56 protein-coding genes and 3 pseudogenes (1 of these 59 running past the window's edge) are annotated in these 56,168 nt (G+C 59.5%); 35 read left to right on the forward strand and 24 right to left on the reverse strand.

The features are described from left to right. The 5 genes and pseudogenes from ACVI9W_RS00005 to ACVI9W_RS00025 all read left to right on the forward strand — a co-directional run. Positions 1–463: pseudogene (locus ACVI9W_RS00005) on the forward strand (Putrescine importer PuuP); the annotation flags it as partial. A gap of 208 nt (positions 464–671) precedes the next feature. Then, complete coding sequence (locus ACVI9W_RS00010) at positions 672–2,150, forward strand: benzaldehyde dehydrogenase (RefSeq protein WP_461528735.1); 1,479 nt, start codon at positions 672–674, stop codon at positions 2,148–2,150. Positions 2,151–2,169: 19 nt separating this feature from the next. Then, positions 2,170–3,294, forward strand: coding sequence for an NAD(P)-dependent alcohol dehydrogenase (locus ACVI9W_RS00015; protein WP_461528736.1), 1,125 nt, complete (start codon positions 2,170–2,172; stop codon positions 3,292–3,294). Positions 3,295–3,356: 62 nt separating this feature from the next. Next, positions 3,357–4,241, forward strand: coding sequence for a transporter (locus ACVI9W_RS00020; protein ID WP_461528737.1), 885 nt, complete (start codon positions 3,357–3,359; stop codon positions 4,239–4,241). A gap of 106 nt (positions 4,242–4,347) precedes the next feature. Further along, complete coding sequence (locus ACVI9W_RS00025) at positions 4,348–6,150, forward strand: sigma-54-dependent Fis family transcriptional regulator (RefSeq protein ID WP_461528738.1); 1,803 nt, start codon at positions 4,348–4,350, stop codon at positions 6,148–6,150. On the opposite strand, the gene ACVI9W_RS00030 is transcribed toward ACVI9W_RS00025, so the two are convergent. The 4 genes from ACVI9W_RS00030 to ACVI9W_RS00045 form a co-directional block, all read right to left on the reverse strand. Then, the gene (locus ACVI9W_RS00030; RefSeq protein ID WP_461528739.1) at positions 6,151–6,570 is read right to left on the reverse strand and encodes a DUF6691 family protein; all 420 of its coding nucleotides are present in this window, start codon (positions 6,568–6,570) and stop codon (positions 6,151–6,153) included. It lies immediately after the preceding gene. A 2-nt stretch (positions 6,571–6,572) separates the two neighbouring features. After that, positions 6,573–7,007, reverse strand: a complete 435-nt coding sequence (locus tag ACVI9W_RS00035) for a YeeE/YedE family protein (protein WP_461528740.1) — start codon at positions 7,005–7,007, stop codon at positions 6,573–6,575. Between the two features lie 75 nt (positions 7,008–7,082). Next, positions 7,083–8,228 (reverse strand): glycerate kinase, encoded by a 1,146-nt coding sequence (locus ACVI9W_RS00040; protein WP_461528741.1) that lies wholly within the window; start codon positions 8,226–8,228, stop codon positions 7,083–7,085. A gap of 104 nt (positions 8,229–8,332) precedes the next feature. After that, positions 8,333–9,433, reverse strand: coding sequence for a sugar diacid recognition domain-containing protein (locus tag ACVI9W_RS00045; protein WP_461528742.1), 1,101 nt, complete (start codon positions 9,431–9,433; stop codon positions 8,333–8,335). Between the two features lie 161 nt (positions 9,434–9,594). Here ACVI9W_RS00045 and ACVI9W_RS00050 point away from each other — a divergent pair, with 161 nt between their 5' ends. From ACVI9W_RS00050 to ACVI9W_RS00070, 5 genes are all read left to right on the forward strand, one after another. Next, the gene (locus ACVI9W_RS00050) at positions 9,595–10,929 is read left to right on the forward strand and encodes an MFS transporter (protein ID WP_461528743.1); all 1,335 of its coding nucleotides are present in this window, start codon (positions 9,595–9,597) and stop codon (positions 10,927–10,929) included. A gap of 103 nt (positions 10,930–11,032) precedes the next feature. After that, a complete protein-coding gene (locus tag ACVI9W_RS00055) occupies positions 11,033–12,040 on the forward strand; it encodes an aldo/keto reductase (RefSeq protein WP_461528744.1) in 1,008 nt (335 codons plus the stop codon). Positions 12,041–12,182: 142 nt separating this feature from the next. Continuing rightward, entirely contained in the window at positions 12,183–13,253 is a 1,071-nt protein-coding gene (locus tag ACVI9W_RS00060) for an enoyl-CoA hydratase/isomerase family protein (protein WP_461528745.1), read from the forward strand. A 16-nt stretch (positions 13,254–13,269) separates the two neighbouring features. After that, positions 13,270–14,421 (forward strand): acyl-CoA dehydrogenase family protein, encoded by a 1,152-nt coding sequence (locus ACVI9W_RS00065; protein WP_038611171.1) that lies wholly within the window; start codon positions 13,270–13,272, stop codon positions 14,419–14,421. A 622-nt stretch (positions 14,422–15,043) separates the two neighbouring features. Further along, complete coding sequence (locus tag ACVI9W_RS00070; RefSeq protein ID WP_461528746.1) at positions 15,044–16,114, forward strand: 3-deoxy-7-phosphoheptulonate synthase; 1,071 nt, start codon at positions 15,044–15,046, stop codon at positions 16,112–16,114. A gap of 57 nt (positions 16,115–16,171) precedes the next feature. Here the strand turns inward: ACVI9W_RS00070 and ACVI9W_RS00075 are convergent, their stop codons facing one another. Beyond that, positions 16,172–17,425: a hypothetical protein gene (locus tag ACVI9W_RS00075; protein WP_461528747.1), complete on the reverse strand. Its 1,254-nt coding sequence runs from the start codon at positions 17,423–17,425 to the stop codon at positions 16,172–16,174. Positions 17,426–17,679: 254 nt separating this feature from the next. Here ACVI9W_RS00075 and ACVI9W_RS00080 point away from each other — a divergent pair, with 254 nt between their 5' ends. The 10 genes from ACVI9W_RS00080 (at position 17,680) to ACVI9W_RS00125 (ending at position 28,564) form a co-directional block, all read left to right on the forward strand. Beyond that, the gene (locus ACVI9W_RS00080) at positions 17,680–17,961 is read left to right on the forward strand and encodes a peptidylprolyl isomerase (RefSeq protein WP_038611180.1); all 282 of its coding nucleotides are present in this window, start codon (positions 17,680–17,682) and stop codon (positions 17,959–17,961) included. 27 nt (positions 17,962–17,988) lie between these two features. Continuing rightward, the gene (locus tag ACVI9W_RS00085; RefSeq protein ID WP_461531767.1) at positions 17,989–19,836 is read left to right on the forward strand and encodes an extracellular solute-binding protein; all 1,848 of its coding nucleotides are present in this window, start codon (positions 17,989–17,991) and stop codon (positions 19,834–19,836) included. Then, a complete protein-coding gene (locus tag ACVI9W_RS00090) occupies positions 19,833–20,891 on the forward strand; it encodes a microcin C ABC transporter permease YejB (protein ID WP_038611183.1) in 1,059 nt (352 codons plus the stop codon). The genes ACVI9W_RS00085 and ACVI9W_RS00090 overlap by 4 nt, the downstream gene beginning before the upstream one ends. Continuing rightward, positions 20,891–21,913 (forward strand): ABC transporter permease, encoded by a 1,023-nt coding sequence (locus tag ACVI9W_RS00095; protein WP_461528748.1) that lies wholly within the window; start codon positions 20,891–20,893, stop codon positions 21,911–21,913. The genes ACVI9W_RS00090 and ACVI9W_RS00095 overlap by 1 nt, the downstream gene beginning before the upstream one ends. Before the next feature lie 30 nt (positions 21,914–21,943). Further along, positions 21,944–23,335, forward strand: coding sequence for a sigma-54 interaction domain-containing protein (locus ACVI9W_RS00100; protein ID WP_461528749.1), 1,392 nt, complete (start codon positions 21,944–21,946; stop codon positions 23,333–23,335). 222 nt (positions 23,336–23,557) lie between these two features. Beyond that, entirely contained in the window at positions 23,558–24,949 is a 1,392-nt protein-coding gene (locus ACVI9W_RS00105) for a GntP family permease (protein ID WP_461528750.1), read from the forward strand. Between the two features lie 10 nt (positions 24,950–24,959). Then, positions 24,960–25,730: a 3-hydroxybutyrate dehydrogenase gene (hbdH, locus tag ACVI9W_RS00110; protein ID WP_461528751.1), complete on the forward strand. Its 771-nt coding sequence runs from the start codon at positions 24,960–24,962 to the stop codon at positions 25,728–25,730. Between the two features lie 55 nt (positions 25,731–25,785). Further along, the gene (eco, locus tag ACVI9W_RS00115; protein ID WP_461528752.1) at positions 25,786–26,265 is read left to right on the forward strand and encodes a serine protease inhibitor ecotin; all 480 of its coding nucleotides are present in this window, start codon (positions 25,786–25,788) and stop codon (positions 26,263–26,265) included. Between the two features lie 26 nt (positions 26,266–26,291). Continuing rightward, positions 26,292–28,253, forward strand: a complete 1,962-nt coding sequence (locus ACVI9W_RS00120) for an acetoacetate--CoA ligase (protein ID WP_461528753.1) — start codon at positions 26,292–26,294, stop codon at positions 28,251–28,253. A gap of 35 nt (positions 28,254–28,288) precedes the next feature. Further along, positions 28,289–28,564 (forward strand): peptidylprolyl isomerase, encoded by a 276-nt coding sequence (locus ACVI9W_RS00125; protein ID WP_038611202.1) that lies wholly within the window; start codon positions 28,289–28,291, stop codon positions 28,562–28,564. Here the strand turns inward: ACVI9W_RS00125 and ACVI9W_RS00130 are convergent. The 3 genes from ACVI9W_RS00130 to ACVI9W_RS00140 all read right to left on the reverse strand — a co-directional run bounded on the left by ACVI9W_RS00130 (position 28,561) and on the right by ACVI9W_RS00140 (position 31,248). Next, entirely contained in the window at positions 28,561–28,821 is a 261-nt protein-coding gene (locus ACVI9W_RS00130; RefSeq protein WP_157192702.1) for a DUF1652 domain-containing protein, read from the reverse strand. The genes ACVI9W_RS00125 and ACVI9W_RS00130 overlap by 4 nt on opposite strands. A 117-nt stretch (positions 28,822–28,938) precedes the next feature. Next, positions 28,939–29,568, reverse strand: coding sequence for a LysE family translocator (locus ACVI9W_RS00135; RefSeq protein ID WP_038611206.1), 630 nt, complete (start codon positions 29,566–29,568; stop codon positions 28,939–28,941). Positions 29,569–30,552: 984 nt separating this feature from the next. Beyond that, positions 30,553–31,248: a metallophosphoesterase gene (locus ACVI9W_RS00140; protein WP_461528754.1), complete on the reverse strand. Its 696-nt coding sequence runs from the start codon at positions 31,246–31,248 to the stop codon at positions 30,553–30,555. Between the two features lie 77 nt (positions 31,249–31,325). Between ACVI9W_RS00140 and ACVI9W_RS00145 the strand changes: the two genes are divergently transcribed. The 3 genes from ACVI9W_RS00145 to ACVI9W_RS00155 all read left to right on the forward strand — a co-directional run bounded on the left by ACVI9W_RS00145 (position 31,326) and on the right by ACVI9W_RS00155 (position 32,606). Next, positions 31,326–31,844 carry a DUF3016 domain-containing protein gene (locus ACVI9W_RS00145; RefSeq protein ID WP_461528755.1) on the forward strand — a complete coding sequence of 173 codons (519 nt, stop codon included), beginning with the start codon at positions 31,326–31,328 and terminating at the stop codon, positions 31,842–31,844. Between the two features lie 57 nt (positions 31,845–31,901). Further along, the gene (locus tag ACVI9W_RS00150; RefSeq protein ID WP_461528756.1) at positions 31,902–32,186 is read left to right on the forward strand and encodes a hypothetical protein; all 285 of its coding nucleotides are present in this window, start codon (positions 31,902–31,904) and stop codon (positions 32,184–32,186) included. 165 nt (positions 32,187–32,351) lie between these two features. After that, a complete protein-coding gene (locus ACVI9W_RS00155) occupies positions 32,352–32,606 on the forward strand; it encodes a hypothetical protein (protein WP_461528757.1) in 255 nt (84 codons plus the stop codon). A gap of 78 nt (positions 32,607–32,684) precedes the next feature. Here the strand turns inward: ACVI9W_RS00155 and ACVI9W_RS00160 are convergent, their stop codons facing one another. From ACVI9W_RS00160 to ACVI9W_RS00170, 3 genes are all read right to left on the reverse strand, one after another. Continuing rightward, the gene (locus tag ACVI9W_RS00160) at positions 32,685–34,310 is read right to left on the reverse strand and encodes a methyl-accepting chemotaxis protein (protein ID WP_461528758.1); all 1,626 of its coding nucleotides are present in this window, start codon (positions 34,308–34,310) and stop codon (positions 32,685–32,687) included. Between the two features lie 124 nt (positions 34,311–34,434). Next, entirely contained in the window at positions 34,435–37,266 is a 2,832-nt protein-coding gene (locus tag ACVI9W_RS00165) for an amino acid adenylation domain-containing protein (protein ID WP_461528759.1), read from the reverse strand. Between the two features lie 268 nt (positions 37,267–37,534). Next, on the reverse strand, positions 37,535–37,768 hold the full coding sequence (locus ACVI9W_RS00170) for a hypothetical protein (protein WP_461528760.1): 234 nt from the start codon (positions 37,766–37,768) through the stop codon (positions 37,535–37,537). Between the two features lie 229 nt (positions 37,769–37,997). On the opposite strand from ACVI9W_RS00170, the gene ACVI9W_RS00175 reads away from it, so the two are divergent. Next, positions 37,998–38,210 (forward strand): hypothetical protein, encoded by a 213-nt coding sequence (locus tag ACVI9W_RS00175; RefSeq protein WP_422419085.1) that lies wholly within the window; start codon positions 37,998–38,000, stop codon positions 38,208–38,210. Between the two features lie 206 nt (positions 38,211–38,416). Here ACVI9W_RS00175 and ACVI9W_RS00180 read toward each other — a convergent pair whose 3' ends face one another. Continuing rightward, complete coding sequence (locus ACVI9W_RS00180) at positions 38,417–38,665, reverse strand: hypothetical protein (protein ID WP_461528761.1); 249 nt, start codon at positions 38,663–38,665, stop codon at positions 38,417–38,419. Positions 38,666–38,952: 287 nt separating this feature from the next. On the opposite strand from ACVI9W_RS00180, the gene ACVI9W_RS00185 reads away from it, so the two are divergent. From ACVI9W_RS00185 to ACVI9W_RS00200, 4 genes are all read left to right on the forward strand, one after another. Then, on the forward strand, positions 38,953–39,216 hold the full coding sequence (locus ACVI9W_RS00185) for a hypothetical protein (RefSeq protein ID WP_461528762.1): 264 nt from the start codon (positions 38,953–38,955) through the stop codon (positions 39,214–39,216). Between the two features lie 287 nt (positions 39,217–39,503). Continuing rightward, positions 39,504–39,878, forward strand: a complete 375-nt coding sequence (locus tag ACVI9W_RS00190; protein WP_461531768.1) for a site-specific integrase — start codon at positions 39,504–39,506, stop codon at positions 39,876–39,878. Between the two features lie 341 nt (positions 39,879–40,219). Then, positions 40,220–40,609: a hypothetical protein gene (locus ACVI9W_RS00195; protein ID WP_461528763.1), complete on the forward strand. Its 390-nt coding sequence runs from the start codon at positions 40,220–40,222 to the stop codon at positions 40,607–40,609. Between the two features lie 188 nt (positions 40,610–40,797). After that, a complete protein-coding gene (locus tag ACVI9W_RS00200) occupies positions 40,798–41,616 on the forward strand; it encodes an alpha/beta hydrolase family protein (RefSeq protein WP_461528764.1) in 819 nt (272 codons plus the stop codon). Positions 41,617–41,758: 142 nt separating this feature from the next. On the opposite strand, the gene ACVI9W_RS00205 is transcribed toward ACVI9W_RS00200, so the two are convergent. Then, positions 41,759–41,965 (reverse strand): hypothetical protein, encoded by a 207-nt coding sequence (locus ACVI9W_RS00205; protein WP_461528765.1) that lies wholly within the window; start codon positions 41,963–41,965, stop codon positions 41,759–41,761. Positions 41,966–42,230: 265 nt separating this feature from the next. On the opposite strand from ACVI9W_RS00205, the gene ACVI9W_RS00210 reads away from it, so the two are divergent. Together ACVI9W_RS00210 and ACVI9W_RS00215 are read left to right on the forward strand one after the other, a co-directional pair. Then, positions 42,231–43,385 carry a fimbrial protein gene (locus tag ACVI9W_RS00210; protein WP_461528766.1) on the forward strand — a complete coding sequence of 385 codons (1,155 nt, stop codon included), beginning with the start codon at positions 42,231–42,233 and terminating at the stop codon, positions 43,383–43,385. A gap of 131 nt (positions 43,386–43,516) precedes the next feature. Continuing rightward, positions 43,517–43,816, forward strand: coding sequence for a hypothetical protein (locus ACVI9W_RS00215; RefSeq protein WP_461528767.1), 300 nt, complete (start codon positions 43,517–43,519; stop codon positions 43,814–43,816). A 245-nt stretch (positions 43,817–44,061) separates the two neighbouring features. On the opposite strand, the gene ACVI9W_RS00220 is transcribed toward ACVI9W_RS00215, so the two are convergent. Next, entirely contained in the window at positions 44,062–44,268 is a 207-nt protein-coding gene (locus ACVI9W_RS00220; RefSeq protein ID WP_461528768.1) for a hypothetical protein, read from the reverse strand. A gap of 151 nt (positions 44,269–44,419) precedes the next feature. Here ACVI9W_RS00220 and ACVI9W_RS00225 point away from each other — a divergent pair, with 151 nt between their 5' ends. Continuing rightward, positions 44,420–45,010 (forward strand): hypothetical protein, encoded by a 591-nt coding sequence (locus tag ACVI9W_RS00225; RefSeq protein ID WP_461528769.1) that lies wholly within the window; start codon positions 44,420–44,422, stop codon positions 45,008–45,010. On the opposite strand, the pseudogene ACVI9W_RS00230 reads toward ACVI9W_RS00225, so the two are convergent. The 3 genes and pseudogenes from ACVI9W_RS00230 to ACVI9W_RS00240 form a co-directional block, all read right to left on the reverse strand. Then, positions 44,989–45,129, reverse strand: a pseudogene (locus ACVI9W_RS00230) (DUF2514 family protein); the annotation flags it as partial. The gene ACVI9W_RS00225 and the pseudogene ACVI9W_RS00230 sit on opposite strands and share 22 nt — an antisense overlap. Before the next feature lie 56 nt (positions 45,130–45,185). Next, positions 45,186–45,335, reverse strand: coding sequence for a hypothetical protein (locus ACVI9W_RS00235; RefSeq protein ID WP_461528770.1), 150 nt, complete (start codon positions 45,333–45,335; stop codon positions 45,186–45,188). Positions 45,336–45,438: 103 nt separating this feature from the next. Beyond that, the gene (locus ACVI9W_RS00240) at positions 45,439–45,645 is read right to left on the reverse strand and encodes a hypothetical protein (RefSeq protein ID WP_461528771.1); all 207 of its coding nucleotides are present in this window, start codon (positions 45,643–45,645) and stop codon (positions 45,439–45,441) included. Between the two features lie 173 nt (positions 45,646–45,818). On the opposite strand from ACVI9W_RS00240, the gene ACVI9W_RS00245 reads away from it, so the two are divergent. After that, on the forward strand, positions 45,819–46,358 hold the full coding sequence (locus tag ACVI9W_RS00245) for a hypothetical protein (RefSeq protein ID WP_342622622.1): 540 nt from the start codon (positions 45,819–45,821) through the stop codon (positions 46,356–46,358). Between the two features lie 123 nt (positions 46,359–46,481). Here ACVI9W_RS00245 and ACVI9W_RS00250 read toward each other — a convergent pair whose 3' ends face one another. Both ACVI9W_RS00250 and ACVI9W_RS00255 read right to left on the reverse strand, forming a co-directional pair. After that, positions 46,482–46,973 carry a GNAT family N-acetyltransferase gene (locus ACVI9W_RS00250; RefSeq protein WP_461528772.1) on the reverse strand — a complete coding sequence of 164 codons (492 nt, stop codon included), beginning with the start codon at positions 46,971–46,973 and terminating at the stop codon, positions 46,482–46,484. A gap of 416 nt (positions 46,974–47,389) precedes the next feature. Continuing rightward, positions 47,390–47,842 carry a hypothetical protein gene (locus ACVI9W_RS00255; protein WP_191832965.1) on the reverse strand — a complete coding sequence of 151 codons (453 nt, stop codon included), beginning with the start codon at positions 47,840–47,842 and terminating at the stop codon, positions 47,390–47,392. Positions 47,843–48,405: 563 nt separating this feature from the next. On the opposite strand from ACVI9W_RS00255, the gene ACVI9W_RS00260 reads away from it, so the two are divergent. Then, positions 48,406–48,873, forward strand: coding sequence for a VOC family protein (locus ACVI9W_RS00260; protein ID WP_461528773.1), 468 nt, complete (start codon positions 48,406–48,408; stop codon positions 48,871–48,873). A 301-nt stretch (positions 48,874–49,174) separates the two neighbouring features. Here the strand turns inward: ACVI9W_RS00260 and ACVI9W_RS00265 are convergent, their stop codons facing one another. The 4 genes from ACVI9W_RS00265 to ACVI9W_RS00280 form a co-directional block, all read right to left on the reverse strand. Beyond that, a complete protein-coding gene (locus ACVI9W_RS00265) occupies positions 49,175–50,731 on the reverse strand; it encodes a diguanylate cyclase (RefSeq protein ID WP_461528774.1) in 1,557 nt (518 codons plus the stop codon). Positions 50,732–51,018: 287 nt separating this feature from the next. Beyond that, complete coding sequence (locus tag ACVI9W_RS00270) at positions 51,019–51,549, reverse strand: GrpB family protein (RefSeq protein ID WP_461528775.1); 531 nt, start codon at positions 51,547–51,549, stop codon at positions 51,019–51,021. A 439-nt stretch (positions 51,550–51,988) separates the two neighbouring features. Next, positions 51,989–53,476, reverse strand: a complete 1,488-nt coding sequence (locus tag ACVI9W_RS00275; RefSeq protein ID WP_461528776.1) for a DUF1254 domain-containing protein — start codon at positions 53,474–53,476, stop codon at positions 51,989–51,991. A gap of 59 nt (positions 53,477–53,535) precedes the next feature. Continuing rightward, positions 53,536–55,002 carry a DUF1254 domain-containing protein gene (locus ACVI9W_RS00280; RefSeq protein WP_461528777.1) on the reverse strand — a complete coding sequence of 489 codons (1,467 nt, stop codon included), beginning with the start codon at positions 55,000–55,002 and terminating at the stop codon, positions 53,536–53,538. Between the two features lie 247 nt (positions 55,003–55,249). Here ACVI9W_RS00280 and ACVI9W_RS00285 point away from each other — a divergent pair, with 247 nt between their 5' ends. Continuing rightward, the gene (locus ACVI9W_RS00285) at positions 55,250–55,657 is read left to right on the forward strand and encodes a hypothetical protein (RefSeq protein WP_461528778.1); all 408 of its coding nucleotides are present in this window, start codon (positions 55,250–55,252) and stop codon (positions 55,655–55,657) included. Between the two features lie 110 nt (positions 55,658–55,767). On the opposite strand, the pseudogene ACVI9W_RS00290 reads toward ACVI9W_RS00285, so the two are convergent. Continuing rightward, positions 55,768–55,950 (reverse strand): annotated as a pseudogene (locus ACVI9W_RS00290) (lysis protein); the annotation flags it as partial. On the opposite strand from ACVI9W_RS00290, the gene ACVI9W_RS00295 reads away from it, so the two are divergent. Further along, positions 55,928–56,168 carry the 5' portion of a response regulator transcription factor gene (locus ACVI9W_RS00295; protein WP_461531769.1) on the forward strand. It continues 161 nt past the right edge of the window, so the window shows 241 of its 402 coding nt (coding positions 1–241); it begins with the start codon at positions 55,928–55,930; its stop codon lies off the right edge, out of view. The pseudogene ACVI9W_RS00290 and the gene ACVI9W_RS00295 overlap by 23 nt on opposite strands.

Raw genomic sequence — 56,168 nt, forward strand, 5'->3', positions numbered from 1 at the left:
CTTCGCCTCGGCCATGGTGTCCCAGGCCAGCGTATCGCGAGTGCTGTTCGCCATGGGCCGCGATGGCGCACTGCCGCGGGTGTTCGGCCGGCTGGTGTCGAAGAAACGCGTACCGGCTACTGCGATCATGCTGGTCAGCGTGCTCTCGCTGATCGCCTTGTTCATCACCCTGGACACCGTCGCCAACATGATCAGCTTTGGTGCGCTGTTCGCCTTTTCGATGGTCAACCTGGCCGTGGTCAAGCATTACCTGGTCGACCAGAAACTGCGTGGCACAGCCAACTACCTGAAGTATGGCGCCATACCGGCGCTCGGCTTCCTCAGTACCATCTGGCTGTGGACCAGCCTGTCGAGCATGTCGTTCATGATTGGCCTGAGCTGGATGGCGCTGGGCTTCATTTGCCTGATCGGGATTACCCGGGCGTTCCGTCTGAATCTGCCGGAACTGCAACTGGCGGAGTGACCGGGTATGCGCGGCGGGCTCGCCGTTCGTGAGCCCGCCGCGCACACCGTCCAGTCTCTGCACAGCCCATCCACCAGGTCTGTCCAGAAACTGAACACCCAACACCTGTAGTTCTCGTCAACAGTCCCTGTTTTCGGGGGTGTGACCGATTGGCACAGCTTCTGCTCTGTACATCGTCACGCTCCTACAAAAAACAGGAACACTTGCGATGACTACCTCTGCCTTACTGCAATCTCTGCTACCCGCCGAACTCTGGAACGAGCACCTGTTCACCGGCCAATGGCAAGCCGGACAAGCGCCAACGACACCGGTACTGGAACCGGCCACCGGCACTACCCTCGGCATCCTGGCCAACGCCGACGCCGATCAGGTCGCGCGTAGCACCAAAGCTGCTCACCAGGCCCAGACCAAATGGTTTCAGCTGTCCTATGACGAGCGCGCTGCCGTATTCCGCAAAGCTGCCCTGGTCGCCGAAAACCATGCCGATGAAATCGCCGACTGGCTGATGCGTGAAAGCGGCTCCACGCGAGAGAAAGCCGAATTTGAAACCCGCCTGAGCATCAAGGTGTTGCACGAAAGCGCCAGCCTGCCTTCGCGCAGCCAGGGTGAGGTGCTGCCCTCGGTGCCCGGCCGCTTGAGCCTGGCCCGCCGCCGCCCGCTCGGTGTGATCGGGGTGATTGCGCCATTCAACTTCCCGCTGTACCTGGCCATTCGTGCGGTCGCACCGGCGCTGGCCACCGGCAACGCTGTGGTGCTCAAGCCTGACCCGCGCACGGCGGTGTGCGGCGGCTTCGTTATCGCCCGAGTGTTTGAACTGGCCGGGCTGCCCGCCGGACTGCTGCACGTGCTGCCCGGCGGGGCCGATGCCGGTGCGGCGCTGACCAGCGATGCGCATGTGGCGATGATCCAGTTCACCGGCTCCACCGGTGCCGGGCGCAAGGTTGGCGAAGCGGCCGGCCGCCACTTGAAGAAAGTCTCGCTGGAACTGGGCGGCAAAAACTCGCTGATCGTTCTTGATGATGCCGATCTTGACCTCGCACTGGCCAACGCCACCTGGGGCGTTTATCTGCACCAGGGGCAGATCTGCATGTCCACCGGCCGCCTGCTGGTGCAGCGCGGTATCTACGAGCGCTTCCTTGAACGCTTGGTGGCCAAAGCCCGCAGCCTTACCGTCGGCGATCCGGCCAAGGACCAGGTGCACCTGGGGCCGCTGATCAATGCCCAGCAATGCGAGAACGCCCAGCGCATCGTGCAGGCCGCGCAACAGGCAGGCGCGAAACTGGAAGTCGGTGGCGAACCTCAGGGGCTGTTTTTCCCGGCCACCGTGCTCAGCGGCGTGACCCGCGACAACCCGGCGTTCAACGAGGAGATCTTCGGCCCGGTGGCGGTGGTGGTGCCGTTCGACACCGATGCCGATGCCGTGGCCCTGGCCAACGACACCGAATACGGCCTCTCCGCCGCCGTGCTGTCGCAAGACGTCGGCCGCGCGTTGAAGTTGGGTGAACAACTGCGTGTCGGACTGCTGCATATCAACGATCAGACCGTCAACGACGAGGTCGTCAACCCGTTTGGCGGTGTCGGCGCCTCGGGCAATGGCGCCAGCATCGGCGGCCCGGCGAACTGGGAAGAGTTCACCCAGTGGCAATGGCTGACGGTCAAGGGCGAAGCCCCTGCCTACCCTCTTTAACCGGCAAAGGACAATAACAATGAATACAACTGCCTACTATCCAGTCACCGCAGCCGTCACCCGTGGCAAAGGTGCCCCCTTCACCCTGGAAGCCGCGCGTATCCGAGCACCGCGCGCGGACGAAGTACTGGTACGCATCGTCGCTACAGGCATGTGCCACACCGACATGATCGTGCGCGATCAGTACTATCCGGTGCCGCTGCCTGCAGTGCTGGGCCATGAAGGCGCCGGTGTGGTCGAGGCCATCGGCCCACAGGTCAAAGGGCTGCAGGTCGGTGACCATGTGGTGCTCAGCTATGGCCACTGCGGCCATTGCCTGTCCTGTGGCGGCGGTCATACGGCGTACTGTCAGGAGTTCTTCGGGCGCAACTTCAGCGGTGCCGATCCCCAGGGCGAAAGTGCTCTGAGCGATGAAAGCGGACAGCGGCTGAACGACCACTTCTTCGCCCAGTCGTCCTTTGCCAGCCTGGCACTGGCGCGGGAGAACAATGCGGTCAAAGTCAGCCCGAAAGCACCGCTGGAACTATTGGGGCCTTTGGGCTGCGGCATCCAGACCGGCGCGGGCGCGGTGATCAACTCGCTGAAAGTCACTCCGGGCAGCAGCTTTGCCGCATTTGGTGGCGGTGCAGTCGGGCTCAGCGCCGTACTCGCCGCGCGTGTGGCGGGGGCGACGACCATCATTGCCGTCGATGTCGTGCCGTCACGCCTGGCCCTGGCCATGGAGCTGGGCGCCACCCATGTGGTCAACAGCAAGGACGTCGATCCGGTGGCGGCAATCCGCGAAATCACCGCTGGCGGGGTGAACTTCGCCCTGGAATCGACCGGACGGCCAGCCGTGTTGCGCCAGGCCGTCGATGCGCTCGCAAGCCGTGGCGCCCTGGGGGTGGTCGGCGCACCAGCGCTGGGCGTCACTGCCGAGTTCGACGTCAACGACCTGTTGCTCGGCGGCAAGAGCATTCGCGGCATCGTCGAAGGTGACAGCGTGCCGCAAAAGTTCATCCCTGAACTGGTCGAGCTCTACCTGCAAGGCCGTTTCCCGTTCGATCGCCTGGTGAAGTTCTACAGCTTCAAGGACATCAACCAGGCCGCTGAAGACAGCGAAAAAGGCCTCACCCTCAAACCGGTCATCCGCATCCACAACTAACTGACAGACCCGGGGCGCCGAGCGCCCCGCCTGCTAATAACAACAAAAAAAGGTACCGCTCTGTGTTCACACTTTCCCGACCCCGCCTGGGCCTGTTGGCGCTGGCGCTCGCCTCGACAAAATCATTGGCCGTTGACGTCAACTCCGGTGACTACATCGCCTTTCCCAGCGGCACCAACCTCGCCGCCTGGTACCAGCAATATGGCCGCGCCGAGCGTTACAACGCAGACGGCGGTCCCGATGCCAAGCAGGACACCGGGATCAGGTCCAACATCAGCATTTTGCGTCTGATCCACTACGTCGATATCGGCGGCACCACCTTCGCGCCGCAGATCCTCCTGCCGTTTGGCCACGTCTACGATGCGCGAATCGGCGGCCAGTCGCTGGGCAGTAACAGCGGCATGGCCGACCCGATCATTGGCGCAACCTTCTGGCTGATCAATCAACCGCACGCCGGTGTCAGCGGCCGCTACCTCGGTATCATCCCGCTGGTGTACCTGCCCTGGGGCCAATATGACCGCAATGAGGCGATCAACCTTGGCGAAAATCGCTACAAGCTCGACCTGCAACTGGGCTGGATCGAACCCTTGTGGGGCAAGCTGGCGATGGAGTGGTATGCCGATGCGGTCATCTATGGCGACAACCAGCAGGCTGGCCAGCAAACCCTCGAACAGGACAAGACCTACCAGCTGCAGGCCAATCTGCGTTACGACTTCAATCCCAGTCAGCGTCTGGCGCTGGGTTACAGTGCAAGTACCGGCGGCAAGCAGTATCTGGACGGCAACTACAACGGCACCAAGACCGAGGTTCAGCAAGTACGCCTGGAGTTCCAGCAAATGCTGACGCCGCGGGTGCAGTTCAGCACTCAGTTGACCCATGACGTTAAAACCGAGGGCGGCTTTCAGGAAGAGATAGGCGTCAACCTTCGCGCCGTGCTGCTGTTCTAGGGTTGACGCAAAAACAGACCGGCGTATAACCAAAGGCATCCGTCAGCCCTCCAGGGTCAGACGGCATGCCTCCACTCTTAACACAGGTGTCTCGATGGATGCCCGAATGCCCGCCTATCAGCAACGCCTGGCCATTGCCCGGCAACGCTTTGCTGAAGGCGAAAACCTGCCGGCAAACCTGTTGCCCGATGCCGTCGTAGACTCCTGGGTGCGCTCGCGGGCTGCCGGCGTGCAGCCTTCGGATGGCTGGCAGGCGCGACCCGATGATGACTTGCAGCCACTGGCCGAGCAGGACCTGCAACTGGCCAGTTGCGTGCAACCGGAAATCGACCGACTGTGGGAACACATCGGCGGCGCTTCCTGGGCCCTGTTTTGCGTCAACCCCGACGGCGTGCTGGTGCATGCCCGCCAGGCCTATGACCTGCTCAGTCCGCTGTCGCCATTGCAGGTCGGTCGACGGCTTCAGGAGCAGGACCTGGGCACCACGGCGCCCGCTTGCACCCTGGCCGAAGACAAACCCATCATCCTGACCGGCAATCAGCACTACCTCAATGATTTCGAGCGGTTCTTCTGTGTCAGCGTGCCGTTACGCGGACTGCGCGGTGAGGTGCTTGGCGCACTGGACATCACCGGCATCGGCGATCGCCAGGCTGGCGCTGTGCTTGAGCAACTCAACCATGCCGCCATGGCGGTTGAGAATCGCCTGTTCGCGGGCTTGAGCGACTGCCGGATACTCTCGCTGCAACACGACCCGCACCTGCTCGGCACCGCGCTACAGGGCTTGCTGGCAGTGGCCGCCGACGGCAGCATCCGCTGCGCCAACCGTGCTGCCCAGCGGCTGCTGGGGCTCAACGGCTACAACTACGACCACCTCAAGCTTGAACATCTGTTCGATGCCAACAACCTGCTGGACGCTCGACCGGTGGCGCAACAGCTGATCCTCACCGACGGTTCCAAACTGTACGGCCAGTTGATCGAACCCGCTGTCCGCAAACCTGCCCCGGCACCCGCGCGACTCACCCGTACCACCACCGCCCAGGGCAGCGATGCGCTGCTCAACCAGCAACTGGCTAACGCCCACAAGGCTTTCGCTGCTGGCGTACCGATTCTGTTGCTGGGAGAGACCGGCACCGGCAAAGAGGTCTTCGCCCGCACCTTGCACGAGCAATGGAACCCGCAAGCACCCTTCGTCGCGATCAACTGCTCGGCCATTCCGGAAAGCCTGATCGAGGCCGAGTTGTTCGGTTACGCCGAAGGTACCTTCACCGGCGCGCGCAAGGGCGGCTCCAGTGGCCAGCTTGCAGCGGCACATGGCGGCACCTTGCTGCTCGACGAGATCGGCGACATGCCCGCCGCCTTGCAGACCCGGCTGCTGCGGGTACTGCAGGAACGCGAGATCACCAGCCTCGGCAGTTCCGTACGCCGACCACTGGATGTGCGGGTGATCAGCGCCACGCATTGCGACCTGGCGCAACGCATGACCTCGCAACTGTTTCGCGAAGACCTCTACTACCGCTTGAATGGCTTGACCATCAACCTGCCGCCGTTACGCCTGCGCAGCGACCTCCCCCTGCTGATCGAACGCCTGCGCCTGCGTCACGGTGCGCCGCCGCTGCACCCCGACGTGGTTCAGCTGCTGCAACATCACAACTGGCCGGGCAACATCCGCCAGCTGGAGCAGACACTGCGCCTGGCCGCAGCATTGGCCAGTGGCGAGCCCATGACCTTGCCCTGCCATTTGCCGGCAGACCTGCAAAACAGCAGCTCAGCACCTGAGCCTGACGATCTGCAAGCCACTTTACGGCGGACGATCGAATCGGCTTTGCAGGCAAACGGTGGCAATGTCTCGGCGACCGCCAGCCAGTTGGGCATCTCACGGACCACGCTGTACAAGAAACTCAAGGACTGACTACTTCGGCGTGCGGCTTTCCAGCACGCTGAACAGCCCCATTCCTAGCAGCATCGCCAGCACAAACAGCAGGACCTGCCAGTATCCGCTGAAGATCATGGCCAGCGCCGGCCCCGGACAGATACCGGCGATGCCCCAACCGACACCAAAAACCAGACTGCCGACGATCAGCCGCCGATCCAGCTCTCGCGCCACCGGCATGCGCATCGGCAAGCCGAGCAGTGAGCGTGTCTGTCTGCGACTCCACTGCAGCGGCACCAGCGCGCTACCAATGGCGCCGATCATCACCAGCGCCATTGACGGATCCCAGCGCCCTGCCAGATCGAGAAAACCAAGAACCTTGGTCGGGTTGACCATATCCGACAACAGCAACCCCAAGCCGAAAACCAAACCGGCAATAAACGCCATCAACCCACGCATGCTCAGCCCTCCAACAGGTGGCGGACGATGAACACCACGGCAAAACCACTGGCCATGAAGCACAGGGTTGCCGTCAATGATCGCGGTGACAGCCGTGCCAGGCCACACACGCCGTGACCGCTGGTACAGCCTGAGGCATAGCGGGTGCCCACGCCGACCAGCAGCCCGGCCGTCAGCAGACCCACCCAGCCAGTCTGGAATTGCACCAGCGGCCGCCCGGCAAGCAACCACCAGATCACCGCTGAAGACAACAGCCCGGCGAGAAACCACAGGGTCTCGTCACGCCCCTCGCGCTGTTTTTGTAGCAGGCTGCCGAGCAGGCCGCTGATACCGGCGATACGCCCGTTCATCACCGCAAACAGGCTGGCGCCCAGGCCAATCAACATGCCACCGAACAGCGCGGTCCAGGGCGTGAAGTTGAGCCAATCGATGGTCACCTGTGCTTCTCCTTTCAAAACAACAATGTTCGGATAGCTTAGCGCGACCAGCCTCACCCTCCCAGCGCGGCTGGCTCAGCCCTGAGTCGTCTGCGCGCAACGCCATAGCCGCGCGATATCCCGCGCCCGGGCTTGCAGCAACGGTGCGGCCTGGGCACACGCCTGCTCCAGGCTCATCGGGCCATTGGTCAGGGCGAAGGCGGCATCGATACCGTGGGTATAGAGTTGCTCGTAACCTTCACCAAGGGTCCCGGCAATCACTAGCACCGGTACACCCTGGCGTCGGGCAATCCGGGCAACACCAAACGGGGTTTTACCGCGCAGGGTCTGGGCATCGAAGCGCCCTTCTCCGGTAATCACCAGGTCGGCGCCCTGCACTGCCTGCTCCAGCCCGGCCAACTCGGCGACAACGTCGATACCGGGCCGGAATGTGGCCTGCATGAAGGCCTTGGCGGCAAAGCCCATGCCGCCGGCGGCACCGCAACCGGGGAAGTCGCGAACGTCTTCACCCAGCAATTGTGCGCAATGATCGGCGAAATGTCCCAGTGCCTGATCCAGAGCCAGAACCTGCTCAGGGCTGGCACCTTTCTGTGGTCCGAAAATAGCCGAAGCACCGTTACTCCCGCACAGCGGATTATCGACATCCGCGGCGACTTCCAGCTGCACCTCGGCCAGACGCGGATCCAGCCCGCTGGCGTCCAGGCGTGCCAGCCGGGCCAAGGCCTGGCCGCCTTCGGCCAATACTTGTCCTTGAGCATCGAACAGGCGCAAACCCAGTGCCCGCAACATGCCGCTGCCAGCATCATTGGTGGCACTGCCGCCGATGGCCAGAATGATTCGCCGTGCGCCTGCATCAAGGGCGGCTGCGATCAACTGTCCGGTGCCGAATGTGCTGCTGCGACAGGCATCGCGTTGCGCCAGGCTGAGCAACTGCAAGCCACTGGCCTGGGCCATCTCGATGATCGCCGTGCGGCTCTCGGCCAGCCAGCCCCAGCCTGCCTGAACGGGTTCCCCCAGCGGGCCGCGTACTTGCTCGCGGCGCAGTTCACCGCTGCAGGCGGCGATGATCGCTTCCATCGTACCTTCGCCGCCATCGGCCATCGGGCACTTGAGCAACTGCGCCTGCGGCCAGACCTGAGCCAGGCCCAGGGCGATAGCATCGGCCACCCCTTCGGCGCTGAGGCTGTCCTTGAACGAGTCGGGGGCGATGACGATTTTCATGGGGATTCTCCTGGTCCAGATCGTTGCATGCTGACAGCTAGGCAACGCGCGGGCTTCTGTCGGATGCACAAAAGCGCTGCCCCCGGGTTGGTCAGTTTGCCCAATCAGGCGCCAACAGGCAGCAACTGCAACCCCAGGTACAAGCTCAGCATGCCATCCAGACGCAAGGGGTCGACCTCACTCAACTCGGCTATGCGCTCCAGGCGATAGCGCAAGCTGTTGCGGTGAATCCCCAAAGCGTCGGCGCAGGCCTGACTCTGGCCATCGTGAGCACACCAGGCGCGCAAGGTCGCCAGCAGTTGTCCGCTGTTGTCTTTGGCGCGAATGCGCTGCAAGGGTTCGAGCAGCTCGTCCAGGGCATCATCGTTGCGGTGACGCCACAGCAGCGCCGGCAGCCGGTAGCGGGAAAGTGTAAGGATTCGTTCGTTCGGCAGCACTTCGCGGCCATAGGCCTGCAAGTCGCGGACACGCCGGTAACCACGGCGCAATTGTTCAAGACTCTGCGCAGGCGAACCTGTAGCAAGGCGCTGCACCTGCCAGCCATGACGCTGGAGTTTCTCCAGCAAGCGTGGTTCGTCCAGGGTCACGCTGGCCGGGCGGCACCACAGCAGCGACTGACGCGCAGGGCTTACGCACCAGCTGTCCGGATAGCGGCTCATCAACCAGCTGGCCAAGGTTTCTGCAGCCGGACCGGTATCCAGCTCGAACAGGCAAGGCACCCGCGGCAACTGCGGCTTGAGCCCCAATTGCCGGGCTTCGTCGACCAAACGTGGTGAATCACCCGAGCCGCCCAGCAACAAGGCGAGCAAATCGTCGCAACGCTGGCGCCGCCATTGCTGCTCCACCTGCATATGGCGCTGGGCCAGGAGCATCTCGGCGGTCATGCGTACCAGTTGCGCATAGGTACGCAGTTGCTGCGGGTCGCCGGTCAGGCCCAACACCCCCATCAAGCGTCCGTCGAGCAACAGCGGCAGGTTGATCCCAGGCTGTACACCCTTCAGACATTTGGCTGCCTCGACATCCAGCTCGACGATCCGGCCGTTGGCCAGAACCAATTGCGCCCCCTCATGACGGGTATTGATGCGCTCCGGCTCACCGCTGCCGAGGATCAGCCCCTGACTGTCCATGACGTTGACGTTGCACGGCAAAATCGCCATTGCCCGATCGACAATATCTTGCGCCAGGTCATGGTCCAGTTCGAACATGGGAGGATCCTTGTTGTCGCAATGATTGGTCCGCGGCACAGCAGGCCGCTGAAAATGCTGTGCAAAAGCACAAAGACAGCCACGGCCCGCTCACCGAGACTCATCGCAGCAGCCGCCTCGACGCAGGCTGCGGCGATAAAAATAAACGAAGAGAGCAAATCATGTCATACAGCCCTGCCCCTGACCAAGGCCAAGACGACACCCGCAATGCGCTGTATCGGCGCATCACCCTGCGGCTGATCCCCTTCATCTTTATCTGCTACCTGTTCAACTACCTGGACCGGGTCAACGTTGGCTTCGCCAAGTTGCAGATGCTCGATGCACTGAAATTCAGCGAAACCATCTACGGCCTCGGCGCCGGTATCTTCTTCATTGGCTATGTGCTGTGCGGCCTGCCCAGCAACCTGGCGCTCAATCGCTTCGGTCCGCGACGCTGGATCGCGCTGATGATGATCGTCTGGGGCACCTTGTCGACGTGCCTGCTGTTCGTCACCACGCCGATGGAGTTCTACGTGCTGCGCCTGTTCACCGGCGCGGCTGAAGCGGGCTTCTTCCCCGGCATCGTGCTGTACCTCTCGCGCTGGTTCCCGGCCACGCGCCGCGGCCGGATCATGGCCTTGTTCATGTCGGCGATCCCGGTCTCCGGGCTGCTCGGCGGGCCATTCTCCGGCTGGATCCTCAACCACTTCGCCGCCGGTCAACATGGCCTGGCCGGCTGGCAGTGGATGTTCCTGATCCAGGGGCTGCCAACCGTATTGCTGGGCTTCATGGCGGTGTTCCTGCTCAGTGACGGCTACGCCACGGCCAAATGGCTGAGCCCGGCAGAGCGCGAAATGATCAAGCACGACCTGGCCGTGGATGCCGCCAGCAAGCCGGTCACCACCAGTGACAGCCTGCTCTCGGTGTTCACCAACCCGATGATCTGGACCTTCGGCTTCGTCTACTTCTGCATCCAGAGCGGCGTGTACGCGATCAACTTCTGGCTGCCGTCGATCATCAAGAGCCTGGGCTTCAGCGATGCCCTGCTGATTGGCTGGTTGAGCGCGATTCCTTACTTGTTGGCGGGTGTGTTCATGCTGCTGGTGGGCCGTTCGGCGGACCTGCGCAACGAGCGGCGCTGGCACCTGGTGGTGCCGATGCTGATGGGCGCGGTCGGCCTGCTGATCGCGGTCAATTTCGCGCACAGCCCGGCGATTGCCATTGTCGGCCTGAGTATCGCCACCATGGGCGCCCTCACCGGCCTGCCAATGTTCTGGCCGATGCCCACCGCGCTGCTCAGCGCCGGTACCGCAGTGGCGGGCCTGGCGATCATCAACTCGGTCGGGCAGATGGCCGGTTTCCTCAGCCCGTACCTGGTGGGTTTCATCAAGGACCAGACCGGTTCGACCGATGCCGCGCTGTATTCGCTGGCCGGCTTGATTGTGGTCGGCAGCCTGGTGGCCCTTCGGGTTTCGCGTTCGCGCGTTACCGGCTCGGTGGCTGAATCGGTGAACTGAGGTGACCTTATCGCGGGGCGACTCCAGGTGCCCCGCGATGCTTTCAAACCCCGCTAGAACTGTGTAAAACAGATCGGATCCAACCCGCCAAGGATTCTCGATCATGATCTACCGTCCACTGGGCCGCAGCGGCCTGCAAGTGTCTGCCCTGACCCTGGGCAGCATGATGTTCGGCGAGCCCACCAGCGCCGAAGATTCCCTGCATATCATCGACAAAGCCTGGGACCAGGGCATCAACTTCATCGACACCGCAGACGTGTACAGCGCCGGGCGCAGTGAAGAGATCGTCGGCGAAGCGATTGCCCGCAACCGCCATGAATGGGTGCTGGCGACCAAGGTCGGCTTTGGTCCGGCTGACGGCGTGCCCAACCGCAGCGGTTTGAGCCGCAAGCACATCTTCAATGCGATCGAGGCCAGCCTGACGCGCCTGGGCACCGATTACCTGGACATCTACTACCTGCACCGCGAAGACCACAACACCCCGCTGGAAGTGACCGTTGCCGCCATTGGCGATCTGATCCGCCAGGGCAAGATCCGTTACTGGGGCGTGTCCAACTTCCGCGGCTGGCGTATTGCCGAAATCTGCAACCTGGCCGAGCGTCTGGGCGTGCCGAAACCGGTGGTCAGCCAGCCGCTGTACAACATCGTCAATCGCCAGGCTGAACCCGAGCAGTTCCAGGCGGCGGCGCATCACGGCCTGGGCATTGTGCCGTTCAGCCCGTTGGCGCGCGGCGTGCTCAGCGGCAAATACGCACCCAATGCCGCGCCTGATGCAGGCAGCCGTGCCGGGCGTCAGGACAAGCGCATCCTGGAAACCGAGTGGCGCCCCGAATCCCTGGCCATCGCCCAGAAAATCCACGCCTATACCCAGGACAAGGGCGTCGGCATGGTCGAGTTCGCGATTGCCTGGGTGCTCAATAATCAGCTGATCAGCTCGGCCATTGTCGGGCCACGTACCGAAGCGCAGTGGGACACCTACAGCGGCGCACTGCAGGTCAAGATCACCGCTGAAGATGAAGCGTTCATTGACTCACTGGTGACCCCGGGACACGCCTCGACTCACGGCTACAACGATGTCGCGCACTTCGTCAGCGGTCGTCTACCACGCTGAGCATGCAAAAATGCAGATTCGGCCTGCAGTTTTGTCGATTGTATTGAGCAAATTTGCACTGATAGGATCCAGCGATCCTCTAGCGCCTACCCAGATCGTGATATTTCACGTGGAAAATCAATAACAAAGCAGGGAGACAGCGATGACCGCGCACGCTCAAACGCCGACCGGGGCGCCGATTCTGGCCCAGGTTCGCAATCATATCGGTCACTTGACCCTCAATCGCCCGGCCGGCCTCAATGCCCTGACCCTGGACATGGTTCGCAGCCTGCAGCAGCAGCTTGATGCCTGGGCCAGTGATCCATTGGTCCACGCCGTGGTCCTGCGCGGTGAAGGCCCGAAGGGCTTCTGTGCCGGTGGCGACATCCGTTCGCTGTACGACAGCTACAAGGCCGGTGACAGCCTGCACCGGGATTTCTTCGTCGAGGAATACGCTCTCGACCTGTGCATCCACCATTACCGCAAGCCGATCCTGGCGTTGATGGACGGCTTTACCCTCGGCGGTGGCATGGGCCTGGCCCAGGGCGCGGAACTGCGGGTAGTCACCGAGCGCAGCCGCCTGGCCATGCCGGAAGTCGGCATCGGTTACTTCCCGGATGTCGGCGGCAGCTACTTCCTCTCGCGGGTTCCCGGTGAGCTGGGCACCTACCTGGGCGTCAGCGGCATCCAGGTGCAGGCAGCCGACGCGCTGTACTGCGGCTTGGCCGACTGGTACCTGGACAGCAGCAAGCTGGCGCTTCTGGATGAACGTCTCGATACCCTGAGCTTTAGCGAACACCCGCTCAAAGACCTGCAAGGCGTGCTGAGCAAGCTCGGTACCCAGGTGCTCGACGATGCCCCTCTGGCCAGACTGCGTCCGACCATCGATCACTTCTTTGCCCTGCCCGACGTCAGCAGTATCGTGGAACAACTACGGGCAGTGACCGTGGCCGACAGCCACGAATGGGCGCTGAAAACCGCCGAGCTGCTGGAAACCCGTTCGCCCCTGGCCATGGCCGTGACCCTGGAGATGCTGCGCCGAGGCCGTCACCTGAGCCTGGAAGACTGCTTCAAGATGGAACTGCATCTGGACCAGCAATGGTTCGAGCATGGTGACCTGATCGAAGGCGTGCGCGCACTGATCATCGACAAGGACAAACAACCGCGCTGGAACCCTCCGACCCTCGCCGGCCTCAGCCGTCAGCGCGTGGATCAATTCTTCGAAGGCCTGTAAGGCCTGGAGTACGCAGATGCAAGACCTGGAACTGACAGAAGAACAGATCATGATCCGCGACATGGCCCGCGATTTCGCCCGTGGCGAGATTGCGCCCCACGCCCAGGCCTGGGAAAAAGCCGGCTGGATCGATGATGCAGTGGTCAAAAAGATGGGCGAGCTGGGCCTGCTCGGCATGGTCGTACCGGAACAATGGGGCGGCAGCTACACCGACTATGTCGCCTATGCCCTGGCGGTTGAAGAAATCGCCGCTGGCGATGGCGCTACCGGTGCGTTGATGAGCATCCACAACTCCGTCGGCTGCGGCCCGTTGCTCGCCTATGGCAGCGCCGAACAGCAACAGACCTGGCTGGAGCGCCTGGCGACTGGCCAGGTGATCGGTTGCTTCTGCCTGACCGAGCCGCAAGCCGGCTCCGAAGCGCACAACCTACGCACCCGTGCCGAATTGCAGGGCGATCACTGGGTCATCAACGGCGCCAAGCAGTTCGTCAGCAACGCACGTCGCGCGGGCCTTGCCATCGTCTTTGCGGTGACTGATCCGGAGCTTGGCAAGAAAGGTATCTCGGCGTTCCTGGTGCCGACCGACAACGAAGGTTTTGTCGTCGATCGCAGCGAACACAAAATGGGCATCCGCGCCTCCGACACCTGCGCGGTGACCTTGAACAACTGCCGCATCCCCGCTGCCAACCTGCTCGGCGAGCGTGGCAAGGGCCTTGCCATTGCCCTGTCCAACCTTGAAGGGGGACGTATCGGCATCGCCGCCCAGGCACTGGGAATTGCCCGCGCAGCCTTCGAAGCAGCGCTGGTTTATTCGCGTGAGCGGATCCAGTTTGGCAAAGCGATCAACGAGCACCAGAGCATCGCCAACCTGCTGGCCGACATGCAGGTGCAGATCAATGCCGCGCGCCTGCTGATCCTGCATGCCGCACGCCTGCGCAGTGCTGGCAAACCCTGTTTGAGCGAAGCGTCACAGGCCAAGCTGTTCGCTTCGGAGATGGCCGAAAGAGTCTGCTCCAAGGCGATCCAGGTGCATGGTGGCTATGGCTATCTGGAAGATTACCCGGTGGAGCGTTATTACCGCGATGCGCGGATCACTCAGATCTATGAGGGGTCGAGCGAAATTCAGCGCATGCTGATTGCGCGGGAGCTCAAGCACTACGCGCTGTAACCGTTGATCGCGGGGCAAGCCCGCTCCCACAGGGTGGTACTGTGGGAGCGGGCTTGCCCCGCGACAATAGTCGTACCCAATCGCACTAATGCAAATTAGCCATTGAAACCACAGCAAAGCCTGAAGTAAGCTCGGTCTCATCAACTGGAGAGTCCCATGTCGCCATCCACCCTCATTCACGCTCAACACGCAGGTCGCCCATCGCGTCCCGTGCTGGCTGTGGCCGAGTGTGCGACTGCCGCTCCTGCTGCGTTTTATTTTGGGTATTGGTTTAGCCACAGGCGCCGCTGATACCCACACCGGCGCCCACTTTCAAGGGGCCGCCGAACACGAGAATACTCAACCCCCGGTCGGCCCCCCGACCGGGGGTTTTGTTTTTTCAGCCCCCAGACAACCGAACAGATAACGAGGATTACCCCATGAACTACGCCACTTACCACCGTTACCCAAGCTTTACTGCCTGGCGATTTAGCCAATCCCGTTCGGGCCAGTTTGCCGCCTCCGATCGGTCCAGCACAGGTGGCAATACAACACAGAATCTCAATTCGGCTCTTTGTCGAACACCTCGATAGGGCCGACCGCGCGGGCCTGAACCCGCCGTCCGCCCAGGGAAATAATCGCCATGCAATCGTCTTCGCTCGCTCTGCCCCTGACCCAGCCTCAAGCCGCCAACTCTGCGGTCAGCCAACGTCTGCCCAGCCCGCACCTGCTCAAACAGCAGATGCCGCTTACCACCGCCCTTGCCCATCAGGTCGAAAACCATCGCCAGGCCGTGCGCGCCATTCTCGAAGGCCGTGATTCGCGCCTGCTGGTAATCGTCGGCCCATGCTCGATCCACGACCCGCGCTCGGCGCTGGAATACGCTGATCGCCTCAAAGCGCTCAATGAAGAGGTCAACGATCAGTTGCTGCTGGTGATGCGTGCCTACGTTGAAAAACCGCGTACCACGGTGGGCTGGAAAGGTCTGGCCTACGATCCGCACCTGGACGGCAGCGATGACATGCACGCCGGCATCGCCCTGTCCCGCGGACTGATGCTGGGCATGCTGGAACGCGGCCTGCCGATTGCCACCGAGCTTCTGCAGCCGATGGCTGCCGGTTACTTCGACGACCTGCTGAGCTGGGCTGCCATCGGTGCACGTACCACCGAGTCGCAGATTCACCGTGAGATGGTCAGCGGCCTGGAGCTGCCCGTGGGCTTCAAGAACGGCACCGACGGCGGCGTCGCCATCGCTTGCGACGCGATGCGTAGTGCGGCCCATTCGCACCGCCATTTCGGCATGGATACGCAGGGCTACCCGGCGATTATCGAAACCCTGGGCAACCCCGACACTCACCTGGTATTGCGTGGCGGCCATCAGGGCCCGAACTACGACCAGGCCAGCATCGCACAAGCTCGTCAGGGGTTGCTCAAAGCAGGACTGGCGCCACGGATCATGGTCGATTGCAGTCATGCCAACAGCGGCAAAGACCCGCTGCGTCAACCGGCGGTGTTCGAAGACGTGCTACGCCAGCGCCTGGCAGGTGATCGCTCGATCGTCGGCATGATGCTCGAAGGGCATTTGTTCGATGGTTGCCAGGCACTGGGTAAGGAGCCTCTGCGTTACGGTGTGTCCATCACCGATGGCTGCCTGGGCTGGGCGGCGACGCAGCGGCTGTTGCAGCAGGCCAGCGAAGCGCTGGCACGACAATAGAACTGCTGTCCCGATACAGAGCAAAGCCCCCCGTGATCAGCGCTGACTGTCAGTTCCTCAGTCAACGTTCTGATCCTGGGGTGAATAGGTAAACACCTGGCCGTTAGCAGCAGTTGCGTTCAGGTTCAGAATGGGTACATAGCGGCTGTCAGTATTCAGTAAGTCGCGTTGAAAGATCCTCGAGTCCCGAAGCCCATCTCCTTTGTACAAGCTGGTAATGGTATGGAAGAAAGCTTCGAGCGGAAGCTGCTTGCCGATGTCTTGCGGCCAGGTATTGATCATCCACTCATTCCAGGCATGCCCAGGGATTTGTTGGCGAATGGTGATGCTGGCCTCGAAACTCTCTGCGTCCGGCTGAATTGCGCAACGCTGGCCAGCGCGATAGGCCGTCAGCGCCTCCTGACCGGGACGGCATACACCTCGCTGAACGCACATATCACTTAAGCCAGTAGTGCCGCCGTCAAACGGATAAATGCAATTCAACTTCAGGGTGTAAGCTGCTGGCGTAGACATCGGAGCCATCACAAACCCTTGAGGCCAGACTACCTGGGGCGTGTTGTAGTCTTTGCGCAGCCAAGTGAACGAAACACTCCCACCCGTTTCTGAACTTCGGCTTGGATTCCACGCATGGAAGCTACCCACAGAAGTCCCTCGCGTCAGCAACCCACTGCAATAGTAAGACGGATTATCAGCTTCGCCCGGATTGCCCGGACAGCTCGGCGGGGTAGCGGTATACCGCGCATTGAGCTGGGCAGCTACGCTATAGCCGTAGTAAAGCTGTTCCATCTGGTTGAAGCCAAAGCTCAACTGGCCAGCCTGTTTCCTTTCAAGGCGCAGCACTGGCAACCACTCCCCGGTGACGTCGAAGAACGCCCGCTGCGCGTTGTGGGCCCGTAACAGCGCTTTGGGGTCGGCAACGTCGTAGTACACCGCCTCGAATGCCACACCCACGGGCGCTTGGTCGTTCCAGTTATCGATCGCCACCTCCCAGCCACCGTCGGCTTGCTTGGCGGTGTAGCCTTTATCTTGGGCGATGGCGCTGAAACGATCCTGGAACACGAAGCCGACCTTGCCCGGCGGATTCACTTGCGGGGCATCGTTACGCAGCAACAGGAAAGTCTGCTGCGCTCCGGCGCCAAGCTTCCAGAAGGTCGCCGGATTACCCGCTGCCACGGGCCGCACCAACACACCGCTGCAGGCAAACAAGGGATTCGCGCCCGGGCATTCATCCACCGTTCTGCCAAGACGAAAATTGAGCACTTGCGCAGTTTGCGCACCGGTCTGCCGCACCTGCGTGCGCAAGCTGGACATGTCCCTGGCCTGGACGCACGTGGCCAGGAGCAGCAGTAGCAGCAAGCACAAAGGAATCAAACGCCGGTACGTCATCATGACTGCTCACCTGAGGGGCATCCTGAAGGCTCATTCAAAAGCGGATCAGGTCCAGGCCACAACTGGCAGAATTGTCAGGTGACAAACCTCAATACAACGCTGTAAAGCCTAGTAAGCAGGAGCATTGCGCGGATAATTGCGCTAGGCTTGCGGTTCATTAATCAGGAGACTTTCCCATGGCTAAAGCCACTGCCCGCCACATCCTTGTCAGCAGCGAAGCCAAGTGCAACGAGCTCAAAGCACAGATCGAAGGCGGCGCCGATTTCGCTGAAGTCGCCAAGGCCAATTCCACCTGTCCGTCCAGCCGTCAGGGTGGCGACCTGGGTTCGTTCGGCCCGGGTCAGATGGTCAAGGAATTCGACACCGTTGTGTTCAGCGCCCCACTGAATGTGGTGCAAGGCCCGGTCAAGACCCAGTTCGGCTACCACCTGCTGGAAGTGACCAGCCGCCAGGACTGAGTCCTGCCAATGCGGCTTGCGGCCCTGATGCGCCGGGTAACTTCACCTGGCCTGATGCTGGCCTGCTTGTTGCTGACGTGCCCGGGCCTGCGTGCCGCACCCGGGCACGCGCTGACCGTCTATGGCGAACCGCCACGCTACCCTGCCAGTTTCCAGCACTTCGAATACACCAACCCCGATGCCCCCAAAGGCGGCAGCCTGCGCCGCTCGGCAATCGAGATCGGCCAGTTTGACCATGTGTTGCCATACATCGACAAGGGCATCGGCGTGGCCGAGGTCGATGGCTGGCTGTACGCGCCCCTGGCCGTACGCGCCCAGGATGAGCCCTACACGGTTTATGGGCTGGTCGCCCGTCAACTGGAGCGGGACCCCGAAGGACACTGGCTACGCTTCTACCTCGATCCCCGTGCCCGCTTTGCCGATGGCCAACCTATCCGCGCAGAAGATGTACGTTTCACCTTCGATCTGCTGATGCGTGAGGGCAACCTCAAGTACCGCACCCAGTTCGCCGATGTCGAACGGGTCGAGATCGAGGGCCCGCGCCAGATCCGCTTTCACTTCAAGAACAACCAGAACCGCACCTTGCCCCTGGATCTGGCCACCCTGCCCGTGTTGCCCGAGCACTGGTGGAAAGACCGCGACTTCGCCAACGGCGGCGGTTTCGAAGCGCCACTGGGCAGCGGCCCCTACCGTATCGGCAAGATCGACAATGGCCGCAGCGTCACCTTCGAGCGCAACGCCGACTGGTGGGGGCGTGATCTGCCGGTCAACCGCGGGCGCTATAACTTCGATCGTTTGAGCATCGAATACTTCGGCGACACTGAAGTGGCGCGTCAGGTACTACGCGGTGGTGGCTTCGACTACAACCGCGAGTTCTCCGCCACCGGCTATTCGATCGGCTACAACAGCCCGGCCCTGGACGATGGCCGGTTGCAGCGGGCACACCTGGCCAAAGATGCACCGCAGACAGCCCAGGGTTTCGTTTTCAACCTGCAGCGCCCGGTGTTCAGGGACCGCCGGGTGCGCCAGGCACTGGCCCTGCTGTGGGACTTCGAATGGAGCAACCGGCAGATGATGCGCAACATGTACATCCGCCAGCAGAGCTTTTTCGCCAACAGCGCACTGGCCGCCCGCGCCTTGCCGGATGCGCAGGAACTCAAGCTGCTCGAACCGCTGCGCGGGCAGGTACCTGACGAAGTATTCAGCCAGGTATTCGAGGCACCGCGTACAGAGGGCTCGGGGCTCATTCGCGACAAACAGCTGCAAGCCCTGGCGCTACTGCAAGCGGCCGGCTGGAAACCCAAAGACGATCAACTGGTCAACGCTCAGGGCGAGCCGTTACGGTTTACCTTCCTCAACGGCCAGGCCGGTTTCGAGCGCCTGCTGCTGCCGTGGAAGCGCAACCTGGCGCAAATAGGCATCATCCTGGAGATCCGCCGCATCGACGCCTCGCAGTACGTCAACCGGCTGATGGCCCGCGACTACGACCTGATCGTCACCGGCTACCCGGTGTCGCCGTCGCCGGGGCTTGAGCTGTACAACTTCTTTGGCTCGGCCGCGGCCAACGACCCGGGCTCGAACAACTACATGGTCTTGCAGGATCCGGCGGTAGACCGCTTGCTCGACGGCCTGGTCAAAGCTGAAACCAAAGCCGACATGCTCCGCCACGCGCATGCCCTGGACCGGGTCCTGAGCTGGAACTATTACTGGATTCCCAACTATTACCCGCCGGGATCGTCGACCGTGTGGTGGAACCGCTTCGGCCTGCCCAAGGTACAGCCGAGCAACGACGAAGGCCTGGACAGCTGGTGGGAAGTCAGCCCGACCGCGCTGACCAACGCACAGATGGCAGAGCGCCTCAAGGAGCAACCATGACCGCGTACATCCTGCGCCGGCTGTTGCTGATCGTGCCGACCTTGCTGATCATCCTGCTGGTCAACTTCGTCATCGTCCAGGCCGCGCCAGGCGGGCCGGTGGAACAGGCGATCGCCCGTTTGCAAGGCATCGGCGGCGGTGCACCGGGGGCCAGCGTCGAGACCCTGCATGCCAGCTCGCGGGCCAGCCGCGGCCTGGACCCCAAGCTGATCGAAGACATCAAGCGCCAATACGGCTTCGACAAGTCAGCCCCCGAGCGGCTGTGGCTGATGCTGAGCCAGTATGCCCGCCTGGATTTCGGCAACAGCTTCTTTCGGGGTGCCAAGGTTACCGATCTGATCCTGGAAAAGATGCCGGTAACGCTGTCGCTGGGCTTTTGGGCAACCTTGATCACCTACCTGGTGTCGATTCCCCTGGGCATTCGCAAGGCGATACGTCACGGCTCGGCGTTCGATGCCTGGAGCAGCAGCCTGATCGTGATCGGCTACGCCCTGCCCTCGTTCCTGTTTGCCTTGCTGCTGATCGTGCTGTTTGCCGGTGGCACTTCGTTGAACTGGTTTCCCGTACGTGGCCTGGTCTCAGAGGACTTCGACCAACTGAGCCTGCTGGGCAAGCTGGCCGATTACTTCTGGCACCTGGTGCTGCCGGTCGGAGCGCTGGTGATCGGCGGTTTTGCGACCCTGACCTTGCTGACCAAAAACGCCTTTCTCAACGAAATCACCCGCCAATACGTCATCACCGCCCGGGCCAAGGGCCTGAGCGAACGTCGGGTGCTGTACGGTCATGTGTTTCGCAACGCGATTCTGCTGGTGGTGGCAGGCATCCCTCAGGCGTTGATCAGTGTGTTCTTCGCCGGGTCCCTGCTGATCGAGGTGATCTTCTCCCTCGATGGCCTGGGCCGCATGAGCTATGAGGCGGCCGTGTCGCGGGACTATCCGGTGGTATTTGGCTCACTGTTCATTTTCACCCTGTTCGGCCTGCTGATCCGCCTGGTTGGCGACCTGTGCTACACCCTGGTCGATCCGCGCATCGACTTTGCCACGAGGGCTCACTGATGTTCAGCCTGTCGCCGGTTTCACGCAGACGCCTGCAGCGTTTTCGCCGCAACCGCCGTGGCTGGATCTCGCTGTGGCTGTTTGCCGTGCTGCTGGTGCTGAGCCTGGGTGCCGAGCTGGTGGCCAACGACAAACCACTGCTCATGGGTTATCAGGGGCAATTGTATTTCCCGGCGTTCAAGCGCTACACCGAGCAGACCTTTGGCGGTCAGCTGCCGTTCCAGCCGGACTACCGCAGCCAGTATGTGCAACAGCTGATCAAGGACCAGGACGGCTGGATGCTGTTCGCGCCGGTGCCATTCAGCGCCGACACACCCAACTATGACCTGCAGCAACCTACCCCCAGTCCACCGTCGGCAGTGAACTGGCTGGGTACCGATGACCAGGCCCGCGACGTGCTCGCACGGGTGCTGTACGGCACGCGGGTGTCGATCCTGTTTGCCCTGGCCCTGACCTTGATCAGCACCGTCATCGGCATCGCCGCCGGCGCCTTGCAGGGCTACCACGGTGGCTGGGTCGATCTGATCGGGCAACGCTTGCTGGAAGTCTGGTCCGGCCTGCCGGTGCTCTACCTGCTGATCATCCTCAGCGGTTTTGTCGAGCCGAACTTCTGGTGGTTGCTGGGGATCATGGCGCTGTTTTCCTGGCTGGCACTGGTGGATGTGGTACGCGCCGAGTTCCTGCGCGGGCGCAACCTCGAGTACGTGCAAGCCGCACGGGCCCTGGGCCTGCAGGACAGTGGCGTGATCCTGCGGCACATTCTGCCCAACGCCATGAATGCCACTTTCACCTACCTGCCGTTTATTCTCACCGGCGCCATCACCACCTTGACCGCGCTGGATTTTCTCGGCTTCGGCATGCCGGCCGGCAGCGCTTCGCTGGGCGAACTGGTCAACCAGGGCAAGCAGAACCTGCAGGCGCCCTGGCTGGGCTTTACCGCGTTTTTTGCCCTGGCCTTGATCCTCTCGCTGCTGGTGTTCATCGGCGATGCCTTGCGCGAAGCCTTCGATCCACGGGCATAATCGCAGCCTTTGATTTTCAGGGAGCGGCCCATGCCTGCCAATGACAGCCTCAAGGATTATCAGCAGGTACGCCAACTGGCGATCCGTTCGCTGTTCGAAATCATCGAGCAGTCCAGCGAAGGCACCCTGATCGTCGACCGCGATGCGCGCATTGTCTGGATGAACCAGCGCTATGCCCGGCGCTTTGGCCTTGAAGATGCCACCAGTGTCATTGGTCAGCCCTGTGAAAGCGTGATTCCCGGCAGCCAGATGCGCGAGGTAGTCAGCAACGGCCGGCCGATTCTGCTGGATATGCTCGACACGCCCAAAGAACCGCTGGTGGTTATGCGCCTGCCGGTGCATGACGCTGACGGCGCGTTGATCGGCGCCATCGGCTTTGCCCTGTTCGACGAACTGCGCAGCCTGTCGCCGCTGCTCAAGCGTTACGCCAGCATGCAGCAAGAGCTGGCCTCGACCCGCTCACTGCTGCGTGCCCGTCAGGCCAAGTACAGCTTTGCCCAGTTCATCGGCACCAGCGCTGCCAGCCTTGAAGTCAAGCGCCGGGCCCGGCGTGGTGCCAGCAGTGACTCGGCGGTGTTGCTGCTAGGTGAAACCGGTACCGGCAAAGAGCTGCTGGCCCATGCAATTCATGCTGCCTCGTCACGGGCGCACAAGGCGTTTGTCAGCATCAACAGCGCAGCCATTCCAGAAACCTTGCTTGAAGCCGAGTTTTTTGGCACCGCACCGGGTGCCTACACCGGCGCCGATCGCAAAGGCCGCACAGGCAAGCTGCAACTGGCTGAGGGTGGCACCCTGTTTCTCGACGAAATCGGCGACATGCCGCTGCCACTGCAGAGCAAATTGCTGCGCGTGCTGCAGGAAAAGGAATACGAGCCGGTGGGCTCCAACCAGATGCTGCGCAGCGACGTGCGGATCATTGCCGCGACCTCCACTGACCTGACCGCAGCCATGGCCCGCGGCGAGTTTCGCGCCGACCTGTACTACCGGCTCAACGTACTGCCGATTCAGGTACCGCCACTGCGTGAACGCCTGGATGACCTGCCGGCGCTGAGCGAGGCGATTCTCGAAGAGCTGGGCAGCCAGCACGAGCTGGATGACGAAGCCCAGGCGTTGCTGGCCCGACATGCCTGGCCGGGTAATATTCGTGAGCTGCGCAATGTGCTCGAACGCGCCACCTTGCTTGCCGATCAGTCGCGTTTGGGTGCTCGCGACTTGCAGGCAGCGCTGGGCAATCTGGCGCCACTGGACGTGGTAGCGGCACCAATGAGCTATAAACAGGCCTGTGCCGAATTCGAGCGGAAGTTATTGGCCGATACCCTCGCTCGTTGTGCCGGGAATGTGCCAGAAGCTGCGCGACAGCTGGGGTTGGGGCGCTCTACCCTGTACAAGAAATTGGTCGCGCTGGGGCTCTCGTCTCAATAACGAGACTCGCGTTTCTTTATTGAGATTGTTATCGAGGGGCAAGCCCGTTCCTACAGGGCCCGGTGGGAGCGGGCTTGCCCCGCGAAAGCCTGTCTCAAACTAGAGACAAACAACCTCAAGAAACAAATAATATCCATATATTTCAATGGCTTAGGTTTTTGGCACGATTCCCGCTATCTCCTGCAACCCAACAAAAACAAGATGCACCCAAGGAGACACTCGATGAGTGTGATCATCGCCCTGGCAGCCCTCGCGCTGCTGATGCTGGCTGCCTACCGTGGTTATAGCGTTATCCTCTTCGCCCCCATCGCCGCCCTCGGCGCGGTACTGCTCACCGACCCTTCTGCCGTGGCCCCGGCCTTCACCGGCGTGTTCATGGAAAAGATGGTCGGCTTTATCAAGCTGTACTTTCCGGTGTTCCTGCTCGGTGCCGTGTTCGGCAAACTGATCGAGCTGTCCGGATTCTCCCGCTCGATCGTCGCCGCCGCCATCCGCCTGCTCGGCACCCGTCAGGCCATGCTGGTGATCGTGCTGGTCTGTGCACTGCTGACCTACGGCGGCGTGTCACTGTTCGTGGTGGTGTTTGCGGTCTATCCGTTTGCTGCCGAGATGTTCCGCCAGAGCAATATCCCCAAGCGCCTGATCCCGGCGACCATCGCCCTGGGTGCGTTTTCCTTCACTATGGATGCCTTGCCCGGCACCCCGCAGATCCAGAACATTATCCCCAGCACCTTCTTCAACACCACCGCCTGGGCGGCGCCCTGGCTGGGTTTGATCGGCACCCTGTTCGTGTTCTGCACCGGCATGCTGTACCTGCAGCGCCAGCGCAACAAGGCCCAACGCGCCGGCGAAGGCTACGGTTCAGACCTGCGCAACGAGCCGGAAACCGCCGCCGACCTGAAACTGCCCAACCCGCTGCTGGCGCTCTCGCCACTGCTGCTGGTGGGCGTGATGAACCTGCTGTTCACCCACTGGATTCCCGCCTGGTACGGCAAGACCCACAGCCTCAGCCTGCCGGGCATGACCGCGCCGGTACAGACCGATATCGCCAAGCTCACCGCCATCTGGGCGGTCGAGGCGGCGCTGCTGCTGGGCATTTTGCTGGTGCTGGTGGCCGGCTTTGGCGCGATCAGGCATCGCTTGGCCGAAGGCAGTAAAAGTGCGGTCAGCGGCGCACTGCTGGCGGCGATGAACACCGCCTCGGAATACGGCTTCGGCGCGGTGATCGCCTCGTTACCAGGCTTTCTGGTGCTGGCCGATGCCTTGCGCGCGATCCCCAATCCGCTGGTCAATGAAGCGATTACCGTGACCTTGCTGGCCGGCATCACCGGTTCTGCGTCCGGTGGCATGAGTATCGCCCTGGCAGCGATGTCCGACAGTTTCATCGCCGCCGCCAATGCCGCCAATATTCCGCTTGAAGTGCTGCACCGCGTAGCGGCCATGGCCAGTGGCGGCATGGACACCCTGCCGCACAACGGCGCGGTCATCACCCTGCTGGCAGTCACTGGCCTGACCCACCGCGAGGCCTACAAGGACATTTTCGGCATTACTCTGATCAAGACCCTGGCCGTGTTCGTGGTCATCGCCACCTTCTATGCTACCGGCATCGTTTAAGGAGCTACTCATGCAACTCAAAGGCAAAACAGCAGTGGTTACCGGCTCCACCAGCGGCATCGGCCTGGGTATTGCCCAGGTGTTGGCCAACGCCGGCGCCAACCTGATCCTCAACGGCTTCGGCGACGCCAGTGCGGCCATCGCCGAGGTCGCCCGCCACGGTACCCGGGTCGGTCATCACCCGGCCGATCTTGGTGATGTGAAACAGATCGAAGACCTGTTCGCTTACGCCGAGCGGGACTTTGGCGGCGTCGACATTCTGGTCAACAACGCCGGCATCCAGCACGTCGCCGCCGTCGAAGATTTCCCGGTGGAACGCTGGGACTCGATCATCGCCATCAACCTGTCAGCGGTGTTCCATGGCACCCGTCTGGTACTGCCAGGCATGCGCCAGAAAAACTGGGGCCGGATCGTCAACATTGCCTCGGTGCATGGCCAGGTCGGCTCCACTGGCAAGGCGGCTTACGTTGCCGCCAAACACGGAGTGGTCGGGCTGACCAAAGTGGTGGGCCTGGAAACCGCCACCAGCAACATCACCTGCAATGCTATTTGTCCGGGCTGGGTACTGACGCCGTTGGTACAAAAGCAGATTGATGACCGCGCCGCCAAGGGCATTGATGCACAACAAGCGCAGCACGATCTGCTCGCCGAGAAGCAGCCGTCATTGGCCTTTGTCACTCCCGAACATCTGGGTGAGCTGGTATTGTTCCTCTGTAGCGAGGCTGGCAGTCAGGTTCGTGGAGCCGCCTGGAACATCGATGGCGGCTGGCTGGCCCAATGACGGGCGGCCCGGGATCTGGCTGCGGCATCGTCTTTTTTACCTGCAAGGAGGCCTTATGCGCCCAATCCCTTTCACTGCGCTGCTCACCCTGACCCTGGCTGCCGGTACGTCCGTACAGGCCGCCAGCCTCAAGGATGTCGCGCCCTATCCCGAGGTCGAAAAAGGCTTTACCCGCCAGGTCATCCACCTGCCTAAGCAAGCCGATGAGTCGGCGTTCAAACTGGAAGTCCTGGCCGGCAAGCAACTGCTGGTCGACTGCAACCGCCAGCGCCTGGGTGGCACCCTCGAAGAGAAAAACCTCGAAGGCTGGGGCTACAACTACTACCGCCTGGAAAAAGTCATGGGCCCGGCTTCGACGCTGATGGCCTGCCCGGACAACACCAAGAAAGAAGCTTTCGTGCCGGTAGTCGGTGACGGTTTCCTGCTGCGTTACAACAGCAAGCTGCCCGTCGTGGTCTATGTACCTGAAGGCGTTGAAGTGCGTTACCGCATCTGGTCGGCCTCTGACGACGTGAAGAAAGCTACAGTGGAATAAAGGGTTCGGCACAAGAGGAACGCGGCATGAACCAAGTGCTCTGGCGCCCGAGCGAGGCGCGTATTCAGGCCAGTCGCATGGATGCCTTTCGCCGTGAGATCAACCGCAAGTACGGTCTGACCTTGACCGACTACGAGCAGTTGCATCGCTGGAGCATCGACCAGCGTGCCGCGTTCTGGCAGACCCTTGCCGATTTCTTCCGGGTGCGCTGGCATCAGCCTGCCGCCCGAGTCCTCGACGAAGGCCCGCAGATGCCCGATGCGCGCTGGTTCGCCGGTGCCACACTTAACTTCGCCGAACACCTGCTGCGTCGCCGCGATGCACATCCGGCGTTGGTCGCCGTGCGTGAAGATGGCGAGCGGCGAATCATCACCCATGCCGAGCTGGCCGCACAGGTTGCAGGCCTGCAGCGGAGTTTCCAGGCAGCAGGCATTGGCGTTGGCGATCGCGTGGCGGCCTGCATGCCCAACACCTGGCAAACTCTGGTGGCCATGCTCGCCTGTACCAGCCTGGGGGCCATCTGGTCCTGCTCCTCACCGGAGTTCGGCACCCACGGCATCATTGACCGCTTCGGCCAGATCGAGCCCAAGCTGCTGATAGTCTGTGGCGGTTATCAATACGCCGGCAAAAACATCGACCAGGTCGACAAAATCAACGAAGTGCTGGCGCAGCTGCCCAGCCTTGAACACTTGCTGGTAGTGCCGTACAGCCGTGCCGGTACGCGCACCGACGAATTTCACAGTACTGCCCGCGTCAGTCTGTGGGACGACTTCTATCAAGCCGGTGGTGAACCGCAGTTCACCCCGCTGCCCTTCGACCACCCGCTGTACATTCTTTACTCCAGCGGCACCACGGGCGTGCCCAAGTGCATCGTGCACAGTGCCGGCGGTGTGTTGCTGCAGCACATAAAGGAACACGGCCTGCACAACGACCTGGGCACGGACGACGTGCTGTTCTACTACACCACCTGCGGCTGGATGATGTGGAACTGGCTGGTCAGTGGCCTAGCGGTAGGCGCCACACTGGTGCTCTACGACGGCTCGCCCCTGCATCCCGGCCCCGAGCGTTTGCTCGACCTGATCGACAGCGAACGGATCAGCGCCTTCGGTACCAGCGCCAAGTACCTGGCGGCGCTGGAACATGCGCATATCCAGCCACGCCTGAGTCATCGCCTGGACTCGCTCAAGCTGTTGCTGTCTACCGGCTCGCCGCTGTCGCCAGAAAGCTATGACTACGTGTACCACGAGTTCAAGGCCGATCTGTGCCTGGCCTCGATGTCTGGCGGTACCGACATCTGTTCCTGTTTTGTCATCGGCAACCCGGTGCTGCCGGTGCGGCGCGGGCAGATCCAGTGCAAGAGCCTGGGCATGGCCGTGGAAGTCTGGAACGATGACGGTCATGCCCTGGTTGGCGAAAAAGGCGAGCTGGTCTGCACCCGGCATTTCCCGGCACTGCCTCTGGGCTTCTGGAACGACCCGCAGTCCGAGCGCTTCCATGCCGCCTATTTCAGCCAGTTCCCGGGTATATGGGCCCAGGGCGACTATGCCGAACAGACGCCTGAAGGCGGCATGATCATTCACGGCCGCTCGGACGCGGTGCTCAATCCCGGCGGCGTGCGTATCGGCACCGCAGAAATCTACCGCCAGGTAGAGAAGATCGACGAGGTGCTGGAGAGCGTTGCCATTGGCCAACGCTGGCAAAACGATGTACGCGTGGTGCTGTTCGTGCGTTTGCGTGAAGGCCTGCAACTGGATGAAACCCTGCAGAGGCGGATTCGCCAGGTGATCCGCACTAACACCACCCCACGCCATGTACCGGCAGTGATCGCTGCGGTCAGCGATATCCCGCGCACCATCAGCGGCAAGATCGTAGAACTGGCGATTCGCAACGTGGTGCATGGCGAGCCGGTGAAAAACACCGACGCCCTGGCCAACCCCGAGGCCCTCGAACAATTTCGTGACCGCCCGGAGCTGCGTGATCAGGCATAATGCGCGGTTTTAGCGTTTTGCGAAGGTACCTCGAGATGAAAGCACAGGCCCGGCATATTCTGGTCAAGACCGCCGAAGAAGCCGAACAGCTCAAGCAACGGATCGCCAAAGGCGAGGCGTTCGACGTGCTGGCCAAGAAGTACTCGACCTGCCCGTCGGGCAAGCGCGGAGGTGACCTGGGCGAAGTGCGTCCGGGGCAGATGGTCGGCGCTATCGACCAGGTGATTTTCAAGAAACCGCTGCGCGTCGTGCACGGTCCGATCAAGAGCAAGTTCGGCTATCACCTGGTCCAGGTGTTCTACCGCGACTAAAGGCTATCGTTGCGTCGCCCGGCGTGGAGCTGGCGCTGATCAGCCAGGTTGTTGCGCAAGCCGACGATCAGGTTGGAAATCGCCCGGCTACTGGTCAGCTGTTCGGCGCTGATACCGGTCACCAGCAAGTCGACCCGCTCGCAACTGCGATCGAACACCTTGACGGTCAACGAACGGTCGGCAGCCTGGGTGCACTGGCAGCGAGTAGGTAAGAAACTGCTTTCGATGATGTTGCGCAATTCCAGGGTCGAGAGCATCGGTACATCTCCTTGGCAGATGGCGGACAGCAGTTCCGGTGTGCCCGGTCCAGCTATAAGCCTAGGATATGTCCCCGACAGCCTCAGATCCTTTCTCTATAAGCACCAACCGCCACACTAGGCCCGGCGCGCCGCCAACAGACCGAGCCCGGCGCAACCGAGCAGCGTCGCACTGACCCGGTTGAACAAGCGCCGTGGCCCCGGCTGATTGAACCAGCGCTGCAGATAGGCGCCAAGCCAGGCATAGATCGCAATCGCCAGCCACTCCAGGACCAGGAACAAACCGCCCAGCCAGGCAAACTGCTCGGAAACCGGCATAGGGCTGGAAACCTGGACAAACTGCGGCAGGAACGCGGTGAAGATCAGTATCGCCTTGGGATTGCCGGCGGCGACCAGAAACTCCTGACGTGCCAGACGCAGCGTACCGGCGGCCTGGCGCTCGGCACTGACACTCGCAGCAGCCACCGGTGCGTGCCACAGTTGCCAGGCGATGTAGAACAGATAGGCGGCGCCGAGCAGCTTGATGGTCAGAAACAGGTACTCGCTGGTATGCAGCACCACCGCCAGCCCCATGGCCGCCAGCACGATCATCCCGGCAAACGCCAGCAAGCGCCCGACGCCGGCCACACAGGCAATGCGCAGGCCGTAGCGGCTGGCATTGTTCAGTGACAACAGGTTGTTCGGCCCCGGCGCCATGTTCAGCGCGAAACAGGCAGGAACGAACAGTGCGAGTAAAGAAAGGTCCATCGGGGTTCTCCGGCAGCTTGGACCGGCAGATTCGGGTCAGAAGCGTTCAAGCGTCAAGGTACAGTTGGGCAAAAAAATTGGTTTTTCACGGAATTCCGGGGGGTATGGTCCTTGGGATGGATTGTTGGGGCTGTGAGCTTATCCAGTTGGTGTGGCGACGCTGCCGGCCCCTTCCGCCTTTACGGCGGCCTACTTTCCTCTTGGGGAAAGTAGGCAAAGCCGCCTGCTCCTGCATACGGCCCTACGCTGCGCTCCGGGTCCCTTCGCTTCGGTGCCCTCCAGGGGCATCGCGGCCTACGACTTGCTTCGCCAAGTCTACGGCTCGCGAACTTCGGCTTTGGCCGAAGGGTGCTGCGCACCAGCCCCCTCCAGACACCTCCGCTCAGCCTCCTGAAGTCGCAAAGTTACGGATGGCGTCTGCACTGGCGCATCTTCGAAATTTGATTCTGGCGGAGCCAGGATGCCATCGCGGGGCAAGCCCGCTCCCACCGGGTTAATTGGTCGCCCGGTGGGAGCGGGCTTGCCCCGCGATATCGACCCGCCAGTTACATCGCATCGCGGGAAATCCCGCTTCAAAGTCTTGATCTTCATGCACGCAAGTGCAGGCGCCGCAGACTGCGACTTCAGGAGGCTGAGCGGAGGTGCCTGTAGGGGCCAGTGCGTAGCACCTTCGGCGTAGCCGAAGAACGCGAGCCGTAGACTTGGCGAAGCAAGTCGTAGGCCGCGTGGCCCCGGAAGGTGCCGGAGCGAAGGGACCCGGAGCGCAGCGTAGGGCCGGATGCAGGAGCAAGCGGTTTTGGTTCCTTTTGCCAAGACAAAAGGGACCCGCCGTAAAGGCGGAAGGGGCCGCCAGCATCGCCGCACAGAATGGATAAGCTCGCCGTCTCAACATCCCAACCCAACCCAACTAGGGCAGCAGCCTGTTCAGCGATACAGGCCAGGGGCAAACCCGACTGTGACTGATTGCATTGGCCGTGACGGTGATCATTCAGCCGTTGTGGCGTTGACCAGGCTGAGCGTGTCCAGCGCCAACAGGCTGAAATGGCCACGGGACCAGCCACCGGTATCGATATGCCAGATATTGCCCAGCACGCGCATTGCCTGAAGGGGGGTGTGACCCACGATCAATGCGCGCAGGCCGGCAATCGGCCGCTCATCATCCACTTGCAGCCGACGCCGCGACCACTGGCAATAGTCCTGAAGCTCGAACGCTGGCTGCGTCTGCAGTTGCTCGCACAACTCGGACCAGCTGGCACAAGGGCAATCGGCGTGTACCAGACCGACCAGCCCGGCGGACGTCTCGACCTGAAGCGCCAACGGCATGCGCGCAAAGCGCTCGGCGAAACGTGCCTGCTCGCTGGCGGGCAGGTCAAGAAACCAGCCGCCGCCCGCCGCCCGGTACTGACCGTAATCCAGCCAGCCACCGCTGACATGCGTCACCGCCAGCGCCTCATGATTGCCTTGCACCGCGTGGAACCAGGGTTGTTCCAGCCAGTGCAACGCCTGCGGGCACTCCGGGCCGCGGTCCACCAGGTCACCGACGCTGAACAAGCGATCGACGTCGGGATCGAAACCGATGGCCGCCAGTTGCGCCAGCAGACGCTGGAAATGACCGTGAATATCACCCACGGCATAATCGCGTCCCCGCTCGTTGATGGCAAACCGCTCAACCCTGCTCAAGCTGTTCTCTCCTGACCCGCCAGCCTTGGCAGGGGTACAATAAAAGCTGTGCAGACACCTGCACCTGGAGGTGAATCATGCGCCCTGCCCTGACCTTTGTCGCCCTGAGCCTGCTGGCTTCAAGCAGTCTGGCTCAAACGCCACCAGCCGGCCCGGTCGAGGTCAACTACGACAAACCCGAACACTTTCGTGATGCCAGCCTCGACTCCAATGGCTATGAGCGCGGCGCCGACGAGCATGTCATGAAAGAGCTGCGCAGTTATCTGCAGACACTGGGCAAGCGCTATCTGCCACCCGGCCAGACCCTGCGCATCGACATCCGCGACATCGACCTGGCCGGCCGCTACGAACCCTGGCACGCCCAGGCCTACACGATACGTTTCATGCGCGACATCACCTGGCCCAGTATTGACCTGCACTACGTACTCTCGCAACAAGGTCAGCTGTTAAACCAGGCCGATGCTCACCTGACAGACAAGTTCTACCTGCAGCGTCCAGGCCGTAGTGCCACCAGCGACCGGCTGTATGCGGAAAAAGCCATGCTCGAAGAGTGGTTCCGCAAGCAGTTTGCCGTACAGCACCAGACTTCTTCCTGAACTGATCGGCTCGCCTGGCAGTCTGAACCTGTGTGAACTGTGCAGAGGATGATTCCAATGGTCACTCACTACAAGGTCGCCGGCCACCTGGCTTGCGGCCACCACGGCAATAACCTGATTTCGACCCGCGAACTCAATCGCGTCAAGTGCCGCAGTTGTCGCAACACCGATGCCTACAAGGACGCCCGTCGCGAACAACGCAACGCCGCTCGCCGCGCCGCGCGCAAGGCCAAGGCGCAACATGCCGCCAACGACTGGCGCAGCGCCTGGATCGAACGCCTGAGCGCCCTGCCCGGATTACAGCGCCTACCCCGCGGCTTTCACGGTCAGGCCTTCGTCTGACCCTGGCCGCGTAGCAGCTTGCCTGCGGCGGTGGGTGCAATAAAGTGGTGAAGCGGCACCACAGCCACCGCCCGGGCACTGCATTGAACTATCCTCAACGCGTTGACACGAGCGTGCTGTACTCGCGTCGTCATGGCTGGTTTTATTCCTCTCGGGAGAACCGTTATGAAGTATTTGGCAGCGTTAATCATCGCATTGACCATGGGCGGCAGCGTTTTTGCCTCCGAGTGCGATGACAAGATCAAAGAACTCGAAGGCATCGATCAATCGGCGGGCCAGGCACTTGGCGGCGGCAAGGTCGAAGAGTTTCGCAAGCTGCTGGAGCAAGCCAAGCAAGCGCAGAAAGACGGGGACGAGGCGCTGTGCAATTCCTCGGCAGAACGTGCGCTCGGGATCTACAAGGTAGGACGCAGCAAGTAAGCGCGCCGATGCACCTTTGCAAACCGCGAGGCGTATCACGTCCCGCGGTGCAAGGCTGCCCATCAGAGGTAGCGCAAATCAGGTCCTGAACTTCGACACCATCGCATTGAGTTCCACCGCCAGGCGTGAAAGATCCTGGCTGGCGGCGCTGGTCTGGTTGGCACCTGCCGATGTCTGGGTCGAAAGGTCGCGTATGTTCACCAGGTTACGATCCACTTCCCGGGCGACCTGCGCCTGCTCTTCGGAAGCCGAGGCGATCACCAGATTGCGTTCGTTGATCGAGGAGATCGAACTGGCGATCACTTCCAGTGCGTCACCTGCGGCTTGAGCCACCTGCAGGGTATTGTTGGCGCGGTTCTGGCTGCTGTGTATGGCGCCGACCGCCCGCTCCGAGCCGGACTGTATGCCGCCGATCATCTGCCCGATTTCCTTGGTCGACTCTTGGGTCCGATGGGCCAGCGCGCGCACTTCGTCAGCGACCACCGCAAAACCACGCCCGGCGTCGCCAGCGCGGGCGGCCTCGATGGCAGCGTTGAGGGCCAGCAGGTTGGTTTGATCGGCAATGGCACCGATCACATCCAGCACCTGGCCAATTTCGTTGACCTGGCTGGCCAGTTGTTCAATTTCTTCCGAGGTGACCGTCACATCGCCGGCCAACAGGCGGATCGACTCCAGCGCCTGCTTGACCTGATCGCGGCCCTGCAGGGTGGTCTGATCGGCCATCTGGGAGGCATCGGCGGTGCTCGACGCATTGCTCGCCACCTCTTCAACGGCGGCAGTCATCTGGTTCACAGCCGTCGCCGCCTGATCGATCTCGGCGCTCTGCTGGTGCAGGCCGCGGCTGGTGTCTTCGGTCACTGCGTGCAGTTCTTCCGACGCCGAGGCCAACTGGTCAGACGCGCTGGATATCTGCCGGATCGTGTCGCGCAGGCTGTGTTGCATCGTGCGCAGCGAAGTCAGGAGCATGGCCGGTTCGTCGTGGCCGGTAACGTGGATTTCCTGGGTCAGCTCGCCCGCTGCTACGCGCTGGGCCACCTCCACCGCGTCGGCCATGGGGGCGACGATGCTACGGGTCAGCAAGATGGCAATGATCGTCATCAGCAGCAGAATGATCACCAGCGCGGCCAGCACTACCGTCACCGCCTCGGTGAACGCTTCGCTGCTGTGCTGCGCGGCGGCGTAGGCACCCTCTGAGTTGAACTGGATCAGAGCCGTCAGCGCGTTCAGCATCGTATCGGCATGTTCGGCAAGCGGGCCGTTGACCAGGCGATCAGCCTCTTCCAGCTCCCCGCTTGCTACCGCAGCGACGATCTGTGCTTGCAGAGCGGAGTAGCGTTGGAACTGAGCGAAGAAATGCTCATAGAGTTCACGGTCCTTCGCCAGCGTAATGGTCTTTTCGTAAGCACTCAGCTGATCGGGCAGCGTCTTGTTGACCGCGGCAAGACGATCGAGGGTGCTCTGGCGAACACTGGCGTCATTGCGCAACACGCTGCGCAAGGTGAGCGCTCGCCCTCTGCCCAGGCTGGTACCGACATCCCCAAGGGCGATGATCGCCGGCAGCCAGTCTTCCCGGATGCCATCGGTGGCGGCGTCCATCTGATTGGCCTGAAACAACGCGACCATCCCCATGATCACAACCAGCACCGCCAGAAATATGAATGTGCATCCCGCTCGCATGCCTATTTTCAAGTTCCGCAACTGCATGACTTACTCCCTAACAAGGTCCACAACGGCTAGATGCCCAAAGTGATATCATAATGACATCACGCAGATCTATTCGGATGGTTGTAAGTCATAAAAGATCACAGTCGCAGGCAAGCACTCCCCGTTACGCAACACGCTCGAGCGTATCCACCGCGCCTTTCTTGCGCCCCCTGCTCCAGCGCATCAGGGCGATCTGAACCCCCTTGTTCCAGCAATAGGCCACCACGACGCCACCCACGATGGCGAGAACCACCGCGAGCACCGGCTGATCGCTGATGCGCCGGGCCACGGAGTGGAACTGGAAATGCGTGAGATAGATGTACAGGGTTGACGAGGCGATCACTGCGCCCGCTCGCGCGATAGGGCCAGGCACAGGAACGGACCTGACCCAGATCAGCGCAAGGAGCGCAGGCAGGGCGATATCGATGTGTTTTCTCAGCATAAATTCGTCCCAGCCAAGCTCGGCGACAGTCATCAGCTCCAGCCCGCCGACGATCAGAACAGCCATGGCACTGGCGCCCCACTTCTGCGCCGTTGTCTCGGCGTAATGAACGGCCATGCCGAGCACCATAACCGCCAGGTAGTGCTGTGGCACCCGGTTGTACAACGGCGCGGCGTCGAATACGAACAGCTTGAGCAGCGCATCCGCCGCCAGCAGAGCGCATGCGGCCACGACCAGACAACGAAACGGATCGGCGCTGATTATTGTGCGCACTCGCTTGAACGACAGGACCAGCCCGATGATCAGGATCATCTGCACCAGCACTTCGATGTACCAATAGTGAAAGATGCCGACACGATCCGTTTGAAACCAGTTGGAAATCAGCAACAGCGATTGCCAGCGCAGCTTGTCGAACAGCACCTGAATCAGCACGGTGTAGAGAATGGTCGGCACCGCGATGCTGGCAACGGATTTGAGCAGCATGCGCGCGTCACCGCGTTCTTCGATGGCCTGGAACTGAAAGCGTGCCAGGCTGATGCCGGAGATCAGGAACAGCACCGTCGTCTCGCCGCTGATCAGCCAATTGGAAAACACATGCAAGTGCCCGACGACAATCAGGATGATCGAGGTAACCCGCAGGAACACCGGAACTTCCATGGCCCGCAGAGACCACTTCGAAGGCCTGGGTTGGTTCGCCAGTTCGGCGAATTCCCGTACCGGGGTGACTTCCCAGCGATCCGGCAAATGGCCGATCAGCTCTTCCAGCACCATCGAAGCCTGGACAAAGGACAGAGAATCACCGCCCAGTTCGACGAAGCTGAGGTTGGCATCGACATCCCGTACCTGGAGTATCTGCGCCCAGGCCTCGGTCAGTTTCAGCGTCAACGGGGACAGGTCCTGACGGGTACTGGCAGCGCTTGCAGCCGTATTGTCGAACGGCGCAGGCAAGGCCCGCTTGTCGATCTTGCCATTGGGCGTCAGCGGTATGGCTTCGAGGAAAGCGAATATTGCCGGCACCATGTAGTCCGGCAGTTGGCCTGCGAGCGCCTCTCGCAATTGAGCCGTCGACACGGACTGTTCTGACACGCAATAGGCGACCAGCCTCACCATCGCGCTGTCATGGTTGGCCAGCACAACACATTGCTTGATCTGCGGATGGCGGACGATTGTGCTTTCGATTTCAGCCAGTTCGATCCGGTGGCCGCGGATCTTCACCTGACTGTCAGCGCGCCCCAGAAAACTGACACTGCCATCTGCAAGGTAGGTACCAAGGTCGCCGGTCCGGTAACAGATGTCGTTCGCGGCACCGGTAAACGGGTTGACCACGAATTTTTCCCCAGTCAGCGCTGCATCACCCCAGTAGCCCAGAGACAGATAGGGGCTGCGGATCAGGATTTCCCCGACTTCGCCTTCACTGACCAGTTGATTGGCATCATTGACGATCAGCAATTGCGCGCTATCGATGCCCTTGCCTAGCGGGATTCTGGTGTTATCGGCGTGCTCATCGACCTGATGGAACGCCATGGCCTGAGGGGTTTCCGTGGTGCCGTAGAAGTTCACACTGACGGCATCCGGAGCAATTTCGCGCATCTGTTCGTACAGCGTCTGACTGAGCGCATCGCCGCCCCAGAACAGATAGCGCAGGTGATTGAATGCCAGTGCATTGATCCGCGCACCGGTTTCAATCAGTTTGCCCAGCGGCGGCGTGAGGTGGATGACCGAGACCGCATGGCGCTGTATCCAGTCCGCCAGGGCCGAAGGGTTGGTCAGGGTCGCCTGGGTCGGACAGATGATCTTCGCGCCGATCGACAGCGGCGTGAACACATCCCGGTACACCGGATCATGCCCCAGCCCCGAAAGCAGGGAAAAGCAGTCGTCGCGGGTAAAACCATGACGACTGACATGCCATTCGATGAAATGCACCAGTGGCGCGTGATGGGTCACGATCCCCTTGGGTTCGCCGGTGCTGCCTGAGGTGAAGGTGATATAGGCCGGCTCGCCGGGGTCGATTTCGGGCAGTACGGTTTGCTCACCGGCAAATTGCTGCAGCGCTTCGTCGGGCGCTTCCGCCACCCTGACGACCTGCGGCGCCGCATGGTCTGCACCCGGCGCCGGATGTGCGAGATTGAACTCGGCCCTGGCGTCCCCACACAGCAACACAAAGGCAGGTTCAAGTGTGCTGATGATCTGGCTGACACGGGCAGGCGGATAAGCGACATCGGCAATGGTGAAGGTCAATCCGGCGCGCAACGCGCCGAGCATGGCATACACCAGGCCCGCACAGCGGCTTGAGACAATCACCACCCGCCCGGATCGGCTGGCGCCGCTTGCGCTCAAGAACGCAGCGATACCCTGACTGATCCGATCAAGCTGGCGATAGCTGCAGGTAACGTCCTGGGCAATGATGGCCGTTGCATCAGGCGAATGTTTTGCCTGTTGCAGAAAGTCGTGGAATATCGGGCGCTCGGCACGATACTCCAGGCTCAGCGTCGGGATTGGGCGCAGATCCGGCATGTGTTTGTTTGCTCCGCAGGGTCGGTACGTGGCTAACAGCGAAACCCGGTAGTCCAGCACAGTGATTGCCGCTGGATGATAGGTGAACGCTAGTGCACGCCGGCCGCGGGCGCCAATGCTGAGGTCAGGTATTTGGTGGGTTGTAAGTGTTGGTTTGAATTAACACAACACAGGAGAGTTCAAGCACCTGGACGACTACCTGCACAGTGCCTCATCCGGCCTGGCATGCCGCCCCCTGATCCATGTGCTCGCATCAAAGGCCGAGCCTTTAGCCTTGGCCATCCTGCACAGTGACCCTCACGCCCGTAGCCACAATTTCGTACTCAGTTTCGGAAATCTTGTTCACGGCACCACCGAACTGCATTTCGAAATGCTTCAGGCCTTCATGTCGAATCATGCCATTTGACGAGCGCTCAACGGTTTCATCCTGATAGATGTTAATCACGTAGTTCACATTATCAGTGCCAACTCCAACTATTTTTCCAACATATTTATCTGCCATGTCCGAACTCCTTGCGTGAATCCTCAAAGTAGCTGGTACAGCCAGATCAATCCACAGCATTGATCAGTCCAGTCCCCGGTTGTGGACGGCCGTCACCCCCACAGCGCCCGAGCAGCCCGACCAATCGAGGAGGCGGCACTCGATGCCACCGGTCGCTTCGCTGAATGCTTTGTTGCAACCAACCAAGCAGGTAGCTACTACTAAAGTCTTACCTGGGGAGGTACGAAATATGCAATCAAGATTTGTTATCGTTCCGGCTGTGCCCATCGAAGAACAATCTTTCCGATCGGGGGTCCGCTTCTACGCCACAACCGTATCGGGCGGCTTTGACATTTACGACAACACCAAGAAGCTGCGACTCAAACCGAGCTATCCGAGCAGGGCAGAAGCAGAAGAACAGTGCAGGGAGATGAACGCTGAATTCAGTTGGTGCACCAGCTAAGGCAATCCAGCGAAGCAAGATGCCCGCGCAACGAAGCGGCGTATGCGCGAACCGTGGCGCTGGCTACTGCTTGCGCCGCTCTACCCCGCCTGGGCTGTACCGGCAATCTTTCAAGTATTGCTCATGAGATCAAGCTGTCGCTCGAGCTGATTCTGCAGTGCAGCCGCAACAGCATGCTGTTGAAGCTGCATGAAGGAGGAGAAAGGTTAATTCAGCCAGATGGCCACCTTTTTTGTAATGACAGGACGCGGGTTTGTGTTGGGGTCATACTCGTTTGCGATCCATTCCTTCATGGCGTCTGCATCAAGCAACCGACCTTGGCCCAATGACGCTTCCACTTCTGCATCCAATGCATATGGCCCGCAGGTGGCACACACGGCTGAATAGGGCCCGTCGGGTTCCGTCAGATCCTGCGCAGCATCGAGCCTGCAGATTTTGCATATCAGCTGATACATAGCAACGCTCCAAGCTTTCTCCCCTTTAACTGTAGTTGACTGCTACGAGGAATCCCCATGTCCACAGAAAACCGATCCAGTAATAGCGAACAGATGGTCAGCTAATTGCTCGCCTTGCCTGTTTTGCGGCGGCAACGACCTGCAAATCATGGAATGAAGTTAAAAGTTGCCGTCGCGCTCTGCTGCCTCCTTGGCGCCCCGAGCATTGCTTTCGCCCAATTACCTCAATCCCAAACCCCATACCGACTGCCACAAGTGACCGAGTCGTAAACGGCTTGTACTTCGGGATGCAACGCTTCTATTACAACGAAGAACAAGTTCGGACCATCCCGTACGAGCTTTATGCAAGGCAGAGTGAGCGAGTGGGCTATGTAGAGCTCTGGGACGATGAAAGCTCTGGATCAATGCATGTAAAAATCATTGATGACAATACTCTGGTAGTTTTCAACGACGCAAAAGAGAGCGACGAAAAGGACCGCCTCATATACAAAAAAGTAGCGCAGTTCGAAAAGAACCCTCAAAAAATTACTCCGCCTGTTTCCGACTCCTGATCCTGATGAACGTGAAGACGATGTTCGGCAGCATCATGATGATCAGCATCCCCCAGAAGCCAACATAACCGGCTTCGTGCAAGAAGGCGCCCAGCGCAATAAAAACCACCGTTAGCAAGAACCGCAGCGACAAGAATTTCTCTAGACCTCTCACCCTACCCCCTTAAATTCATTAACAAACTACCCACGATTCTACAGCCTGTGCCGCGGGCATGGAGAGCTATTGCCATGACGAAATTACTGTTGACGGCCAGCCGCTAGACCGCACAAACACGAAGCATCACCGGGTGATTCTGCTGAACGATCGGGCGATCCAGGCTCTGGGCAAAGCCCGCCGCCTGGCCGATCTTCGTCGGGTGGCTTCAAAATCGACCACTCCGGCCAGCCCATTTGTGCTTCAACCGGGAAAAGGCGGGATGTGGATCAGAGCGCCAAGTGGTACAATCGCGCCTTTCAAGCTCGCGCTCACGGCGCTGAGCATCCGTGAACGTCGTCAGTACGACACGCGCCACACCTACGCAACCATGTGCCTTATGGCTGGGATGAACCTCGCGTTCATCGCGAACCAGCTCGGCCATAGCGTCGAGATGTTGCTCTCTACTTACGCAAAATGGATCAGCTCCTCCTCGGATTGGAGGGAGCTGGAGAAGCTGCCGGCTTGAGTCTGATTGGCCCAAAATCGGCCCAAAACAGACGACGGCACCTAAACACACCTCTGGAACCCCCGCAGGATAAGCACTTGATTTCTACCGCTAACATCACCATGCTGTCTAGCACGGGCGTTTGCGGGTGCCGAAGCGTTGGATTCATTGGGCTAAATCCCCCATAGCCACCCACCAAAACGCATGTATTGGTATCAAAATTGGTATCACTTGCCGTGCTGTTTTTCGGCGTTCTGCCGACCGAACACAACCCCCCTCCTCCTGCAGCTCGTCACCCCGAGCTAGTCAGATTCGGCCTGCCTCGATTACTGCATATTCAAACAGTATTTGTAGGTGGCACCGTGATCATCGACGACGACAGCTTTTCGCTGGGCATGCCCACGCCCATGGAGATGCTTGAGCAACACGCTCTCCTGCTCCAGGGAGAGAACGAGCAGCTGCAGCACGACCTTTCCCGGGCGCGGAAGAACATCGAGAAGCTGGTGGCGATCAACCAGGGTCAGACCGAGCAGATCATTCAACTGAAAAGCAGCGTCGAGCGACTTACCTGGGATATGTCCAGGCTCCACGTAGAGAACACTGTACGAATGAACAAGCAGCTGGGCGGCTGCTCGTCGACATGGGGCGGGCAGCCACCGGGGCCGCATCAGGCTAGCCAGGGTGAGCTCAAACAAGCGGATGTATCGGCCCTCCAAAAATCCGTAGCTGATACTCCTGAGCTTCCGCCATGAGCGAAACCGCCCAAAGCCCAAGGCGCTGTATTTCCTCCGGTGAAGCGTAGCTTCTGGCCGCGTTGTGGCGGTTATCACATCTCGAAAGGCAGTTATAGCTATTGTTTCGCTAATGTGCCGAGTACTAATGTGCCAAATAGAAGGACCTGTTAATAATCTTAGAAATTGCACATCAAAGGGACTTGCGCGTGAAAAATACATTTTATAAGCTTTTTAAAAAGCCGTTTTTTGGTCGATTTTCAAAACCGTGGCGATGGCCAGAATCTGTTGACCAAACTCAATGGACGCGGCTTAGCATTGTAAGTCAATCCGGCGCAAACATCTCTGCTTTGTTGGCGCCTGCACACACGCCAAACGCCAAAGGCGCCATATTAATGGTCCATCCCATGGGTACTATCGCCAAGGGATTCTGGATGAAATATGGACACGCTGAAATGTTACGCGAGGCCGGCTACCACATTATGGTGTTTGATTTAAATGGTTTCGGCGAAAGCACTTCTACTACAATGGACTTCCCACTTGATGTGTTAGCAGCAGGACAAGCACTAGAAAGATGTCATCCTGACTTACCAATTGCAGTATTTGGTGCATCTATGGGCGCTGCAATGTCAGTTTGCGCCATGACACAGCCAACGCACCCATTTAAAGCCGCAATTCTAGAGTCTGCATTTCCGACACTTTTACACTTTTGGTCCCGTTACCCAATCCCTAAACTTGGAATACAGCTATCCAAACTTATATATCCTGCTGGCGAGCTTAGACTGCGCCCCACGAAAGCTGCACAAAACTTGGCGGGCACCCCTACAACCTTACTTATATATAGCGATGCTGATGAGCTCACTCCAGTAAAGGATGGAATGCTGCTAAGAGAGGCGCTCGATAAAAAAACCAAAACATTGTTCTGGCAAGCAACTAAAGGCGCTCACACCCACGCATTTGCAGCAAACCCTGACGAATATAAAAAAAGGGTATTAGAATTCCTGGACTTATACCTACCCAATAATTAACCAAGGGCATTCTCACCACTTACCTCAAGAGCTAACATGAGCTTTTGGGCGTTATCAATACAGCTTGCTCGAACAATTCGCCTATAGTTAATGTTTCAGAGCAATGGGGCAAGGAAGGATGCAAAGGAGAATTAATCGGTTGTCAGTGGAGTGGATGCATAGGCCAACCGAGGGCGCGGCGCTGGTACTCGTGAACTGCTTCGAACAGTGACTCTGCCTCCAGCCGCAAGCGCTCCACTTCCTCCACAGGTGTAAGGGAGTCCCGAGCTTCGTGGTAACGGCGAAGTGCATCCATTGCCTGCTGCACAAGCGGCTCACCGGTAGCAATCTTCTCTTCCAGGTCGTTCATACCCTGCTCCCTGCTATTTGATCAGGGCAGTATGGACGGCCGTACACCTGACCAGGGCCGCCTCATCACGATAGACGCACAGGCCTCTGACCAGCACCCTCGCAAAACCAATCCTCAGCCTCCCTGCATTCAATTTTAGTCCCATTCCTATTTGTTTCATTTTTGGCGCTGATAGCATCTCTTCCAACTATAGGGAATGTCATGCGGCTAGCCAGATAGTTAGCAATGCGCCGGCCGCTACGATGCAAAAGGTAAAGTTATGAACATGGGTTCGCTGATCAGATCAGTACTGACCGCCGCGGCATTGTGGAGCATGGCCGCATCAGCCATGGCAGTCACCTGCAAATATGAAAGTATCGAGCCGCCTGATGGGATAATGCCGCTGCAGATTTCGGCGATCACCGTAGGCCGGGATGTGCCGCTGGGAACGGAGTTGTTTCGCCAGACCTTCATGGTCATTGCAGGCCAGAGGTCTACAGTGATTTGTGAATTCGCGCCATTCCAAAGATGGTTCGAGTACACCGTCAACGCCGTATATCCCAAGGCCAACTGGTCAACGGGCCCTTACGCCAACAAGGTCTACAAGACCGATATCCCTGGTATAGGGGTGGTGTTCAAGAATGAACTGGACGGTGTGCTGCCAATGACCACGTCTAAAAACCCTGTCGGTTGTGCTCCGGGCTCTCCATCATGTGCCAATACCTGTACTGCGGGCCACCACTGTGTCCAGGCCGTATCGCGTGAAAAGTCCTCCTTCGAACTGATCCTAATCAAGATCGGCGATGTCAGCCCCGGTGTTCTTCGGGGCAACCGCTTGCCTCGACTCACGCTGGAGGGCTACTTTGGTGACGCGCGGATGTTGCTCTACAGGGTGGGCCATTCGGGGAGTATTAAAATCGTAGCGAACACCTGCAAAACTCCCGATGTCGTGGTACCGATGGGTACGCATCTGAGCAAAACCTTTACCAGGGTGGGCAGCGCCAGCGACTGGAAAGACTTCAACATTGCCTTGAACAACTGCCCAGCCTTTCATGGCATCTACGCTGAGAGCAGTTCAAGCTGGATTTCACAAGGGGGCGAAGATCCGGGTGGTGATGGCTACCCTGGATACCCTACTCAGAACAAGCTGCAGCTGCGCATCGATCCGGCTCGTCCTGCGATCAATGCCGGAAATGGGGTGCTTAGCCTTGACCCAAGTGGTTCCAGCACCGCACCCGCAGCAACAGGTATTGGCGTGCAGATCGCCGACGGCTACGGCATCCCACTGCCGCTGGCGACGGTGCGCGACTCCAATGTTTATTTGCGTGACTATGAGTCCAGCTACACCATCCCCTTGCGCGCCCGGTATCTGCAGACATCAAGCAAAGTCACACCAGGCCCAGCCAATGCATCGGCAGTTTTCACCCTGTCCTATCAGTAATTAGGGAAGGCACAGAAAGGTGATGCAGCGCTCGCCATCGATCGGAGATCTCTGCAGTTCGTCACCCTGAGCTGGTCAGAATTGGCTTGCCTCAAATACTGTATATAAAAACAGTATTGGTAGGTGACACCGTGATCATCGACGACGACAGCTTTTCGCTGGGCATGCCCACGCCCATGGAAATGCTTGAGCAGCATGCTCTTCTGCTCCAGGGAGAGAACGAGCAGCTACAGCACGACCTTTCCCGGGCGCGGAAGAACATCGAGAAGCTGGTGGCGATCAATCAGGATCAGGCCGAGCACATCACCCAGCTGAATGACAGGATCAAACGGCTTAGCTCGGATGTGTCTAGGCTTCACGTAGAAAACGCTGCGCTGATGAACAAGCAGCTGGGCGGCTGCTCACCGACATGGGGCGGGAAACCGCCCTAGCCATGGGGATGTATCGGCCCGCCAAACATCCGTAGTTGATACTCCTGAGCCTCAGCCATGAGCGAAACCGCCCGAAGCCCAAGGCGCTCCACCTCTTCCGGTGAAGCGCGACCTTTGGCCCCGTTGTATCGGCGAAGCGCATCCAGTGCTTGTTCCATCAACAGTTCTGCCGTTGCCATTGCGCTGGTCGAACCCTTCATTTCCCTGGCCTCTGATGGCGCTGCTTTCGCGAAGTTGAGAGATTGTCAGTGGAGAGGATGCGCAGGCCTGCCAAGAGCGCGGTGCTGATACTCATGAACCGCCTCAAACAGGGACTCAGCCTCAAGCCGCAGGCGCTCCACCTCCTCCGCTGGCGTAAGAGAGTCCCGAGCCTCGTGGTAACGACGAAGTGCATCCATTGCCTGCTGCATCAGTGGCTCTCCAGCGGCGATCTTCTCTTCCAGATCCTTCATGCCCTGCTCCCTGTTATTTTCCCAGGCAGTATAGGTGAGCTCGCACGCCGGGCCGGCTTTCCGAGCCAGGTCGCACAAATTCTGACTTACTGGTTTCGACCTACACTGATTTCAGCGAGGTGCGAGTTGCACACGCGCCGAGGGAGGTCACATGAACGACAAACAGTTTGAATTCCATCTTGAGGAGTTCAGGCAGCTGAAGGCCGAGATCTCCGCACTTCTAGCCAGAATTGGTTTTTTGTTCAGAAACTCCATCATCGCCAGCTCCGTCTTATATGCCTGGCTTCTCTCTAAAGTCGGTGGGTTTTCAGGAAGCAATGATTGCATTGCCTTTCCGAAAGATATGGCGGCCTTCGCCATTTGGATCCCCCCAGCTTTCGTAGGTGCATCGTTTGCCTTTGGAATACTCACCTACCTCCACGTCGTTGCGGTTGGAAAATACTTGCGTAAATGCGAGTGCGCACTTGGAGTCGATGGACTGGGATGGGAGAAATTTTGGTCAGAAAAGCGTCCTTACCTGACAATTGGCCTCACGCTGATTTGGATTCTGCTATTGGCGAGTAGTGTTTTCGTAAGCTACCAAATGCGACAGAAGCTGGAGCCCCTTCCAAATTGCCCTAATCCGAAAATTTCCCTAGAACTTCCGAATCTTTTCACCACTGGTGTAGAAGTTGATAGCAGGCATATACAGTTCCCAGCAGTGGTCCTTCACTTGAAAGATCATTTGACCAGGGAAGAATAGGACATCTCGCAAGCCAGGCCGGCTATTCGGGCTCGGTCATAAGCTTTCGCCAATTCTCCCGCTCGAGCGTCAGCCCGTGCGAGCAGGTCGGAGAGCACCATGGCGGCGCGGGTGGCAGCCCATCGACATGGGGCGGGAATCCACCGGAGCCGCATCACAACTAACCATGGTGAGCTCAATCAAGTGGATGAATCGGTCCGCCAAACATCCGCAGCTGATACTCCTGAGCTTCCGCCATGAGCGAAACCGCCCAAAGCCCAAGGCGTTCCACCTCCTCCGGAGAAGCGTGGCCTTTGGCCTCGTTATATCGGCGCAGCGCGGCCATAGCTTGCTCCATCAACAGTTCCGCCGTCGCTGCCTCATTTGTCGAACCCTTCATTTCCCTGGCCTCTGATGGTGCTCTTCGCTTTCGCGGAGTTGCGACGTTGTCAGTGGAGTGGATGCACAGGCCAACCGAGGGCGCGGCGCTGATACTCATGGACAGCTTCAAACAAGGACTCAGCCTCTAGGCGCAACCGCTCCACTTCCTCCACTGGCGTAAGAGAATCCCGAGCCTCGTGGTAACGGCGAAGCGCATCCATTGCCTGCTGCATCAGCGGCTCGCCGGCGGCGATCTTTTCTTCCAGGTCATCCATGATCCAGCTCCCTGTTATCTGGTCAGGGCAGTATAGGATTCAAGTAATTGGAGTGCCCATTCCTTCATGCAAACGGCAGCTATCGGCCAAAAGCGGACGTTCCTTCTCAACGGCTTTCAAGATCCAACCTGAGGCATAATCTGATCGTAAACGGGCCAGAAAATAGCAATCATATGGACATGCACACCTCATGCGGGCTGATCGAAATAGTTGACGAGCCTACTTACTCGTTTAATTCCACTGACAACGCACAGCCCTATGCTCTCGAGATCCTCCTTACGGACAAGTCGATCACGTCTATCCATGGTGTGAAATTAAATGGAGTCAGCATCCTGGTAATTGGTGCTGGGGGAGGATGCACCGCAATCCATAAGCATTCGGTACTCGTGCTCGACGACAAGCTCTATTTGGCCGTCGGCGACCACATCGCCTGTTTGTCGCTAGAGCTTCCCTATCAGCTTCTCTGGTCCGTTCAGGTCGACAGCGCAACGTGCTTTGGCATCCACTATGAAAACCAACAAGGTGCTCTCCTTTCACACGGCGAACTGGAGATTACTCGCCTGTCCATGGATGGCGTCATAATCTGGCAAGTCTCTGGCGCAGACATATTCTCTGAAAATTTTTGCTTAACCGCGGATTACATCGAGGCCGTTGATTTCAACATGTCTATCTATCGGTTTGATTACGTGACGGGTGAACTACTTCATGATTAGCAGCCTCTTCGGCCGTCCGCTTAGGGTCGGTAGCGGTCATACGGGAACGGCTGCTTCCGACCCAAAGCAGCCTTTCATCAACAGCTAGAATCGGCGACCAGGCTCCTGAGATAGGCAGTCAAATCACGAAACGGTTTTCGCCATCTCAGATGTATTCGCCCAGCCCAGTCCTTCATACACCGGCTTGCCGGCCTTGGTCGCGTGTAGTACGGCAAAACTCATTCCGCGTTGCGCAAATTCGGCTTCAGCCAACTTCATCAGGGTTGAAGCCAGGCCCCGGCGCCGGTAAGCAGGTTCGACGAAAACATTTAGCACATAGCCGCGCTGGTCTAAGGCCGGATGGGACGGATGAGGTGGCCAGTCGATATTCATCAGACCTATCGCCGCCACAGGCTGCCCCGTGTCCATCAGCGCAAAACCGTAGTAGCGGCCATCGAATAGGCGCTGGTGCAACCAGGGCCGGAAGTGCTCAGTCATCACCCGCAACTCCGATGGGTCTCCTCCCGCCTCAAGGAACATCGTTTCACGGTGCACACAAATGATCTCACGGTCATTTGGCCCTAGCCGACGGGCCGTCAAGCCTGGAAAATCGATGTTGCCGGGAATATCTTTCATCGTATGCACCTGGACGGAGCGGCCGATGGTAGGGCGGTCAATAGGAGAATGTTAGACACAGATTGAATAAAAACGCGCCATACAGCGATCGCGGCGCACGCATCCGCTCTTCAACGGATACGCTACGACTTCAACGCTGGTCATGGCATATACGCCCTAGAGCGTAGCTAAGCACTCCGAAGCTGTTGACCGGGACGACATTGTTGGATGATTGTTTTTGACCGCTTTTGGCCGATTGCTTCCTTTCGCCACCGGCAGCTTTGGGTCGAAAGCGGCCACTCATGAACGGCCGCTATCGACCCAAAGCTGCCCTTCATGCAGGGCAGCAATGAGTCATCAGTTGAAAAAGTCGGATTTTCAGCTCGCCAGAACTCTGGCATGAATTCCACGCGTAGCGTGGGAACGATCAAACTCGATCAAAACTGCTTTGGTGCGCTGGCGATGCGCTGATACTTACGCAACTGCCGGTTAATGCTGCGGATATCCAGAAAAAATATCTCTGCGCTACGCCAGAGCAGCATCCACGCGGTGACGGTAACGACTCCCACAGGGATGGTGCCTTCAATTCCCAGAGCCGTTCCCGCCAGCACCAAGGCTAGTGCCAAGCCCAGGAGTGTCAGCGCTACCAGCCGTTGGGTGCGGATATCCCCTCTGAGTTGTTCGCTCTTTTCCGCAAAGGTATTGCTGATGGCTTGTTGCAGGCGTTCTTGCTCATCTTCCGGGCAGCGAATGTGCAGACACAGTTCGGGGTGGTACCAGGCGCTATCAGACAGGTAGTCCACCAACTCGGGGCTTAGCTTGGGGTTGTCCGGCGAGGCAAACGGATTGAGGTAATCGCGGGTGATCGTCAGATCGATTTTTTGAGTCATAACGAACCTTAACCTGGTTGAGCGGTGGGCTGAGGCTTTCGTGTTCGAGGTAAAGCTAGTCGCAAGACAGATGCTTTGCCTGATTGGCAGTAGCACGCGCTGTTGCAGGAGCGGGTTTATCCGGGATGCGTTGGCTGAATATGCGCCGCGACCGTCTAGCATCAGTGCTGATTGTTATCACGTTTTGTTTGAGGGACAGGCAGCGGGCGGCGCATGCTCGGAAAAGGGCTAGAAGCAGCTTTGGGTCGATAGCGCTCATTCGCGACCGTACGCTATCGACCCAAAGCGTCCGTTCGCCACAGGCAGCAAACGGCCAGAAGCAGCCCGTGGACGGAGCGATAGCAAATGAGTAGCTATGCTTGGTCTACTGCCGGAACTGATTGAGCAGATTGGGCTTTCGGTCCATGGTGTATAACCCCCCTTCAGTGGTCGTCCGACTGTCACATTGCCCGGCCTAGTCAGGGATAGACGACAGAACAAGGAATGTTATCCACCAGGCCCGTGGTGGGGTCTATTTAGAGTTAGACCGCAGTAATCGATCCACTCACAGGAGGAACAAGATTATGTCCAGCACAATCCGCACCTGCCTCTGGTTCCGCGACGGGCGAGGCCAAGAGGCTGCAGAGTTCTACTGCTCTCTGATCCCCGGAAGCCGGGTCGAGACGATCTTTTCTGGCGATGCCGGACACGGCGCGTTCTCGGTGATCAACTTCTCGCTGGGCGGGGTGCCGTACCAGATCCTTGACGCAGGGCCGGTATTCACGCTGACCGAGGCGGTGTCCATTTCGGTCGCTACGGACGATCAGTCGGAGACCGACCGGCTGTGGGTAGCGCTGACCGCGGATGGCGGTGAGGAGAGTGTCTGTGGCTGGCTGAAGGATCGCTACGGAGTGTCTTGGCAGGTCTTCCCGCGACGGTTGACGGAACTGACGACAAGTGCCGACAAGAATGTATCTGCCAAGGCGATGGCGGCGATGATGAAGCAAAGGAAAATCGACATTGCCGAAATCGAAGCAGCGGTTCGTGGCTAGAAGCTAGCGGCCAAACAAGCCGGTTTTTTGTGGGCGATACTCACGAAATTCATATAAAAAACAAAGACCTACGATCAACCAGGCTTTTGTCGTTTCTGGCTGGGGTTCCGCTGGGGTCACAGTTCAGGAACGGGGCCTTCAACCGACAATCGGTAGACTGACTTGAGCTAACCGAAAAGGCGACCGACAGAGAACGGCCAGAAGCGGACGCTCGGCAATTGAACCTACGATGCTTTCTACCCAAGGGGCTTGCACTTCCGGTGTCTAGCAAAAAATGAAATGCTCGCTTGAGTACAGGGCACTATGAAACGACCCGATTTCGGCCCTCACCCTTGGCACGATAAAGACGCTCGTCAGCCAGTCTCAATACCGCTTCTGGTGTGGGTGACTCAGTGCATCGGCAAGCGACCCCGATGGAGAGCGTAAGTTTCCCTACACCTGGAACCTCGCTGGCAGCAATGGTTTCCCGAATCCGCTCAGCGATGGCGATTGCTACCTCTAGTGTTGTGTCAGGTAAGATCAAGGTGAATTCTTCACCGCCAGAACGGCACGCCAGATCACCGGTTCTGGAGTTTCGCTTGAGAATTTCCGCAATGTACTTAAGCGCGATGTCGCCTGCGTCATGTCCGAAGGTATCGTTGATGCGCTTGAAGTGATCGATATCCAGTGAAAGCACTGAGTAGTGCTCTTCGGCTTGTTGAAGCAAGTCGAGTACGCCGCTCATTACCCTGCGATTGGCCAACCCCGTCAGGGCATCGCTCTGCGCCTCCTGAGTAAGCCGACCAAGCTTTTGTTGCACCGACTGTACGCCGGTCAACATTGCCCCACGGATCGCCGAGGCTTCACGGTACCAGGCATTGACCCGTTGTAGTTGTGTGGTGGTGTTAATCGCCGCCAACTGCAGGGCAATTGCCGAAAGCTGACGCAAAGGCCGTGCGATCAACGCCGTGGCAGCGAAAATAAAGCCGAGGCCGACAATGCCCGCAGGAATCATTCCCTCAAACACCTCTTTCGATAGTTGTCCCAACGTGGACAGCGCACGTTCGGCAGGCAATTGCACCACTACCGCCCAACCTGCCAATGGAACCGGCGCATAACCAGTCAGCATCGGGGCGCCGCTGCTAGTTAGAACCTGCACTGCCCCCACATTCCCTTGTAAAGCCGCAGCTACCGCCCCATTGTCAGCTACCTCCTCACCAATCCTCTTTTGATCCGGGTGGTACAACAGGCGTCGGTTGCCATCGACCACCAACGTCAGAGTGCCCTCCTGATGAAAGTGGTTACTGATGACACTGTGGAGCACGCTTTGCTTGCGCAAGTACACCGAACCACCGATTGCACCGATGAACTGCCCGGACACGTTAAATATCGGTTGCGAAATCGCCACGACCAAATTGCCGGTCACGGACAAGTAGGCCGCACTGATCAAGGGACGTTGTTGGGCAAGGACGAACTGAAGGCCATCGGGACGAACAGTGGAGCCGGTAATTTGCAGGGTATCTGGATAGACCTGAAGCACCTTGCCCTGATCATCAACAATCACTATGGAATTGAAATCTGCATCCTGGGCCTGTAATCGCATGGCCTCGGCCCGCGGGGCAACTGGATCGTCCCAATGCGTCGACAAGACGTCGGCGCTGTATTTCAGTCGGCTCTGTGCCGCGGTTAGGAACTCACCGATGCTGGAAGCCATTTTGGCCGCATAGGCGCTATTGGCTACTTGTGCGGAGTGAATCAAAGCGTCACGCTGAATTCGATAGGCAACGATCAATCCATTGGCGAGGGTAGCCAGGACAGACAGTAAGACAACGAAAAAAATCAGCCCGCGCAAACCAATGGGCAAAAGCCTGATTCGCATGCTATGCCCTCTTTTACAGGGGGAACGCCAAAACCGGGTCTCACCTCTCGATTTCAGAGCATAGTTGCAATTCCCAAAGAGATGGCCCCTTGCGCCACGACTTCGTAGAAACCATCAGTAATCGCTGATTATTTCGCTAGTTCCCCTCCTTTCAACGGCTAATCCTGTGAGCCATCGGGGTCGCTGGCACCGGCCGCTTAGGGTCGGTAGCGGTCATACGGGAACGGCTGCTTCCGACCCATAGCGGCCGTTGGCCGAGGTCGGCTAACGGCCAAAAGCAGTCAGCTTCACGGTTGTTCACCTTGTTTTTGCCTGAGTGTGTCCTGAATAAATGCATGCTTGGATGCGGTGTACGCCTTTCTATCTTGCGAGAACTGTTCTTGTGAGGCCCTCTTCAGAGCCGCATACTTGCGACGGAGCATATCGTCAGTTCTCAGGACATCCCGGAACCGGAGGTAGTTACTCCATAGCGGGCTGTCTCTCCTAACAATGTGTAGGTGATGCGTCCGGACCTCAGGAGCCGATTCTTTCACGAAGAGGCATTCCCCATCGATGCCCCCATCGCCTCGATCCAGATAGCCCAGGGCACAGAGCAGCGGTCGACACTGGGAAATTTCCATACTGGAAACCACCGCCACGGCGATGTCAATAATGGGCTTTGCGTCGAGACCGGGCACTGCTGTGCTGCCCACATGTTGGATGTCCAGCACGAGATGCCCAATGTGCTGGTGCAGGACACGCCATTCTTGCTCGAACAGAGTGCGCCAATCCGTGCAATAAGCGACAACCTGTACAGCATTTCTTTTCAGGCCGATCATTCTTCTTTCCTTGGAACTAACGATTGAACTCACCCGAGACGGCCATCGAGTGTCGAAGGTCACGCCCCCCTTGTTGAAGAACGGTTGCAACGCACTTTCAAAGAGGCTGCAGCCTAATCGGACATTTGCAAGCCAGTTTCTGGTCAGACCCTGCGCCACAGCTTTGCCACCAACTTACTGCAAGCGGGCGCCGAACTTGCTCTCGGCCACAACGATGTGTCGACCACCATGATCTGCACGCATGTGCTGAGGGTGGCTACAAGCGGAACTGTCATCCTGCTGGGCGCCATGGACTTAAACATCATAGACCGCTTTGTAGTTGATGGATGAATGTCGCGTTCGGGTCGGTTGCAGCCCTTCACAACAGTGTAATCGGCCATGAGCGGCCATCGAACTGAACGCTGGCAGCCAACATTGTCCGCCAGCACACGTCAGTTCCTTATTTGACTTTCACGACATCATCCGGTTTCCAGGTCTGATCGTAAAAGGCGTCCTCACTGCCGTACAGACGAAGCGCCACGAGAAAGTTGCGCCCTGGAATAGTTTGAATGAAAGCCGCGTCGGCTACATCGGCTGGCTTCTCCGGGCCGAACCAGATTTCGATGGAGTCGTCCTGCTGCTTAGGAATGTCGTAATAGCCGTTGGTGGACGGCAGTAGCTGACTAGTTTGCGGCATGGTGCCATCGGTGATGTTGTAGGCGGTCACCGCCCAGAACAGCGCGGCAGGCGGGTTAGGTGGCAAGCGCAGTTTGTAGGTGCTGCCGCCTTCCAGGAACTTGCCATCCTTATCACGCCCCGTGAACGGGTACTTCGAACCGGCACCCGTGGTGTGCATGACCATCGCCGGCGCCGATGAATAGGCGAACTGGAAGAAGTTGGCCCGCTGGCTCACATCCAGGTAGCTTTCCTGCATCCAGTCATTGGTACCGCCGGCCCAGGTGTTCTCGTACTGGCGGTCCGTGTAGTAGAGGTTGCGCTTGTCATCGCGCCCCAATTGACGGTTCGCCAGGATCATCTTCGGTGCGGTTTCCACCGCCTTCTTCAGCAGGTCCTTCTGTTTCTGGTTCGGTTCGAAGGGCTGCCCTTTGACAATGCCGATGGACGCCAGCACACCCCGCAACTCCGGATCGATGGCCTCGACCGGCTCATAGTCGACGAAGGCCTTGAGCTTGCTCCAGTAGGTGTTATCGACGGGGTACATCATGTCCAGCGACTTGCCGCTGGCATCAGGGAATTCCATGGGCTTGGCGTCCTTTTCGGTTGCCCAGAGCGGGTAGACGCGCGTCGACTCGGCGTTCTTCACCGCCGGTGCCGGGTCGGGTTTGCCGTCACCCTTAGCCATGACCGTGCGGAAGAACAGGAACACGTTATACGTGCGTGATTTGACCGCAAAGTAGCCGCTTGGCACCGGGCCGTTGTAGTCCGGTGGCAGCAACAGATAGAGGCCGCCACGGGCTCGATCAGGGCCAATGGCCCCTACGTCGGTGAGAGTGCGCTGGAAGAAGTCGGTGAACATGCCAATGACGTTGGCGGGCGCTTTTACCACCAACGGGCCGGTCTGCTTCAAGTCGAGGTAGCTCATGGAGTAGATCACGTCGGCGTTGGGCGTGGGTACCATGGTCCGCGAATCCATGCGCTGCTTCCAGATCGGCAGCACGTTGTAGCCGGCACCGAAGGCCTTCTCCGATCCATCCTTCATGCCGATGGTGTTGAGCGCCGGCAGCATGGTCATGTAGGTGAATACCGCGCGCTGGTAGTACAGCTCGTCACGCAGGCTTTCGGCCTCCTTGGGATCGAGCCAGTTACCGTTGTTGATCTGCTTGATCAGCGGTGAGGCGGGCGCCAGGTCGGCCGCCTGCACCATGGGAATGAACGCCAACGCAGCCGCCAGTGCTGAAACCGCGAAAGACCGGTTTATCGAGCGCATCTGAATCTCCTTGTTTAAATGCGTCGGTGCGTGTTTGACGCCGCCGAGCGACCATCGCTTCACTTGGTTTTCTTGATGACGGGCGGCTGCCAGCTGCCATCCAGGATAGGTTGCTTACCCCAATACGCGCGGATATAGAGCGAGATGGGTTCCTTCGGCGAGGGTAGCCAGTTGCTTTCCTTATCCTTGCCGGGTGTGGAGGGGCCGATGTAGACCGTGAGCGAGCCATCGGCGTTGCGCTTGAGGTCCTTGTTCTTGGTACCCAGGGAGTAGCGGTTGAGCGTGTTCGTGCTGAACAAGTGCTTCTCGTTGTAGAGCGTCAGCGACCAGAAGCCCTGTACGGGCGGTTCCTGGCCGGCAGCGAAGGTGACTTCATAACTGTGGGTGCCGTTGAGTGGCGCGCCCGATTGGTCGAAGTCGGTGTAGAAGTACTGGGTCTCCGTCGGACGGTTGTCGAACATGTTCGACTTGGCGGTGCCGGTGCGGTTGAAGTAGTCGATGCCGAACTGCGCATTGTTGGTGGAGCGGTTCCAGCCATTGCCGGCCGGTCGACCGTTATGTTTCCACTCGAAGAATGGCTTGATGATGTCCTTTTCCGCTTCCACCGCAGTCTGCACCAGCAATTTCTTGAGTTCGGGGTCCTTTGCGGCGGCGTCCATCAGCAGCCGGAACTGCCCGTAGAGCGCTTCTTCCCCGGGCAATGGCGGCACCATCTCCAGTACCTTCGGGAACTGGTCGAAGAACTTCTCCGGAATCACCCATTTGGTTTCTCCGCCACTAGCCTTGGCAGCATTAGGGTTGGGGATGTCCGGGGTGTTCTTCCAGTCGATGGTCTTCATCTTCCCGTCGAAGTCCTTGAGCGGGTAGAAGGCGACCTGGTTGACCTTTTCCTGAATGGCTGCGCGATCCTCGGCGGTGTCGTCCATGAAGATGCGCGGGATGGCATTGGCCAGCACCGTAGGGCTGCGAATGATTGCCTCCACGCCCGCAGGCTTATCCCCCGTCCAGTTCGGCCCCACCAGCAGGTAGAAGCCCGGCTTGCTGCCATAGGGTTTGCCCAGTTCGCCCACCTGGTCGGTGCGTTGGTCGTAGATCGAGTAGACCCAGAAACGGTCTCCGAAATCCGGTACTTGAACGATCACCGGTTCGTCGTCCAGCGAGAAGAAGCCCAACCCGTAGACCACGTCCTGGTTCGGGCAGGTGACGAAGGTTTCCGCCGGCGTGATGTAGTCGTGCAACATAGCCAGACGGCCACGCGGTGCCACGGGGAGAATGCCGCCCAGCAGCCCGGGATGCGGTGCCTTGGTGATGGTGTCGTTGCGATTGAGCATGTTCACCATCGGCCAGCCCCAGAGATAGGCCATCCGGGCGATGGCCTTGGCATACGCGGGGTGGATCACTACATCGTTGGCAGGCTGGGTGATCTGCGGCGAGGTAGCTTGAGCCGGTTCGGCGGCGTGAAGCAAAGGCGCCCCCATCGGTAGCGCCAGGAGTGCAGCACACAGCAGTTTGAGCGAATGAGGCATCTTCGACATCCTTGGTTTTGTCGGCGTTTGGGAGGCGAAGATGCCTACTACGGTGGGTGCTCAAGCGAGACTCACGCTCTACATCAGGGGCTCCATGACGATAGGAGTCTAGGTCGTGTCTGCCGCACAGCAAGGGGACTGGGGAAAGCTGTCGAACGTCCGCTTTGGGTTGGTAGCTGCCTTTCACCTGTCCACAGAAACACACTCAACGTATCCTGCTGAAAGACAACATTGAAAAGGAGTTCGAATGAAAACCGATTGGCAACAAATTCGAGAAATGATGAACACTGTCATCGATAGCTGTGAGCAGATCGAAACGGCAGGATTCAATGAAGAACATCGCTCTGCGACCGTGGAAATCAAAGGCGTAGATTACTCCGTTCAGGAGTTTTTAATCAGTGCCTGGACGCTGCCGGAAAACATTCGCTACCAGATCATTCGCGAGCGTCATGAAGCTGGAAATGACCTTCCCTACGTTCCCGAAACAGCCCGCATTCTTGTCTCTATGGCGCAGGCTTGTGCGGAATTGGTCGGAGCAGCCGACACGGCACCAGCTCAAAAAGCTATTGCAGGAATGAATCATTGGTACAAGGCCTACGCTGTACCGCATATGACTACAGCCATCAGGCTGGCAAAAAAAGAATCTGACGCTTAGATTCACGGGCAATCACCCGGCGGAGACGGATCTGTCATCTCAGGTATGAACGTCTCCTATGGGTCGAAAGCGGCCGGTGGAGGGCATCGACAAGGACTGCAAATTTCAACTCACCGCATAACTTCATGCACATAGGCCTGGCAGGCCTGGAGCGCTTTCAGTCCTTCGTCACCGTCACCGGTGATGGCGACAATTCGTTGAGCATGCGCTGGGTCAAGTTCGGCTCGCGCGGCGCCATGAACCACGCCGCCGGGGCCGGTGGTGGTTGGCATCCCACCGCCACCACTCGGGGAAACGATCACCTGTGGCTCATGGATTGGTCAGCTCGGAAAGGCGCTGGCACCCCGTGAACTTGAAGCACTGTTGTGGGTGGCTCAAGGGCTCACCACCAAAGAAATCGCCCGCCAGATGGCGGTCACTCCAGGCACCGTGGCCAATCGCATCGAGGCCGCGCTTTTCAAGTTGGAAGCCGGCCGCCGCATCGAGGCCGTCACCAAGGCCATGCGCCAAC

This window comes from Pseudomonas sp. 210_17 TE3656, from assembly GCF_054821965.1.

Coding starts and splice junctions, on each gene's coding strand:
- ACVI9W_RS00280 (WP_461528777.1), bottom strand. CDS start 55,002: ATGCCTCATTCGCTCAAACTGCTGTGTGCTGCACTCCTGGCGCTACCG.
- hbdH (WP_461528751.1), top strand. CDS start 24,960: ATGCAACTCAAAGGCAAAACAGCAGTGGTTACCGGCTCCACCAGCGGC.
- ACVI9W_RS00065 (WP_038611171.1), top strand. CDS start 13,270: ATGCAAGACCTGGAACTGACAGAAGAACAGATCATGATCCGCGACATG.
- eco (WP_461528752.1), top strand. CDS start 25,786: ATGCGCCCAATCCCTTTCACTGCGCTGCTCACCCTGACCCTGGCTGCC.
- ACVI9W_RS00250 (WP_461528772.1), bottom strand. CDS start 46,973: ATGAAAGATATTCCCGGCAACATCGATTTTCCAGGCTTGACGGCCCGT.
- ACVI9W_RS00025 (WP_461528738.1), top strand. CDS start 4,348: ATGCCCGCCTATCAGCAACGCCTGGCCATTGCCCGGCAACGCTTTGCT.
- ACVI9W_RS00120 (WP_461528753.1), top strand. CDS start 26,292: ATGAACCAAGTGCTCTGGCGCCCGAGCGAGGCGCGTATTCAGGCCAGT.
- ACVI9W_RS00080 (WP_038611180.1), top strand. CDS start 17,680: ATGGCTAAAGCCACTGCCCGCCACATCCTTGTCAGCAGCGAAGCCAAG.
- ACVI9W_RS00030 (WP_461528739.1), bottom strand. CDS start 6,570: ATGCGTGGGTTGATGGCGTTTATTGCCGGTTTGGTTTTCGGCTTGGGG.
- ACVI9W_RS00275 (WP_461528776.1), bottom strand. CDS start 53,476: ATGCGCTCGATAAACCGGTCTTTCGCGGTTTCAGCACTGGCGGCTGCG.
- ACVI9W_RS00150 (WP_461528756.1), top strand. CDS start 31,902: ATGGTCACTCACTACAAGGTCGCCGGCCACCTGGCTTGCGGCCACCAC.
- ACVI9W_RS00090 (WP_038611183.1), top strand. CDS start 19,833: ATGACCGCGTACATCCTGCGCCGGCTGTTGCTGATCGTGCCGACCTTG.
- ACVI9W_RS00075 (WP_461528747.1), bottom strand. CDS start 17,425: ATGTCCAGCTTGCGCACGCAGGTGCGGCAGACCGGTGCGCAAACTGCG.
- ACVI9W_RS00050 (WP_461528743.1), top strand. CDS start 9,595: ATGTCATACAGCCCTGCCCCTGACCAAGGCCAAGACGACACCCGCAAT.
- ACVI9W_RS00145 (WP_461528755.1), top strand. CDS start 31,326: ATGCGCCCTGCCCTGACCTTTGTCGCCCTGAGCCTGCTGGCTTCAAGC.
- ACVI9W_RS00060 (WP_461528745.1), top strand. CDS start 12,183: ATGACCGCGCACGCTCAAACGCCGACCGGGGCGCCGATTCTGGCCCAG.
- ACVI9W_RS00085 (WP_461531767.1), top strand. CDS start 17,989: ATGCGCCGGGTAACTTCACCTGGCCTGATGCTGGCCTGCTTGTTGCTG.
- ACVI9W_RS00285 (WP_461528778.1), top strand. CDS start 55,250: ATGAAAACCGATTGGCAACAAATTCGAGAAATGATGAACACTGTCATC.
- ACVI9W_RS00235 (WP_461528770.1), bottom strand. CDS start 45,335: ATGGCCGCGCTGCGCCGATATAACGAGGCCAAAGGCCACGCTTCTCCG.
- ACVI9W_RS00210 (WP_461528766.1), top strand. CDS start 42,231: ATGGGTTCGCTGATCAGATCAGTACTGACCGCCGCGGCATTGTGGAGC.
- ACVI9W_RS00135 (WP_038611206.1), bottom strand. CDS start 29,568: ATGGACCTTTCTTTACTCGCACTGTTCGTTCCTGCCTGTTTCGCGCTG.
- ACVI9W_RS00070 (WP_461528746.1), top strand. CDS start 15,044: ATGCAATCGTCTTCGCTCGCTCTGCCCCTGACCCAGCCTCAAGCCGCC.
- ACVI9W_RS00095 (WP_461528748.1), top strand. CDS start 20,891: ATGTTCAGCCTGTCGCCGGTTTCACGCAGACGCCTGCAGCGTTTTCGC.
- ACVI9W_RS00105 (WP_461528750.1), top strand. CDS start 23,558: ATGAGTGTGATCATCGCCCTGGCAGCCCTCGCGCTGCTGATGCTGGCT.
- ACVI9W_RS00015 (WP_461528736.1), top strand. CDS start 2,170: ATGAATACAACTGCCTACTATCCAGTCACCGCAGCCGTCACCCGTGGC.
- ACVI9W_RS00010 (WP_461528735.1), top strand. CDS start 672: ATGACTACCTCTGCCTTACTGCAATCTCTGCTACCCGCCGAACTCTGG.
- ACVI9W_RS00100 (WP_461528749.1), top strand. CDS start 21,944: ATGCCTGCCAATGACAGCCTCAAGGATTATCAGCAGGTACGCCAACTG.
- ACVI9W_RS00185 (WP_461528762.1), top strand. CDS start 38,953: ATGCAACGCTTCTATTACAACGAAGAACAAGTTCGGACCATCCCGTAC.
- ACVI9W_RS00265 (WP_461528774.1), bottom strand. CDS start 50,731: ATGCGAATCAGGCTTTTGCCCATTGGTTTGCGCGGGCTGATTTTTTTC.
- ACVI9W_RS00225 (WP_461528769.1), top strand. CDS start 44,420: ATGAACGACAAACAGTTTGAATTCCATCTTGAGGAGTTCAGGCAGCTG.
- ACVI9W_RS00170 (WP_461528760.1), bottom strand. CDS start 37,768: ATGGCAGATAAATATGTTGGAAAAATAGTTGGAGTTGGCACTGATAAT.
- ACVI9W_RS00130 (WP_157192702.1), bottom strand. CDS start 28,821: ATGCTCTCGACCCTGGAATTGCGCAACATCATCGAAAGCAGTTTCTTA.
- ACVI9W_RS00180 (WP_461528761.1), bottom strand. CDS start 38,665: ATGTATCAGCTGATATGCAAAATCTGCAGGCTCGATGCTGCGCAGGAT.
- ACVI9W_RS00125 (WP_038611202.1), top strand. CDS start 28,289: ATGAAAGCACAGGCCCGGCATATTCTGGTCAAGACCGCCGAAGAAGCC.
- ACVI9W_RS00175 (WP_422419085.1), top strand. CDS start 37,998: ATGCAATCAAGATTTGTTATCGTTCCGGCTGTGCCCATCGAAGAACAA.
- ACVI9W_RS00040 (WP_461528741.1), bottom strand. CDS start 8,228: ATGAAAATCGTCATCGCCCCCGACTCGTTCAAGGACAGCCTCAGCGCC.
- ACVI9W_RS00255 (WP_191832965.1), bottom strand. CDS start 47,842: ATGACTCAAAAAATCGATCTGACGATCACCCGCGATTACCTCAATCCG.
- ACVI9W_RS00245 (WP_342622622.1), top strand. CDS start 45,819: ATGGACATGCACACCTCATGCGGGCTGATCGAAATAGTTGACGAGCCT.
- ACVI9W_RS00220 (WP_461528768.1), bottom strand. CDS start 44,268: ATGAAGGATCTGGAAGAGAAGATCGCCGCTGGAGAGCCACTGATGCAG.
- ACVI9W_RS00205 (WP_461528765.1), bottom strand. CDS start 41,965: ATGAACGACCTGGAAGAGAAGATTGCTACCGGTGAGCCGCTTGTGCAG.
- ACVI9W_RS00260 (WP_461528773.1), top strand. CDS start 48,406: ATGTCCAGCACAATCCGCACCTGCCTCTGGTTCCGCGACGGGCGAGGC.
- ACVI9W_RS00270 (WP_461528775.1), bottom strand. CDS start 51,549: ATGATCGGCCTGAAAAGAAATGCTGTACAGGTTGTCGCTTATTGCACG.
- ACVI9W_RS00240 (WP_461528771.1), bottom strand. CDS start 45,645: ATGGATGACCTGGAAGAAAAGATCGCCGCCGGCGAGCCGCTGATGCAG.
- ACVI9W_RS00165 (WP_461528759.1), bottom strand. CDS start 37,266: ATGCCGGATCTGCGCCCAATCCCGACGCTGAGCCTGGAGTATCGTGCC.
- ACVI9W_RS00155 (WP_461528757.1), top strand. CDS start 32,352: ATGAAGTATTTGGCAGCGTTAATCATCGCATTGACCATGGGCGGCAGC.
- ACVI9W_RS00160 (WP_461528758.1), bottom strand. CDS start 34,310: ATGCAGTTGCGGAACTTGAAAATAGGCATGCGAGCGGGATGCACATTC.
- ACVI9W_RS00055 (WP_461528744.1), top strand. CDS start 11,033: ATGATCTACCGTCCACTGGGCCGCAGCGGCCTGCAAGTGTCTGCCCTG.
- ACVI9W_RS00045 (WP_461528742.1), bottom strand. CDS start 9,433: ATGTTCGAACTGGACCATGACCTGGCGCAAGATATTGTCGATCGGGCA.